Here is a 57,671-nt window from a genome sequence, read left to right on the forward strand (position 1 = left end):
CAGTTAAAAAAATAAAATCTTTGCGTCTGAAAAACATATCATCAGTTTGTATTTTAAATTATTCCTGATTAAAAAGATGAACGCAAAGTTTCTATTAATAATTCCGTTTTATGTAAGCATGCAAAGTTCAATTTCCTCTTAATAATTCTTTGAACCATTAAGTTTTCTTAAGCTCTTAAGAAAAGTTAAGAACAGGGCTAAAGTTATTCATAAAGCGTCTTCTTCATTCATCAAAGATGAATCTTAACTTATCTTATCCTCTTCATTTTCTTAATGGTTAAAATACTATATTTTTTTACAAAAGAAAGTAAATCAATTGTTTACACCCTATTCTTCATTAGTCTCAGTCATTTTCTTTTCTCTTTTTCTCTGAAGAATAAGATGTGCAGCATCCAGCATTTTCACCGTATGAATGTAAGGCATCACGATATTCCTTTCCGGCAGGTTTTCATAGACGCCCATTGAAAAATAGACGATTCCGGACATAAAATAATCATATTCTTTGAGGGTATAGGCGCTGAAGGCTTTTTTGAAAACCAACAGAGGATTCCGGTATTCCTTTTCCGAAAGCAGACCAAGAACCCACGGGGAAATCTTTTCCGGCTGTGTATCGATTGTCCATTTTCTGTCCTTCAGCATCATGAGATAGCCTGCCCGGATTAACGACCTCACCGACTGATGAAACTGGAAGATCACCGCCGGATCTTCATGGATCCAGCTATTTCTCTTTACTGCATAATTCATAATGTTGCTGAGCCTTTCTTTGGAAACATCCAGCTCATTGAACTGAAAGAAAGTTTCTATCAGCTGCAAGCCGGAGTGTTTTTTATCTGCCCGAAATCGGGAATCGAAGTTTGTTCTGCTTTTTTCATGTTTGTATTTTTTTATAAATGTAGGAAAAGAAATTTAATTACGGTCGATCGACCGTAATTTTTTATTATTTAATTATTTCATTTGTTCTATGACAGATATAAACGAAAAAATTTGTTCATACATTACAAAGAAATGGTTGATACCTTGGCTCCAAGAAGGCAAGTCACAAAATTCTTTTGCCAAAAATCATGGTGTAGAAGAAAGCACCATTAGAAAAATTAAAAGTGAAGAAACTTACAGAATACCCGTTGAAACACTTTTTAAAATATGCGAAGCAAGAAAAATTAGTTTATCTGATTTCTTTAAACTTATAAATGAATAATCCTGACGAGAGTTGGGATTTTTTTGTGGTGAAATTTTCATAATATTTAAGAATTTCCGTGAAAATACTGATTGAAAATTTTAAGAGGCTTTTTATTTTTGGTGTTTACGGAAAGCCGTAATCATCTATAATAGAAGATGTATATCTTTCACACAAAATATTTTTTATTAACACAATTGGAATTTCTTCTAAATATAGAAATCGTAAAATTCGTACACGATTAAGATTGTGATTATACAAAAATCTTTTGAAAGAGAACAAAATAGAAATTATTAAAGTAATAACACATAAAAAAATTCAGCTACTATTAAAGTACTAATAATAATTAGTTTAAAATATCAGAACTACAATATCAATTTTAAATCTATTTTTAAATAATGGAAACATTTCGTCCAAATAATTTACAAGAGCTATTATCTTTTAGTCAATCAATAAGAAGAGATGGTTTCTCACCTTACTTAGCATTCTTTAGAGGCCAAATAAATGACTGGCCAATAAAACCAAACATTACCAGAAATCCTAAACTTACTGATGCTGACATTCTCGAAAGGGAAAAAAACTTTTTTGAAAATTATAATGAAGAAACATTAGGGGTAAAAGTTTTACAACATTTTGATAAAGACTATACAAAATATGCACAGGACTGGCATAATCTATTTCAAGCGCAACATTTGGGATTTTACACAAGACTGACTGATTGGAGCCAAGATTTCAATAGTGCAATGTTTTTTGCAATTGATGATGAATCAAACACATACATAGATAACGATGGTGTAATATACTTATATAAATGTCCTTACTATGAAGATCAATTAATTAATTTTCAAAGAGAAGAAGACTACAGATTTTTTGATCAAAGTCCATTTGATCTTGAAAAATCTTATATGGTGAAACATCATTCTCAGTTTCCTGATGATTTCGAAAACTATGCTGGAGAAATTAGAAGATTTAGACAAGATGGAAGTTTCATTATTTTAAACTCAGAGGATATCAACAAACCAATTGAAAAAATACCATATATAAGTCAATATCTGACAAAAATATACATATCACCAAATGTAAAAGCTGAAATTTCTAATTATTTAGATGAAGGTTTTAAAGAATTTATTTATTTTGCTTCAACAGATGATAATAAGACAGAGGTGGAAAGGATTAGAAAAATAACGTCCGAAAGCAATAATAAAATTTATTCAGTGTAAAATATTAATTACAAAATAAAATGAACAAAGATTTGTATAATGAACTACAATTTTTATATGTTTCTTTAACAGAAAGATTTTCAAAGTATTCAGATTATCATTATGATGGGCTCTATAAATGTTATAACGGAAAATATTTCTTTCTACGAGATGAAAAAAGAGAGTTTTTAAAAAAACTATCAACAATTAAAATCGGAGAAATCTATTCAAGTAAGTATAAAGGAGAAATAGGGTTTCCTCAACAATATATAAATAGTTTTCTAGTAATGTTTCATGAAGACAAAGTGTGCATTATTGATGGATTAGGACAGATTATTCTTTACTATATTTTGTTTTTGCTTAAGTTAGAATTGGAAGCTTTTATAAACGAATTGAATGATGTTAAAGAAAGATTAAAAGGCTTTATAACTTCTGACGAAAATTTTATTTATTTTGATTATGTTACTTTCTTTGAAAATTGGGCTAAAAAATTTAAAGGAAATAAAGGTATGGAAATGCTAATGAACCTTTTCACAAAAACAAATTCGAATATTATAACAATTAGCTTTAGTGGTAAAATAGAGATTAATTTCAGTAAAATTAAGGAAATGTACAGTAGACTAGAATATTTTAACTTTACAATATTACAATGAATTATTTATATGATTTATAAGGCAAAATATCATATTTTTTTTTCATTAATTCACTGAAAAAGAACTTCTGGAATATAAAGAATATATCAGAAATTTAATTTCATAACACTACATTTTTATTTAATTTATTTTTTAACCTAATTAAATGTTTGAAAATTTACCTCTAAAAGAAATATTGTTATTAATTCTTGGAACACTTTCGACCTACCTTATATGGCGAGTTCAATTTCAAAAAGATAAAATCAAGAATATTGAAACCCAACTTTCTGAAAAAAAATTTCAAATTTATTCTGAGCTTGTGTATATAATATTTGACACAATGCACGGCGAAAAAATTGGAAAGAAAGTTAATGATAAAGAATTATTGAAGAGAATTTTAGATATTAAAAAAAATATGTTTCTCTATGCTTCTGATGAAATGTTTGAATCATTTAAAAATTGGACACTTGAATTACAAAAACCTGGAAATAATGGAGTAGATCATTTTAAAAAATACTTCGAATTAATGAAACTCGTCCGCAAAGATATGGGACAATCAAATTCAAAAATAAATTTGGATGATTTTATGATTTATATAATGCAAAATGAAGAAGAGTACAAAAAGTTTAAAACTTTATACAATTGGGACTAGGCAACCTTGTCATTTCCCAAAATCTCCCGCTCTCCGAAGTCTCCTGACTTCGGAGCAATTTCAAAGAAAAAAAACTTATTTCACCAGCTTAAAATTAGGATCATTTCCATAGCACGAATCAAAACAAAAAAATCCCAACTTTCGTCAGAATTTTTAAGCAAAAGATATCTAATATCTTTACCTTATTTTTTCATCACTCTACCCTACGATTTTGTGCCTTGCTCAACCGGGGCTTTCTGTAGAATCTGTATGGCTCCGTTAGCTGTATTTCCATAGAGCTGAATATAAATATCATCGCCATTTGTTCTTCTGATGATATATACTTTTACGGGTTCATTCCAATAATCTATAGAACCTTCCTCGCCAAAGTATTTGGCATCTTCTTTTATTCTGTCAAGCTCTGGCTGAGAAACTTTACCATCAAATATTTTTACACCGCCAACTTTTGTAATAGCATCATCATAACTTTTCAAAAAATACGGCAATGACCATTCTTCTTCATTATTTTTCCCATTGACTACATATGTTTTCCATATTTTCCCTCCTATGGGTGTCATTACGCCGTTAAGTGGAAAATACAGCATGTCAAAGCTTCTTTGGACTGGTTTGTTTTGAAAATCTAGTCCTTTGGGAAAACTGAAAAAGGGAAAATCACCCACTTCAGCGGTGGAAACCGGTACAGCGTTGATGTCAAATTGAGTAGTTTCTCCCGGAGATTTTTCTGCGGCTGTAGTATTTCCTATGGCGACAGTATCCTTAGTTGCCTCTGTTTTCTGTTCAGCCTTTTTGTTGCAGGCAGCAAGCAAAGCGCCCATTGATAGAATAATCAGTGTCTTCTTCATTGTAATAAATTTAGTTTTTGGGTGTATAATTTTTTTAAAACAGTGAAGGATAAAACAATACGAATTCTTCTTCATCAGAATCGCTCTGTATATTTTTATCCTGTACTATGTTTGCGGCACTAACTTACAAATAAAAATAAGGATAGGAAATCCCTAATTTTAAGGAGTTTAGTGAATAAAGATAATATGCTGACGATATTTTTGACGCAAAGATTTTTATTTTTGAAACTGATGATTTTAAGATAGCCAAGTGTAGACTCAACTTTGCTGATTCCTTGAAGCGCATGGATAAGCACACCGCTTCATGAGCGACGAATTCGAAGCACTTAGCTTATTTACAATACAACGAAATGATCAATGAACTGTGCATTAAAAAAGAATTCCAGTCATGATCTGATGAAAGATCTAGAAACTTACGCCTTCCTGATGATATCCCGCGTAAGATAAATATAATTAAACATACAAAACGTCGCCACCGCCCCGAAAGTATGCCATAAAAAGTGTGTTCCGAAACTGAACCACTCCCATTTATCAGAGATACGGAAAGTTAATGCAAAAACAAACGACAACACCGCAAATCCTACCCATTTTCCCGCTTTCCATTGGGTATAAATCAAATATCTTATTACCGAAAAAACTACAAATGAGGCCATGATGGCATAATTGACGTTGATAAAAAGAGAAGGGTTATCAATCAGAATCCAGTTTCTCAAACCCACCATAAGTACCAGACATCCCAGAACCATTGCAACAGCATAGTACCATCTGGTGCTCTGCGCCACAAAAAAAAATCCGGCAGAGAGACATAGCAACATAATAGGCAGCCAATCCATCATAATAAATACCGGCCACTGTCTGAAAGAATGATAAACCGTTCCTCCTATGGCTCCAATGTATAATAAAATTAAGCAGTAGGTTAAAAAAGGATATTTTTTGAAATCATCCTTCATTTTGAAGGTCCAGAAAATAGCGATGGCTAAAAATAATAGGGCTGTTATTGCATTTAATGGCTCAGGGAAAAACTGAGTCATATCTGTTTCTTTATATAACAGGCCTCCGTCAGGAGGTATTGAGTTTATTGGCATTGTCTTTTTTTATATTATTTACAGGCATGTTTTAGAGTGTAAAATACAAACACAAGCCATTTTTCTAACTATTAGCAAAACATATACTTACTTATTATAAATATAGAAAAAATTATGGTATTCTATACCTGGATGTCTCCGGTTATATTTTACAAAAATGTTAATTCTCCTTTTGATACCAACACACCCGATTGTATAATGAACAATCGGGTGTATTTTTTTAATTCGTTACCTTTAAAACAGGCAGTAATTTTGCTTATGGCAGCAAATTAGATTGCGTTGGCTTCAGCATATTCCTCATCTGAGACAGCTTCCAACCAAATATTCTGATTGGTTTGCGGATTGCCATTCGTTGCCAGATGTGAGAACCAACTTCCGGCGACTGCGCCATGCCAATGCTCCACATTCGGAGCAATTTCCACAATATCACCGGGTTTTAAACGACGGGCAGGTTTTCCTCTTTCCTGATATAAACCTTCGCCACCCACCACAATCAAAAGCTGTCCACCGGTATGACTATGCCAATTGTTGCGGCAGCCCGGCTCAAATGTGACATTGGAAAGAGGAACATTTAGATCTTTATTACCGGTAAGAGGTGCCAGATAGGATTTACCAATAAAGTATTGAGCAAAAGCCTTGTTTTCTTCACCTGTAGGAAAATCACTTATTTTAGGAATGTCTGTACTCATTTTGCTGGATTTTATTTTGTTTGAATTTACTTTATTTTGTGCAGTTACAGATGGAATGAACGCTAAGAGAATGATAATTAGATATTTCATTAACTTACACCTACATTATGATTCAATTGTTTTGATGATTTTTGCAGGAATTCCTCCTACTACAACATGGTCCGGAACATCTTTTGAAACCACCGCTCCGGCTGCTACCACAGCATTCTCCCCAATTGTAACTCCGGGAAGAATGGTAGCATTGGCGCCAATCCACGCATTTCTTTTGATGTGAACAGGCTGACCTGTTAATCCTTTCCTATGTTGAGGCTCCAAAGGATGATTTTCAGTGATCAGACTTACTTTCGGACCGATTAATACATCATCTTCGATGGTAATTCCGCCCAAAGCCAGAAAAGTACAATCGAAGTTGATGAATACATTCTTACCGATGTTGATATTCTTTCCGTAATTGATATAGATCGGGGTAAATACCGCTACGTTCTCCAGTTTTTCACCAACAATCTCACTTAATATTTTTAAGATCTCATCCGGTTCTGTGGAATTATTGAGTGGGATCAATTGTTTTTTAACCTCATAAGAAGCTTCCAGTAGTTTGTGAATTTCCGGGTCGTCTGGCATTACTGTTTCGCCATTTTTAAGTCTGGCGAAAATATCTTCGTTAAATCTCATGATTATATACTTAAAAAAAGGTGGTAAATCCGCCATTTCAAAGCGGATTCAACTCTTGTAATACTCAATTATTTCAAATGTGTTCTGAAGAAATTATCCAGTTTTTCAAAAGGAATAACCTCCACTCTATCATATAAATCTACGTGAACCGCATTGGGGATAATCATTAATTCCTTCGGTTCTGCAGCCATTTTATAAATGTCTTCGGAAAAATATTTTGAATGTGCATTTTCACCGGCAATTAAAAGCATCGGGCGTGGTGAAATTTCTTTGATGTAACTTAAAATAGGCATATTCATAAATGAAAGTGCGCTGGTAAGCCTCCATCCTTTTGTTGAGTTTACTGAACGCTCGTGAAACCCTCTTTCGGTTTTGTAATAATTGAAATAATCTTTTACAAACTGAGGTTCATTGCCAGTTAATTTTTCCGGAAGATGTGAAGCTGGATATTCCATCTTTCCTGTTTCCGCATCTTTCCATCTTTGCTGATTCAGATCTTCAAGCGTTTTTGTCCGCTGCTCCAGGGTAACGGCGTCATGATATCCTTTAGAAATTACTCTTGTCATATCATACATACTTGTGGTTGCAACGGCTTTTATACGCTTATCTATTGCAGTCGCATTCAGTGCCATTCCTCCAAATCCGCAAATTCCTATGATTCCGATTTTGTTCCGGTCAACATTGTTTTGAAGCCCCAGGAAATCAACTGCGGCACTGAAATCTTCGGTATTGATGTCCGGTGAAGCAATATCTCTCGGCTCGCCTCCACTTTCGCCTGTGTAAGAAGGGTCAAAAGCGACAACGGCAAAACCTCTTTCCGCCATTTGATTGGCATATAAACCTGAAGACTGTTCTTTCACCGCACCAAAAGGTCCGCTGATTGCCAAAGCGGCCAGTTTTTCGTTTCCTGCATTTTTCGGAAGATATAAATCTCCTGAAAGCGTTATTCCGTAACGGTTTTTGAAGGTAACAGCTTTACGGGTTACTTTATTGCTGAGCTGGAAAGTATAATGTTCGCTTTGTTCTGTTGGATTCATTGTAATTTGATTTGATTTTTTATTCTGCGCAAAAGTCTGTCCGATAAAAAGGAAGGACAAAGCCATTACTGTCGTTACTATTTTCATATCTGAATTTTATTTTAAAAATTACTGATACAAAATTAGAAACAGCCGTGTGCTGACAGTTAATGATAATCAAACCAAAAATTAAGAAATTCAAACTTCCGTTAAACGAAAGGCTTTTGGATTGGTTCCGGTTTGTTTTTTAAAGAAATTATTAAAATATGTTGGATAATCGAATCCAAGCGCGAAAGCTATTTCTGAGATATTCCAATCTGTATGGTGCAGCAATGCCTTTGCTTCTGTAAGAATACGTTCCGTGATATGAGCCGTTGTTGATTTTCCGGTAATTTCTTTTACAGCACGATTGAGATAATTAACGTGGACATTCAGGCTTTTCGCAAAATCCTGAGCCGATTTCAGCTGCAGCGACTGATTAGTGGTTTCAATAGGAAACTGTCTTTCCAGAAGTTCCAGAAAAACGGATGATAATCTTGATGCTGCATTTTTGTTCTGGTCAAAATCTGCTGCAGGCTCCAGCTTCAGAGATTCGTGAATGATCAGGCTTATATAATTGCGAATCAGCTCATCTTTGTAAAGGTAATCACTTTCCTGCTCTTCAATCATCTTTTGGAAAATGGTATTGAGAAACTGTCTTTGATCTTCTGTGATTTTAAGAACAGGAGTTCCGCCGATTTTAAAGAAAGAAGACTGCTGCAAACTTTCGGAACGTTCAGAATTTTTGAAAAATTCTTCAGAAAAAAGAATGGTATAACCTTTATAAGTGGTTGAAATTGTTTCCCAGGAATATGGAATATGTGGATTTCCGAAAAACAGGACAGTTCCTTCCTGCTCGAAGCTTTTGTCAGAATAATGAATTTTACTTTTTCCTGTTGTAAGGCAAATTTTATAGAATTCTTTTCTGCTGTACACACGGGTTTCGTTCCCGTCCTGCTCAATCTGAAATGCACGGAAACCTTTTAATTTCAATTCAGTATTAAACTCCGAAACAACTCTTTTTACCTTTTCTTTCATTTTTCAAAGTTAAGAAATTCAAACTATAAATATTACGTGTCAAAAAAACCATCCCTTTGCCTCCTCAACATGGTAATCATTTCAGCGATTCAGGGATTCATTAAGATTTGTTTTCAAAATTTTAAGTTTTTTTTAAATACCACATCTTTATAAATAGACTGTTTGAGGCACGGCACTTGCAAAGTTCATAGTACCATTTTAAAAATATAAAGATATGAACAACGAGAAAACAGTTTCAGTATTAAATGATTTACTGAACATTACCAACGACAGAATTCAGGGATTTTCGAAAGTTGAAGACAAAGTTTGGGATGAGTATCCGCTGCTAAGAGCAGACTATGATACTATGGTCGCCCAGTCTCACAAGATGAAAAACGAATTGAGCAACCTGATCACGGAAAGAGGCGGCACTCCGGATCAGTCAGGATCAGCTGCAGGAGCTATCCACCGAGCATGGATTGATGTTAAAAACTCTTTTGCCACAGATACAGCCGGCTCTACATTGGGAAATGTTGTATATGGTGAAAATGCTGCTATAGATGCTTATCAGGATGCTTTAGACAGCGGTGATCTCTGCCCGGAAAGCTCAAGGGTTGTACTGGATCAGCTTCATCAGCTTAAGGCTTCTCATGATAAATTTGAGGTTCTTGAAGACTTAAAGAAGTAACCTCTGAGGTAAGTTCTATTTAATCATCACAACATTCGCACGTTGTCACTGGAGGTCATAAATCTTCCGGTACTTAACACAAAAAACAGTAGTATGTCAAAGAAAATCGCAATACTGGCCACACATGGCTTTGAAGAGAGTGAATTAAGTTCACCAAAAGAATATCTGGAACAACAGGGATGGACCGCGCATATTGTAAGTCCGGAATCCGGAAGTATTAAAGCCTGGGCAGAAAAAGACTGGGGGAAGGAATATCCGGTGGATCAAACGCTGGAAAATGCAGTAGCTTCGGATTATGATGCGTTGGTATTACCGGGTGGAGTTATTAATCCGGATCAGCTGCGAACCAATGAAAAAGCACTCAACTTTGTAAAGGATTTTTTTGCTCAGCATAAACCTGTAGCAGCCATTTGCCATGGACCACAGGTACTGATCAACGCTGGTGTGGTAGAAGGCAGAAATCTGACTTCCGTAAACTCCATCAGCCAGGATTTAAAAAACGCAGGTGCGCGCTGGGAAGACAGCGAGGTGGTAGTAGATGCCGGACTCGTTACGAGCAGAACTCCAAAAGACCTTCCTGCCTTCAACGCGAAACTTGCAGAAGAGATCAGGGAAGGAAAACATTCGGAACAAACGCTCTGAAACAAATAAAGTCTGGTTCTTCCAGACTTTTTTTTTCTTATCATCAGATTTTTGTATGTAAAAAGTACCACATTTATGTCCTATGGCAAAAAATTTGTAATTATTAAAATCAAATCACAATCGTATGAACAATATAGTAAAAATTACATTGGCTCTTGCAGCAGGAAGTTCTTTGCTTTATCTGGGCCTGCGAAAAAAAGGCAAGAAAAGCAAAATATATCTTGCTCCTGATGGAAACTCTTATAAAGAAAATCAGATTTACCGTACTTACGATAACAAACTTTATAAGAACGGCAAGGAGTTTCATTATTCCCTGCCGCAGGTAGAGAATGATCAGTATTCTAATAAAAGCTACAGTACAGTTACTGATAACGTTTACTCCAACTATAAAACCGATCATAAAAGCACCCAATATCACCATAAAGGGGTAAGGCATCAATAAAACGAAGCCACCAGATATACACGACACCACAACACTAACCACAAAAAATAATATTATGAGAAATTTATTATGGCTTGTTGCAGTCATCTGCATTGCCGTCTGGCTCCTGGGAATGCTCGGAATCATTCCGGGGATGGACACAGGAAGTTTAATCCACACACTTTTAGTTGTTGCCATTATTGTTGTTCTGATCAATATTTTTACAGGCAGAAAACCTCTTAATTAAAAACAAAAAAATCAGAGTAGAAAACCATCTACTCTGATTGATATTTAATCAGCAATAATGTAAAACAAACTATGAATTATCTGAAAAAAGTACATCTTTTTCAGTAGCCGCTTTTGTGGCTTTATCATTTATATACACGGGTATACCGCCCACCCAGGTTTCCAATACCGGAATATCTCTCATTTTCATATACTGCAGTGAAGGGGTATTTAAGGAAAGAGGATCCTGTTCCAAAATAACAAAATCAGCAAAGTAGCCTTTATCTAGTGATCCTACCCATTTATCTGCATAACATTGCCAGGCAGCATCGTAAGTAACTGCAATCAAAGCCTGTTCAGGGGTAAGACGTTCTGCACTGTTTAAAACTTCAATATCATTCGGATTCTTTTCCATGATTCTGGTAATGGATTGCTCCATCATTCTTAAAGGACCCAATGGACTTACCTCATTATCGCTATGAAGGGTAATTCTCATACCGGCAGCAAGTGTGGAACCACAAAGATCAAGCATTTGCGCTTTCTCACCGAAGATGACTTCTTTAAAAGCATAGCCCCAGTAGCCTACGTGTCCGATAAGGAAGCTTGGAGAAACTCCCATTTGGAGCATATTGGTAATTTGCTCTGACGTCAGCAGTGAACAGTGTTCAATACGGTTACGAAGCTCCGGACCTTTATATTGAGCCAAAGTACGCTGATAAGCATTAATGGCAAATGTCACTGCCTGATCTCCATTGGCATGAACCATGAGTGGCCAGCCTTTTACAGCTACCACACTATTAATTAATGCATTATAGCTCGGCGGAATCGTATGGGCAGGAATACCTGTCTGCGGAAAATTAAATACTCCTGTATTGTTTGCAGGATTACACAGGTAAGGAGCACTCTGATACCCTGTCAAACCCTGGTTGGAGCCATCTGAAACCACTTTAATATGTCCGTAATAAACAGGTTTATAATGATCCGGTTCTTTATAAGGCTTCAGGTTGTCAACATCTTCCTGATTGGAACAAAGATATGCCCCGCCCGTTCTTACCCATTCAGGATGAGTTTCAAAATATTTGGTCAAAAGCATTTCTGATCCTTTATTTAATCCGGCATCATACATAAAAGTAACTCCTCTCGAATTGGCCGTATTGAAAAGGTTAGTAAGATACCTGTTAATCTCTATGCTCATCGCAATGATCTGCAGTTTTACCGTCTTCAGTGCCGGAGTCATTTGTAAGCCTTCCTGCAGCTGACCTTTAGTTTCAGCAATATAATTTTCAACAGTTTTATACTCGTCACTGATATCAGAATTATGTTTAAATACATATTCCAGCGCCTTGGTATTCAGATAAAGGGTATGCATGGAAGCACTTAACAGCATCATCGGTGTAATATGATTAATACTATCAAGCAGTATATTATCGATGGTTATTAACTCTTTTTTACCGTCTTTTTCCTTAAAAGGCATTAATGAAGGATCTAGTCCTCTACCTAAAATAACCGCACCCGGAATTTTAGGAATATGATTGTTGATGATGGTTCCTACAGAGGTTAGGTCATATACGGCCTTTAAATTCTGTCCTTCAAAAGGGCTCAGATCCAGCCATCCCTGCATCATAGCTGTTGGAACCATATGAACATGAGGCTCTATCAGGCCGGGAAGTAAAGTTTGGGTAGGAGTTAACTCTTTTCTTTGAAATCCCTGATAGTTTGCTTTCATATAGTCTTCTACCTGATCTTTTGTACCGGTTATCACTACTTTTCCATCCGCGATCCCAACGGATTCAACGGTAGCTGTAGATCCTCCGATCATAGGACGGATGATTCCTCCGCTTACCATCAGAGTCTGTGGTTTTTCGTGGGTTGCTTTTCCGGAACCCGGATTGAGTTTCGTCATATTTTCTGCACTGAAAAGGTCTTCTTTAAGAACATCCAAAACAGGATTGTGGCAAGAGCAATGCGTGCAGCCATGCGTGTGACTGTGTGATTTTTCCATAGGAATAATTGGATTTAAGGTTTTTTTTAAGTTTAATTTTGTGTGTTGACTTTTAATTATACTGTACCTTAAGTACATAGAAATACAGGCCTCTCATCAGAGGAGGCTTATTTGTAATGCAAATTGATGATGATTTTTAAGGTACTAGGTCAGATTGAATTCGGGAACGTGAATAAATTTCATATATTTTCATGTTTTAGTTTATTTTATAAAAATAATAAAAATATTCATTCAAAATATTTTTTATCACTCAATGTTGATTAAATATTACTATCTAAAATTTTAATTTACAGCATGTTCCTGTTTAATTCACAATTACAACATGATGTTTGGAATACCTCATCAGGCAATGCATCCGGTAATTTTTGGCAGAAAACGATCACCAATCTTATTTCGGTCTTGTGAAATAACATGTTAAAAATCAACTTCAGAAGTCTTTAAATGATTACATTAGCAAAGAATTAAAATGCGCTGAGATTTCTATGAAAAATATGTTCTGTGTATTGCTACTTTCAATGGTACAGCCTGTACTGTCACAAACCAAACTGGAAAAAGCAATTACTAATCTTGAGAATAATTACGAGCAGGAGAAAGTATATGTACTTACCGATAAATCGCAATATGCAGCCGGTGATAAAATTTGGTTCAAAAGTTTTGTATTTGACGGATATAACCGCTCCGCATTATCCACTACTCTGTTTGTTGAGCTGTATAATTCCGATAAAAAATTAATAGACTGGAAAACTGTACTTCTTACCAATGGTGAAGGCAGCGGAGATTTTCAACTGAAAGAAGACCTTCCCGAGCAGGTTTATTTTGTAAGAGCTTACACTCCTTACATGACCAATTTTAATGAAGACTTCCAAATTGTCAAAACAATTCCGGTTTACAATCCGAACTCTCCGGAATCACTGGTCATTGCAAAAAGCTCCGACTGGTCTGCCAAAGTCTTTCCTGAAGGCGGAACTTTTGTTAGCGGTATGCCTACAAAATTTGCGGTAAGATTATCTTCCAATTCTTCTCTGCCGGAAAACTGGTCAGGAAAAATTATAGACAGCCAAAATCCCAACACTCCTGTTACCACATTCAAATCTTTTGATAAGAACATAGCTTCTTTTAAGATAACTCCGGCATCAGGCAAGAAATATCAGGCTGTTATTCAGGATAATAATGGAAAAAGTCAGACAATAGATTTGCCACAAGTTGCAGACAGCGGCCTGAGTATAGAAGTTTCAAGTTCCAAAGAAGGAGTAAAATATAATTTAAAAGGTGTTCATCTCAAACAACAGCTTCAGGGTTATAAAATTATTGGAATGATCAATAATCATCTTGCTTACAGAGCCAATATCAACCATCTGACCAATGAAGCATCAAGTCTTATTCCTACGAAAATCAGCAGTGGCGCCAACGTGGTTTTGCAATTGGTTATTTTTGATGAACAGGATAATGTTGTTGCACAAAGGCTTTGTTTTGTAAAACCAGGTAATTTAAAGATTGAGAAAGCAGAAATAGTAGGTCAGAGCTTAAAGCTAACCCCAAGAGCTTTCAACAGTATTGATCTTTCTCCGGAATCTTATTTCAAAAACTACACGGTTTTGGTAAGTGATGATAGTGGTACCCCAATTCCTGAAGAAGATAATATTCTGAGTGCGCTTTGGTTAACGGGAGATTTTCCAACAAGAATAGACAGCCCGGCACAATACTTCTCGAAGAATGCCAATACGGAAGCTTTGGACGCCCTTCTTATTTCTGAAAACTGGAAAAGATTCGACTGGAATGCTGTACTCAGCGGAGTTGCCCCGGCCATTAAAACTCCATCTCAAAAATACCTTTCTTACAGAGTAAAACCTATTAAAAATAATGCTCTTCTGCCCAACACGAATATCAATTTGTTATCAAAATCCGGTCAGAGTCAGCCTGTATTCAGCCAATTCAAAACAGATCAAAACGGATATATCTATTTAAATAACCTGAATAATGATGAACCGCTGGAAATTTCAGCCTTTGTTAATTCAGAAAATAAAGAATCGGGAAATAATGATTTGTTTGTCACCATAGAACCGCTGGTCACTCCTTCACAATTTAAGGGTAATTTCCCGGCGACTCAATATACCTTGATGAAAGCGGGTAAAAATAAAACCCTTACCTCTACAATTTCCAGAGCTATCAATACTCAAAAAAATATTAAAAAGAAAGAGAGTAATGATATACAAATTCAGGAAGTAGCCTTAGTAGGAAAAAAGAAAGATCCGAAAGCAGAACTGGATAAACAACTGTCCACCGGAATGTTCAGCTCAGTCAATTCTACGGTATTTGATTTTGTCAATGAAGATCAGCATACCTCGGGATACACCAATATTTTAGACTGGCTGCAGGGAAAAGCTGCCGGGCTGACATTTCAGAGGAATAATTCAGGAGCTAACGTACCCTACATCCGGGGCCAGCAAGCCAAGCTCTTTTTAGATGAAATAGCGACCGATCCTACCATGATTTCCACTCTACCCATCAACAATATTGCGATGGTAAAAATTATTAAGGGATCAGGATTGGTAGGTGATGCCGTAGCCATCTACACAATGAAAGGCAACATGCAGGCTAAAAGCAATGAAAAAGAGACGAAAAAGAACAACTCATCCATCATCAAAGGATATGATAAACCTTCAGAATTCCCGATTGAAATGATAGATGATGACGCACCGGAAAAAATTGAAAACGATACCCGCGAAACACTGTACTGGAATCCTAATTTATTTGACAGTGATTATGTTCCTCCAAGAATTAAATTCTTTAATAACGACAGTGCAAAACAATATAAAATGTTGATCATAAGCTTTGATGAAGATGACAATCTTCTTTATGACCAGCAGGTTTTAAAATAATCTTCAAAAAAGATTCTGAAGATCACCATAAGGGACAAGCCTGTATTCAGACTTGTCCCTTTTCATTACAATAAATATTGATTGAATAAACAGGCTTACAACCCTTACTTCAGGACGGTATCATAAATTGTATTAAGAAGATCCTGTCTCATCTTTGAGTTTCTCTGATCAAGAAGGATGATAATGCCCCACTTTTTAGCCCTGTTATAACATATGATGGAAGACTGTCCCATAGAATCTCCGGATTTTAAATAGAGCGTATTTTGATCATCCGTTGATATATTTAAGCCTAATCCCATTTCTCTTTTGTCATCTTTATAAAAGATTTTCTCCGCTATTATGGAAGCCTGACCTACTTTGGTTTTATCATTTAATACCGCCTTTAAAAACTTTATCATATCGGTTGAATTAGATTTTACCAATCCGGCGGGAGCGGTAACATTCCAATTGAAAAATTCCTGAATTCCTCCATCCGGATTATGACCAGTCGTTTTGTTTTTCACGTTAAAATCTTTCGTTAGTGTAGTCGTCATTTTCAATGGATCTGTTAGTTTTTCTCTGATAATGAGATCATAACTCTTTCCATATACTTTTTCCAGAATCTGTCCCAATAAAGTGTAGCCCATGGTTGAATATTGGTACTTACCATAATCTTTAAGCTCTTTACAGTTATTGATTAGAGAGGTCAGCGTACTTTGAGTGACGTTGCTTACAGGCTGCTGTGGATTCAGTTCTATTAATTTTGGGAAGTCGATATCGGGTAAACCGGATTGATGAGATGCAAGATCTGAAATTCTGATCTTATTTTTAAGATTTTGTTGCAACACATATTCTTTGGGAAGATAACCGTCGATATAATCATCCAGTTTTATTTTTCGGTCTATCACTGCCTGGGCAATTAAATTGGCAGTTAAAATTTTAGTAATAGAGGCAATTTCGAACAGAGAATTTTTATCAATCCTGCTTTTACTTTCCTTACTTATATTACCATATGCCGTATAATATTCTTCATTATTACTGATAAAGCCAACACTGATTCCTACCTCTGGACTTTTTTTATAATTATCCTGGATAATGGAATCAATTTTTGCGGATTTTTTTTGTCCGAAAGTAAAGCTACTTAAGAATAACAGTACTGCTAAAAATTGAAAAGATGTTTTCATTGTATCGTTTTTTAAATGTTAAAAATTTATTTCGATACAAAGATGTGGAAGCCCTTGAAAGCAGACGACCGAATAAAAGTAATCGTCCCAATTTTCTCAGAAAAATAAGTACGGATCATTCTGAGAAAGCGTACGGATAATTACAAAATATTGTGTTACAAACCCTTACGATAAAGCGTAGGCGTAGTTCCCGTATGTTTTTTAAAGGCAGTATTAAAAGAAGATTTTGAATTGAACCCCACTTCATACAGAATTTCAAGGATCGTCACCTTACTTTTGGTTTCATCTTTTAACATATTCATGGCATTTTCTATACGATAGGTATTTACAAAATCATAGAAATGCTGACCCAACTGATGATTGATTAAAAGAGACAATTCTCTGACAGGAATTCCAATTTCTCCCGAAACCTCCTGAATGGTAAGGGAAGAATTAAGAAACGGTTTTTTCTCCACCATATACTTTTTTAATCTCAAAAGATCCTCATTATATTCCCTGTCATTTGTCACTGGTTCTTCATTATTTTTTTCTTCCGAAACCATCTCGGAAACCATCTTCAATTTTGAATCCACGTTTCTGAAAAGCTCAGGATGATTCAATGCTTTGAAAAGATACCAGCAAATAATAAAAAGGGATAATAATAAAAGTGCAGCCTTTATCCCTTCCGAAATGTAGACATATTCTGAAAACTTAAGAATGTTTTTTAAAAGAGCGATGGCATAAACCATACACAATACAACCGTAAACTGGAACAGCCAGTGGTAAGAACTGATGTTTTTCCCGGCATAATTTTCAAGATAAAGCGTCTTTGATTTCCTTAATACTCTGAAAACCGCAACAAAATAGATAACCATCTGGGCATGCAACAGAATATGATTAAACTTCAATTCTACCATGTTTTGACGGTTTTCAATAAAGTGAATTTTCGATGCCATATCTACCCCATAAAAACGAGGCAGTAAAATCAGATTAGCAATCAAAAACGGAAGCGCATGCAGCAGATACTGGGGTTTCAGTTTGAAATCCGAATAACAAACGGATAACACGTAGAGATAAAAAACCGGAATTTGCAGAAACACAAGCATATTTTTGAATATCCCAAGGTTGGATGGTCCATCAGACACCATAGTAAACAGAGGATCACTCATATCTATGGCGTTAATGATGAGAAAAACAGCAAATAAAACATTGCTTACTCTGTGCCTGGTCTTTACTGTAACAAGGAAAATTGAAAGAAGTACAGAAATGAATACGGAAACCGAAGCGATAATAATCAATAAATTACTTTTATCCATTCCTTATTCTTCTTTGTTTTGGTTATTATATTTTAAAATTTTTATGAGTATTCCGGCGGTTTTCTGAGAATCCCAATCCTACAAATGCAAATATAAAAATTAGATTGACACTGGCTGAGTTTTTTATCTGTCATCATCTGAGAGGTTGGAAGATGGGAGCTGGAGTGAGGAATTAATGTTGTAAAGCCTCTTTATGAAGAAAGAATCTTTCCACTATACGAAAAATTTATCCTTTTCAAGGTTTAAAACCTTGAAAAGGATTCCAGCAAAATTCTTGGAAAATAACAACCAAACCCCCTTTCAGTTTTCTGAACGGGGTTTTGGTTTTGAAGCAAGGCAATTATGAAGTTTACCTTATTAGCTGCTTATCTTTTTTATATAAAAACTGGCGTACTATAAAGTTTATTAATGCAATATATTTGAAATACTTTACAAAGGTGTATAAACAACGGATATTGTAGCTTCCATCTGTCTGTACGATCCACCTTTATTACATTGGCTATATGCATGAAATTGTTCGCCTGCATTCATTATAAAAACAGCAGTAATATTGGTGTATCCACTTCCTAAATAATTAGATCCGTAATGTTGGGTAAGCTTGTTCCCTGTAGTCCTTACCCCAACTGATACTCCTCTGTAATGGCTTTCTAATGGTGTACCTTCAGGAACCTGGTCAAAATGGGCTGTGATACTTATAGTATATAGTCCTGTCTTGACTGCTTTAAAGGTACCACTATCAACTCTTGTCAGATAGGCATTATCAGAAAGACGGGTATTTTCAAACCACATGATAGCAGCGGAGCCATCCGCCGTTTTTAATGAAGGTCCCGTTCTTGTTGCAACCAGAGCACTGACAGGTGTTGTGATATCTACTTTTTTAGCAACCCCGTTAGCATCCAAGGCCATTAACATGTCTGTGCTGTTCATTGTGGATGACGGAACCCCTCTGAATCTTACATTTCCGTCTACATCAAGTTTTTGGGTAGGAGACATGGCATAATTGGTATCATAACGTCCTATTCCCATATTTCCATTCTCGTTAATTACAACAGCTGGTCGGTCACTCGTAGAAAATGTAAGAGCTGAAGAATTGGTTGCTCCATTACCCCAGTAATTGGCTTTTATACCTGCTAATGGGAAATTAGATCCTGAAATCTTTCCGTTAAAGGATATTTTTCCGAGCTCTGTTCCGGAAGCCAGGTTATTGGTTCCTGTTCTTTCCAGATTAATCAATGGAGAGCTATTGGTTGACTGAACTTTCAGCTGATTACTGTCAGTATTGCCATTTTCTTTTATATGCAGGGCTGCATCAGGCAATTGCGTTCCTATCCCTACTCTTCCGTTATCTTTAATAACGAAATCCGTGTTTGAAGTTCTGGCAGTTCCGGTAGAGGCTGCTCCTAATTTTACCATTGTATTGGCCGGATCATCTATGAAGGCATCTGCTGTGGGATCCCCTACGGCGATCGTTCCAGAATTCAGTTTTTGCCAGCGGTTCAGATTGCTGTCAAAATAAAAATACCCTGTGCTGGTTACTTCTGTAGTCTGCCCGCTGGGAGCTGTATCAGCAGCAGTTACATATACCATCGCTCCTTGCTGTTTTTGGGTATAGGTCTTTGCTCTGAGCTGTGCGCCCGTAATTCTTGGAGCAATAATACCATCGAATACATTTGTAGATGTCGGCTTACCTACAACATCCAGGCTGGCCTGGGGATTTGGCGTATTAATACCTACTTGCGAGAACACCTGAAGGCTGAGTATAATGCCTCCAAGTGATAGAAATTTTTTTTTCATCATTTGATCATTTTGTTGCCGCAAAAGTAGAGAGATAAAAGATATACCAACAAAATACAACTACATCAAACATGCATTTTTAACAGATCATTAATACACCAATGATACATCTATCCATTATATACGTCATATAAGCAGGATAATTTGTAGTATGTTTCAACTGCTTCTAACAATAGATCTGAAAAACCGACAGACCGGTTTCTGTTTTATATTTAATTTTTTTTTACAATTTTTTTCGGGCTTCTTTTAATATTGTCAATAGAAGATTCTAAAAACAAAAAGGTGATCTAAAAACCCTTTTTCATCAGAATAATCTGTTGCATGAGTTCCTTTGACTTAAATTTATATCAGACACCTAAAATCTTTTTACTTTATCCCCCACTGATAGTTGGAGACGTTTTATACCAGGAACAACTGGGAAATTTAAAAAAAACATCATCTTTTAAAAGAAACTCCCAAATATTCCGTTTAATTCTTAAATTTGGCTTATGCGAAAGAATCTTTATTTCATCATTATATTATGTACGCTTACCAGTTGCTATACCTATCAGGTAAAAAAGCCTGTAGATCCGGCAGTCAACAATAATCAAGGCACTAAAAAGAATACAGCTATAGCTAATAATCCTTCTACAGAAATAACAGGTACAAATCCAGCATCTCAAAGTCTGAGCGCACAACCTGCTCCTGTCAATATTCAGGAGAAACTGGCCGCCGGTAAAAATGTTAAAATTGAAGTGGATAACAACAGTTATAAAGTCATTGTTGACCGATGGGAAGGAGACAGTCTGGTCGCACACCCTGTTCGTAATGCTAAAAAAAGTCTGAAATTCCATAAGAACCAGATCAATAGTGAGAGAATTGCAGAAAAACGCTTTTCACAGCCTATTGCTGATATTCTTACCGTTACGGCTTATGCCGCCATTGGTGTTGGAATCTATCTTCTGGTCAAATAGTTTTTTAAACATTCCTATACTTCAAAGTTTCCATGTTTCGAACCAGTAAAAGTCTGAAAATTGACGAAATAAGAATACTTTGAAATCAACCTAATAAAATAGACTGCCTTGTTGAGACAGTCTATTTTGTTATACTTATTTTTGTTGATTATGGCCAGATCACCCCGGATTGTTTAGGGCTCGTCCATGGTTTTCCTGCAGGACTTGTTCCCGGATGGGCAGCAAGACATTCACTTACCCATGTGGCTCCCACAGCATGAGATTTCACTTTTTTCACAGAACAATAGGTAGTTCCGAAGTTATCTTTATACAGCTGGTAGTTAGGATAAGCGCCCTTCGCTACCAACTCTTCATTATTAAGAAGTTCGACATCATCACCCACCTCAGCCGGATAATCGACAACAGCACCCAGAACCCATGCTATGGAATCTCTGTTGTTTCCAGCCACCAGACTTGGCGGAGGACTGAGTGTGATCTTGATTGTAGATTTTGATTGGTCTACAGAGATGGAGGAAGAATATGTAGATTCTTTAACGCTTGCCAATGGAATACCTAAGAAAGAAAGTGTGGCAGAAGTAGACTGTTCAAAGGTTTTCTGAATGCTTTTATAATCTTCACCTGTTACTGTAATCTCTACAGTAGGATAATTGGAGATTGCCACCCCGTTCAGGAGTCCGAAAGGTCCTTCCGGTCCGAATTTCATCCCAGGATCCGGAGAAAATTTATATCCTGAGATATGCTTTTCTTCTTCTTTGTCTCTGCTGTTGATCTGTGCTTTGCGGATAGGATCAAACCATGCCCAGTACATATTGCTGGCAATATTAAAATCTTTTGGTCCAAAGTTCACCAGAGTAACCCCTGTAAACATCATAGATATTTTGATTGAGTTTTTGCTTATCGCAATATCTTCACTGAAATAATTGGCATTGCCCCCGATTCCTAACGTAAAGAAATCAAAGATAGGAATAGAAAAACCCGTTTTCCCTTCTACGGAAACCCGGAAACGACTTTCGGATTCACGGCTTACTTCCATATCGATCTGAGCAGTCTGAGAAGTATTTTTAAGCCCGTTTAAAATCTCATTTAGAGGCGTGGTCACCTCAAAAGCGGGTAAAATACTGTCGTCATTCAGGAGCAGTCCGCCGTTTTCTTTTTTAGGATTCTGTACATTCTTCAAGGCTTTGGATAGGTAGCCATTATTCATTGTCACATTATTCTGCAAAGATATAGTGGCCCCCAGCGCATCCAGATAATTGGCCAGTACAGGAATAATAGGTTTTCCGCTTGCCGGTGTCTTGTTCAGTAATGCATCCAGGTTATCACTCTTCTGAATCTGGTACAAAGTAGTAGCAGGATTCGCCCACTCTGTAGCAATTTTATCCATAATGATATCAATAGGCTGCATGGTGTCGGTAGCTGGAGGAAGTGTGTTATAAGCGGCTACCCAGGCATTAAGCAGGGCCATTTGCTGATCTGTCGCTCTGGTATGAGCATCATTCAGTACAGCTGTATCTTCTACAGATAAGGAATAGTTGACTTTTGAAAAAGCATCAATAAAGTAATTGGTAAATACCTGATCCAGCTGTACCGGCTCAGTATTGGCTCTCAGGTTGGAAGAGATCCAGTCGTAAGTTTTTTTATTAAACTTCAGGTTTGACGGATCCTGCCAGTAATAAGGAAAATTTCCTTTTCCATTAATAGTAATTGCAGACAGATCTGTACTTAAAACACTTGCAAGAATATCATTGGCTCTGTCTTTCAGTTCTGTAATAATTTGTGATGCTTCTACAAAGGGAGCAACATTTTCTCGATTTTTCATGATAATAATTTTGGGTATGGTTCCTACTCTTTTCCTGGCTTTTCGGATGCTGCCGTTGTTCAGGGTTTTGAAGCTTCTTTTGAACATACCAAAGTAACGATGAAAAAAGACCGGATTTCAGAGTATAAATTTCCGATTTTGAAGCCAGGTATTTTTACTGAAACCTATACGCATTTGTACGTATAAAAAACAGCGTATTATTTTAACCACCAGCATCTGTGTCATCTGTAAGAAAATATAAACCACAAAAGTTTTAAAAATATTTGATTTTTATCTTCAAAGCTCTTTTTAAAGGTTAACCGCTATCTAAATAGCTTAAATAAAGTCTATATTTGAAGATCAACCAACACTATCTCATATATGAAAGATATTCACTATAACATTAAACTCAGGCCGACCGCAGTGGAAGATCTGGAAATTCTTTTTCATTTTCAGCTTGATGATGAAGCCAATCATCTGGCAGCATTTACATCAAAAGATTCCACGAATAAAGAAGCTTACATTGCTAAGTTTACCAAATTACTGGCCGATCCCACCGTCAACAACCAAACCATTATGGCCGATACAGTAATTGCCGGAAGTATTGCCAAATTTATCATGGAGGGTGACGCAGAAATCACCTATTGGATTGATAAGAATTTCTGGGGAAAAGGTGTCGCCACAACGGCGTTAAAGAATTTTCTAGTCTTGGAAACAACAAGACCTATTTTTGGACGGGTTGCTTTTGATAATCTGGGTTCGCAAAAGGTTCTGGAAAAATGTGGTTTTATGAAAATTGGTACTGACAAAGGTTTTGCCAATGCCAGACAAACGGAAATTGAGGAATTTATTTACAGGCTTGACCGATAATTCAAGACAAATCGTACTAAAATTACTCAACTAATGATAACTAATATACCAGAATACGAAGATTTTGAAAAAGTTGCAAAAGAATGTCTAATTCAAGCACTTGAGTCTTTGTTTAATATTTATTGTAAGTATAAAGAATACGATGATAAAAATATAACTGAAGAAGTACCTCTAAATGAGGTTTGGGAACATAATAAACCAACATTCAGAACATCGATTATATTATTACATCAAGGAATTGAAACTTACATGAAAAGTATAATTGTAAGAAATTCTCCTTATTTACTTCTAGAACAAAAAAGATCAGAGTGGCCAAGTTTACCAGAAAGTAAAAATGTTGATTATTCTGCTATGTACACATTTGCTGGGGAAAATCTTCTTCATACTTTTTGTACAGTTACAAATGGAACTCTTACCACAGAAAAAATAAAGTTTATTGAAGATATTCGGCAAAATAGAAATAAGGCAATTCATGGAGCCGGAAATATATTAAATGATCCTAATACTGTTATAATCGATATATTAAAAGCATATACTTATTTTTTTGGAAAGGATCAATGGTTTAACGATATAAAAAAATGGAATGAATCGAATCCTCTTTTTGGATATTATGATTGGAGTTTCGAGAGTACATTATCATATAAATTTTTAGATTTTCTAGAAGCAACAATTGGGATAAAAAAAATAAACAGTTTCTTAAATTTTGATTTGAGTGGGAGAAGGTATCTTTGTCCTACTTGTTTTTATGAAATGAACTCAAAAGGTGAGAAATTACTAAGTAAATGGGCACTTCTCAGTCCAAATAAACCTTCTTCAAAACTTGTACACTGTATCAATTGTGACTTTGAGAGTGAAATAGAAAGAATAAATTGTCACAGTAAAAATTGTATTGGTAACGTAATAGACATGGATGGTATTTGTCTTACATGCGGTGAAAAACAAGAAATCTTCACATAATATCTTTTTAAATAATAAAAACATGCATCATATCATCGATAGTCCATTTTCAATGGTAGGTAACAGACAAAATAGATAACAGCAATAAAAAGAAGAATGTTATCTCAAAAACCAAATCTTTATATTTGAAAAAACATCATCAATCTGCTTTATTAAAATATGAAAAACAAGTTGGCATTAGGACAATTGAAGCTTGCCACATTAGACAGCCAGGGATTAACGCACAATACGCCATTCGGAACCGGAAAAGAGGCTGTTCTCAATGCTTTGGAACATCTTGGATATATCCAGATCGATACGCTGTCTATGGTGGAGCGGGCTCATCATCACACCCTTTGGACAAGAATTCCGGATTTCAGGGCCGATTATCTGGAAGAACTGGTAGAAGAACGTAAAGTATTTGAATATTGGTTTCATGCAGCTTCATATCTTCCCATGAAGGATTTCCGGTATGTTTTACCTCAGATGCTGACGATCAAAAGAGGAGAATCCCGTTACTACAATGCTGATCCTAAAGTGATGGAATATGTGACAGACACCATCCGGAATGAAGGACCTAAAAGAGCAAGAGATTTTGAAAATGAAAGCCAAACACCAGGAAGCTGGTGGAACTGGAAACCTGCCAAGCTGGCTCTGGAAAGACTTTTCATGCAGGGAGATCTGATGATCAGCGGACGTTCGGGAATGCAGAAAACTTATGATCTCGCTGAGAGAGTTTTACCATCTTTCATTGATACTACAGAACCTACTCCACTTGAGTTTGCTGAATATCTGGTAAAAACCAATCTGAGAGCTTATGGCTTTACGACGTTAAAACAGATCACTCACCTTCGAAAAGGAAATGATGTAAAGAAAAATGTCAACAAGGTCTTAGACATGATGCTTGAAGAAAACTTGATTTCTCAGGTCAAAATAGAAGGATTGCCCTCCGTCTTTGTTCGGAACGATTTTTTTGAAAAGACATATGATCTTAAAGATTCCAATATCCGGCTGCTGTCTCCGTTTGATAACTCCATTATTCATAGGGAGCGGATCAAACAGATTTTTGATTTTGACTTTCGTCTGGAATGCTATACTCCAAAAGAAAAAAGACAGTATGGCTATTTCTGTCTGCCTATCCTGTTTGGAGATCAGTTTATCGGAAGGGTTGACTGTAAAGCGCACAGAAAAGAAAAAAAGTTTGAACTTATCCATCTACATATTGAAAACAGTACTATTGACCTTGATTTATGGCTTACACCTTTCGTAGAAACCATAAAACGTTTTGCCATTTTCAATGGTTGTGAATCTTTGCTTCTGACTAAAGTAAGTCCGTCAAAGTTGGGTTCTTCTGTAAAAAAGGAATTATCCAAAGTAAAGTTTAAAAAGTAAATGAAAGCTATTAAAAGACAAATCGCACTATTGAAGTCAATAATGCGATTTTATTTTTTAGGAAAACTCCTATTAATTTAATTTCTGATTTGTTTTCTGAACAAAATCATTCCATTGCTGGTTCAGATAAGTGAGTGCTTTCTTTTTTTCACCATCATTCATAGAAGAATAATTAATGGAATTGAAAACCAGTTTTTTCAATGCTTTCACATCCAATTCCCAATAGATCTGTGTCACCCAAAAATCATAGCTCAGACCTGTATATCCATACACAGAAGGATCATCACTGTTAATGGAACATTGTACTCCATTGCTCAATAAAACCCTTGCCGGATGATTTCTCAGGTCACTTACATATCCTAAGATCTGATTACTGAGTGGACTTACTTCCACCAGCTTATCCTGTTTTCTGATCTGTTCCATGGTTTTTGGGAAGTAAATCAGATTCAGTCCGTGACCAATTCTCTTATTGTTTAGCGGCACAACATCCAGAATATTTTTATTGAGGATAGAAGTACTTTCGCCTGCATGAAGGAAAAGAGGAAGTTCTACCCCGTATTTTTTACTAAGCCCCTTCATTTTGGCCCAGCTTTTCTCAAAAAAACTGATATGATGTCCCGCTGCCTCATCTGCTACAAGATCAAAGCCTGAGATCATATCCGGAAATTCTTTTTTCATTTCAAATGCCGTTTCCAGCTGCTTTTCAATGTTGTCATTATCTAAGAATTTAAAACTCGAATAGATCAGTTTCAGGGTAAACTGCGGATCTGACTGGTGTACTTTTTTAAGAATGTCCTGCAGATCTGTAATGGATGTTTTCAAAGGATATTTTCCATGTTGAAAATCATAAAGTTCATCAAAGATATATCTTATTTCTACGTGCTGAACTTTACCTTTGATCAAATCCTGAAATCCTTTCAGATAATATTCTTTAAAGAAAGGACGATACGGAAGCAATAAACTGATGCGTTTAAAACGTTTTTCAAATTCAATCCAATAATTGGTGTAAGAACAAAGATTATCACGTTTCAACGTAAGAAGATCCTCCAGTTCTTTTTCAAAACCAGGGTTTGAAGTGAGCTTTTTATCAAGGTTTATAAATCCGTTCGGGACTTTTCCTTTTTCAAAAAATGCCAGCTGCCCGGAAATAAACTGATCGTTATCTTTCTGATCATAAACATAGCACTCCGGATATTTTCTGGCAGTTGAAATAATCCATCTCACGTCTGTGATTCCACCGCTATGGGTATGCAGCAGTCCTCCTTTCGGCATTGTCTGAAGAATTTCAAACAATTTACTGCTTTCTATTAATGGCTTTAATTCATTAAAAGAGCTGTTATATAAGGATATTTTCTTTGCTTCCGAATCACTGAGAAACTGTTTACGAATCTGGAATAGTTTTTTATCCAAATTGATTTCTTCATCAGACAATTTTATATCAGCATCAAATGCCATTGCAGCATTTTCTGCCTCTGATAATGTCAGGTTCTGTTGGTATGCAGTTTTTTCACTCACTTTACCTTGCCCCCAAAATAAGGGTGCTCCAAAAAGTGATATGTAAATAAGGTATTTTTTCATCATAATAAATATTGGAGGATTTTTTTGTACTATCGGTTATGCTTTAACCGTTAAAAGTAGCTTTTTACAGCAAAAATTGTGCAAAATAAAGCTAATTCAAAAATAATATTAAACTTTAAAGCCACCAAGTCATTATTATACGTTAATTGTTTCTGTGAATGAGCATAAAATGAAATTAAACAGTAGACAAAAGAGTCTACAACATCAATGCTATAGACTTATTATAAATTATTTTTTAATCCCTCACTGAAAAGAAGCTCTGAACTGCAGAGGAGAAAGATTGGTTTTATTTTTAAACAGTTTGGTAAAGGATTGCGGATGTTCAAAACCCAATTCATATGCAATTTCACTCACGGATAAATTGGTAGTAGAGAGTTTTTCTTTCGCTTTTTCAATCAGTTTATCATGAATGAATTGCTGAGTGCTCTGTCCGGTAAGTGTTTTGAATAATCGGCTGAGATAATTGGGAGAAATTCCAAGCTCACCAGCAACAAACTGAACTGTAGGTAAACCTTCCGATATCAGATCATAGTTATTGAAGTAATCATGCAGTACAACTTCTAAACGATTTAAAATGGTATGATTGGTTATTTTTCTGGTGATAAACTGCCTTTCATAAAACCTTTCTGAATAATTGAGCAATGTTTCAATATGGGAAATGATAATATTCTGACTGAATTTATCGATCACCGAATGATATTCCAGTTCAATATTTTCTATAATTCCATTGATGGTAAGTTCTTCTTTTTTTGAAAGAAATAAAGCTTCATTCACTGAATACTCAAAAAAATCATATTGCTTTATGGTCTTCGCCAGTGAAGTATGCCAAAGAAAATCTGGATGAATCAACAGCATCCATCCGGATTGTTTTTCCTGTATTTTAGGATCTGCTTCAATTCTGAAAATCTGGTTCGGCGAGATAAAAAACAGTGTTCCTTCATCAAAATCATATTCCTGCTGGCCGTACTTCAGCTTCCCATTTATGCCAATTTTTAAAGAAATCTGATAAAAATCCAGTATCCAGTTAACTTCACCAATATCAGCTGGCCGTTTTACGTCTTTATAATCAATCACACTGATCAACGGATGTTCAGGAGGCGGTAATCCTCTCGAGCGGTGAAATTCTGTGATGGTCTTTATTCTTTTTACAGCCCGTCTTTCCATATCATAAAATTACAAATTGTTTTACAGTGAATGCTGCCATTTTTTCATGGATATTGCTTAAACTTTTGTGGTTTATATTTTCCCGCAGATGGCGCAGATTTGCACAGATCTTTGTGGTTAAAGTAGCCCGTTCTTTTATTCTTAAGTGTACTTTTCAGCGTAAGAATATGCTCTTCGTCTTACTAAAATGCGTAAAAACTTTTGTGACTTTTGTGGTTCACTATTTACCCTTCATCATTTTGATAGGCTTCAGCAAATTCTTTTGCAAAATCTGCAAGTTTTACTTTTCCTAAAACAGGCTGATGCTCCTGATAATCTTCGTATAGAATTCCGCTGCCCTGGCTTGCCTGAGTTTCTACAAAACCTTTAGCCACCTGTTCATTGAAACCGATATCCAGCCAGTTTTTCAATAGCTCTTCATCTGCAATCACTTTCCACTGAAGATCCGGCTTACCGATTGCCTCACCCAAAGCTTTCGCAATCTCATCAGGAGAAACTTCATCACTCGCTACATAACGTACCGTTCTTCCTTCAAATGGTCTTTCTGTTTCTTCCGCTACAACCGCTGCAATATCCAATGGAGAAACCCACGGTTCTTTTCGATCACCACCCCAATTGGAAATAATGACACCCTTGTTTTTAATTGTACTGATGAATGAAAACATATTGAAATAAATGCCTACCGGACGAATAAACTTAATAGCAACATCATCCGGAAGCTCCTTCAGAATCTGCTCTACATGATGATGAAACACAATAATACCTGTCCCTTTGTCCGTATGTGCTCCGATACTGCTGAGATGGATAATTTCCTTTACACCGGAACGCTCCACAGCCGTCTTATAATGACGGCCAATTTCACTGATTTTTCCAATAAAATCGACATTTTTATCAAACAGGTCACCTGCTGCCTCCATGGTTTCCATCAGATAAACAATATCTGCCCCGGTAAATGTTTCGGTGAGAAAATCAGGATCAAACATACTCCCTATGGCTGCTTTTGCCCCTACCGCTTCAATAGCTTCTCTTCTCTTTTCATTACTGCTGATCACTGTGACCTCATGTCCTTTGTTTACTAATTCTTTTGTAAGAGGGTTTCCGATGTTCCCGATGGAACCTGTTAGAACTATATTCATTTTCTTATTTTTTTGTTGGTGTAAAATTCCAAAATGTTCATCAGGAAGACTTCGCTGAATCTATCTACTTCTTAGCCAAAAAGGAAACTTCGTGAAAAGATGAATTTTTCAATGAAACAGCTTACTTTTTAACACTTTTTTAATCTTTAACGGTTGCACCTATTTTGAACTTTACCTACCTTTGCCTCTGGGATGCGGAAAAGATTTTATCAATATTTATACAGTTTGTTATTTGCGTTGCTTACCATTTTAGGATGGTATTACGGGCAAATTCAGCAGTATATTTCAACTGATATTTCTTCTGATCTTCATTTTACTACGGATCTTCTTGTTCACGAGAAAAAGAGCTTTAAAGAATCTTTTGCTTTTCTTACCAATAATGAAGCTCATGATGCTTACAATATCATCCATCCCCGCTACAACAAAATCAGAGCTAATCTTTCTGAAAATGACAATGAAAATGACGACAATGTAGAGACCTCTGATTCTACCGAGCTTCTTGCCCTTTTCAAAGATGGTTTCTGGCATCTTATTTCAGGCTTTGTCACTACATTTCACAACAGACAAATTGCTGTTTCACTTGCTCAGTCAGAACATTTAAAAACTTTACATGATGATCTGTACATCCAGTACAGGGTCATCCGACTGTGATTTTATTCTAATTTTTCGAAAATCTTATCTGCTTTCATACGCTGTTATGAGAGTCGGTAACACTATTTTTTCAATTATAAATTATTATAAAAACAATATTTATCATGGTCAAGAAAAGTCTCATGTATATCAACTTGTGCCTTATTCTCCTGTTTGTAGGCTGTCAATCTGAGAAAAAGGAAAAAACAGAAGCAGCTTCATTCAACGTTACAAGCCCGCTTATAAAAGATACTTTGGTGAACAAAGATTATGTTGCGCAGATCCGTTCTATTAATCACATTGAGCTTCGTGCTCAGGAAAAAGGATACATCCAGTCTATTTATGTAGATGAAGGACAGTTTGTACAGAAAGGACAGCTGATGTTCAAAATTATGCCTAATCTTTATGAATCTGATGTAAACCGTGCCAAAGCGGAAACCAAATATGCTGAAATCGAATACCAGAATACCAAAAATCTTTCAGACAAAAACATCGTTGCCCCTCAGGAAATGGCGATGGCTAAGGCAAGATATGAAAAAGCCCAGGCTGAACTTTCTTCAATGAATACCCATTTGAGATTTACAGAAATCCGGGCTCCCTTTACCGGAATTGTAGGAAAATTACACGTAAGAAAAGGAAGTCTTGTAGATGAAGGTGAACTGGTAACAGAACTTTCCGACAACAGCAAAATGTGGGTGTATTTCAATGTTCCGGAAGCTGAATATCTTAACCAGATGGATGCAAAAAAAGATAACAATCCATTGCATGTACGTTTAAGAATGGCTAATGGCAAAGAGTTTACACAAGACGGTATCGTACAAACCATAGAGTCTGATTTTGACAATGAAACAGGAAATATCGCCTACAGAGCTACTTTCCCGAATCCCAAAGGACTGCTGAGATACGGAGAAACCGGAAATATCGTCATTACATCACCTTATGCCAATGCGATGATGATTCCACAGAAAGCTACTTTCGAAGAGCTGGAAAAGAAATATGTCTATGTCATCGGTAAAGACGGTAAAGTACATGCAAGAGAAATAAAAGTAGCGGCTGAATTACCTCATATTTATGTAGTTTCTGCAGGACTTGGAAAGGATGACAGAATCCTTTTGGAAGGGCTTAGATTGGTTCAGGAAAACCAGAAGATCAGCTCAAAGTACCAAAAGCCTGAAAAAGTAATGTCGAACCTGGATCTGTACGCCGAGTAACCCAAAAGCAGCATTATGTTTAAAAAAGTAATACACCGACCGGTTTTCGCTATTGTGATATCGGTTGTCATCCTGTTTTTGGGAGGGATTGCGATGAAGCAGCTTCCTACGGAACAGTTTCCAAAAATTGCCCCTACCACCGTAGCCGTTTCTATTGCCTATCCAGGAGCAAGTGCCGATGTATTGGTAAAATCATCATTGATTACGATTGAGAATGCCATCAATGGTGTTCAGGGAATGCGTTACATCACTACCGATGCCACCAGTGCCGGAGAAGCTACCGTAAACGTTGTCTTTGATCCCGGAACCGATCCCAATGAGGCGGTAGTTCTGGTAAAAACCAGAGTGGACCAGGTAATGCCTTTATTACCGGAACTGGTACAGAAAGAAGGCGTTGTCGTCAACCCGATTCAGCCCAGCATGCTGATGTACGTGAATCTTTACAGTACGAATAAAAGTATGGATGAAAAATTCCTGTACAACTACTCTATGGTGAATATCATTCCGGAAATCAACCGTATCCATGGGATTGCAAAATCTCAGATCCTGGGAAGCCGCAGGTATGCCATGCGTATCTGGCTGAATCCCGACCGTATGCGTGCGTATTCTATTTCGGTAGATGAAGTGATGAAAGCTATTGGTGAGCAAAGTATCATAGGACGTCCGGGAAGAATCGGGCAAAGTTCCGGTATTGCAGCACAGTCTCTGGAATATGTACTGACTTATAAAGGGCAATACAACAAACCGGAAGAATATGAAAATATTATCGTTCGTTCCAATGCTGAAGGAGAAAATGTGAAACTGAAAGATATTGCCAAGGTAGAACTGGGAAGTGAGTTCTTTGATATTTATTCCAATCTTGACGGGCATCCTTCCGCCTCTATCGTTCTAAAACAAAACTATGGAAGTAATGCGAATGATGTGATCAGGGATGTGAAAGCAAAACTGGCAGAAATGAAAGGAAACTTCCCTCCGGGGGTTGATTATAAAATCAGTTATGACGTTTCACAATTCCTGGATGCTTCTATTGAGCAGGTAATGCATACCCTGAGAGATGCATTTATCCTGGTTGCCATCGTGGTTTTCATTTTCCTTGGCGACTGGCGTTCTACGCTGATTCCTATTATTGCCGTGCCGGTTTCTCTGATCGGAACTTTCTTTGTGATTCAGTTCTTCGGATTAACCATCAACCTTGTTACCCTTTTCGCATTGGTATTGGCGATCGGTATTGTGGTTGACAACGCAATTGTTGTAATTGAAGCCGTTCACGCTAAGATGGAAGACAGTAATATTTCGCCTTACAAAGCCGTAAAAGAAGTAATGGGTGAAATTGCAGGGGCTATTATTGCGATTACAGCCGTGATGGTAGCCGTGTTTATTCCTATTTCATTTATGACAGGTCCGGTGGGAACTTTCTATCGTCAGTTTTCGATTACCATGGCAAGTTCTATTGTGATTTCAGCGGTAGTAGCCCTTACTCTGACTCCGGTTTTGGCAGCAATGCTGTTAAAAAACCATCATGGAAAGCCTAAGAAAGTCAATATTTTCACCAAAGCTTTAGACTCATTTAACAGCGGGTTTGATAAAATAACAGGAAAATACGCTTCATTCCTTAGAAAAATTGTGAGCCGAAAGGTGGTAACATGGGGAATCCTGATCGCTTTCTGTGCCGGAATTGTAATGATCAATAAAGTACTTCCGGGTGGATTTATCCCGAATGAGGATCAGGGAACCATTTATGCCATTATCCAGACTCCGCCGGGTTCTACTTTGGAACAGACCAATAAGGTTTCAAGAACCTTACAGAAAATCTGTATGGGTGTAGACGGTGTGGAATCTGTATCATCGCTGGCAGGGTATGAAATCATGACAGAAGGACGTGGTTCGAATGCAGGAACCTGTCTGATTAACCTTAAGAGCTGGAACGACCGCGATCATTCTGTAAAAGAAATTATGGAAGAACTGGAAGAAAAATCCAAAGATCTTGGTGCGACCATTGAATTCTTTGAACCACCAGCTGTACCGGGGTTCGGATCTTCGGGAGGTTTCTCTATGAGACTTCTGGATCTGAACAGAACGACCGATTATCAGGAATTTGACAAGGCCAATAAAGATTTCATTGCACAGCTTAAAAAACGTAAGGAACTTTCAGGAGTATTTACCTTCTTTGCAGCTAATTATCCCCAGTACGAACTGGTATTCGATAATAATGCAGCGATGCAGAAAGGCGTTTCTATCGGGAAAGCGATGGACAACCTCAACATTCTGATCGGTAGTACGTATGAACAGGGCTTTATCCGTTTCGGGCAGTTCTTCAAAGTGTATGTACAATCATCTCCGGAATTCAGAAGGCTTCCAACGGATATTATGAATCTGTATGTGAAAAATGACCGTGATGAAATGGTTCCTTATTCTGCATTCATGACGATGAAAAAGACTCAGGGACCTAACGAAATTACACGTTATAATATGTACAATTCAGCAGCCATTCGTGGGCTTCCGGCGGCTGGATATACTACAGCAGATGCTATTCAGGCCATCAACGAAACGGCTGCCAAAACACTTCCTCACGGATACAAAGTGGCATGGGAAGGATTGTCTTACGATGAGGCTCAGCGTGGTAACGAGGCGATCTATGTCTTCCTTGTTGTTCTTGTGTTTGTGTATCTGGTTCTGGCGGCTCAGTATGAAAGTTTCCTTATTCCATTTGCGGTACTTTGTTCACTGCCTGTAGGAGTATTCGGGTCTTTCTTATTATTAAAAGCGATGGGACTTGAAAATGATATCTATGCACAGGTGGGATTGATCATGATTATCGGATTATTAGGTAAAAATGCGGTACTTATTGTAGAATTTGCAGTGAAAAGGCGTCAGGCAGGAGATTCTATTCTTGAGGCTGCTGTAGAAGGCTCCAAAGCCCGTTTCAGACCGATTCTGATGACTTCTTTTGCATTTATTGCAGGATTGGTTCCGCTTGTTTTTGCAAGAGGTGCCGGAGCTATCGGAAACCATACCATTGGTGCCTCTTCATTGGGAGGAATGCTGATAGGAACACTATTCGGAGTGATTGTAATTCCGGGGCTCTACTACATATTTGCCAAGTGGTCTGACGGTAAAAAAATGATTAAAGACGAAGATGAATCTCCATTAAGCGAAGACATGATCCATTATGAATAAAAGAAAAATATATCAATATGCAGGTCTGGCAGTCGTCTTATTAAGTCTTACTGCCTGTAAACCTATCGAAATTGTACAGCGTGCTGAAAATAAAACCGTCCCTGAGAAATACGGTTCAGCAGAAAATGACACTATCAATACCGGAAAAATGAAGTGGAATGAATACTTCAGTGATCCTCATCTTCAGGAACTGATTAGTCAGGCTCTTCAGAATAATCAGGAACTGAATATTGTTCTTCAGGAAATTGAAATGTCTAAAAATGAAATCAAAGCCAAGAAAGGGGAATATCTTCCGTCTGTAGGTTTAAAAGCAGGCGCCGGCGTAGACAAAGTAAGCCGGTACACCAATATCGGAGCGATGGAAGCCAATACTGAAATAGAACCCGGCAGAGAAATGCCGGAACCTTTATTTGATTTTGGAGTTGGTGCTCAGGCTCAGTGGGAAACCGATATCTGGGGAAAACTTCATAATGCTACAAAAGCACAGGTACAAAGGTATCTTGCGAGCATTGAAGGAAAGAATTTCATGACGACTCATCTCATTTCTGAGATAGCAGATTCTTATTATGAGCTGCTGGCCATGGATAATGAATTGGTTATTTTGAATCAGAATATCAAAATTCAGAATGATGCGCTGGATATTATCAAAGAATTAAAAAAGAATGCCAGATCCAATGAACTGGCTGTGCAGAGATTTGAAGCTCAGGTTCTGAAAACTCAGGGTATGCAGTATGACATCCAGCAGAAGATTGTTGAAACTGAAAATAAGATCAATTATCTGGTGGGAAGATTTCCTCAATCTGTGGAAAGAAGTCAGGATTCTTTTGATTCTGTGGTTCCGCAGGCCGTGTATGGAGGAATTCCTTCTGAACTTTTGGAAAACCGCCCGGATATTAAACAGGCTGAGTATGAACTGGCTGCTGCCAAGCTTGATATTAAAGTAGCCAAAGCAAGGTTCTACCCTTCTCTTGATCTTTCTGCGGGAGTTGGGTTACAGGCTTTTAATCCATTGTACATCATCAAACCTCAGTCGTTTCTGTTTTCTCTTGCGGGAGAACTTACCGCTCCTCTGATCAACCGGAGAGCGATTAAAGCGGCTTACAATAATGCCAATGCGAAACAGATTCAGGCGGTATATCATTATGAGCAGACTGTGTTGGGAGCTTATATTGAGGTTGCCAATCAGTTATCTAAAATTCATAATCTGGAAAGCAGTGTGAATATTAAAACGAAGGAAGTAAATGCCTTAACCAAGTCTATAGATATTTCCAACGACCTGTTCAAATATGCCCGTGCAGATTATATGGAAGTTTTACTGACTCAACGTGATGCGCTGGAATCCAGATTTGAGCTGGTAGAAAAGAAAGTAAACCAACTTAAAGCGAGTGTTGCTGTGTACAGAGCACTGGGTGGCGGTTGGGACCAGGCTCCACTGGAGGTCCCGGACATTAGCAAACAATAACATTCTTTTCAATCTTGTTTTTATAGGAGTCTGTCGTGAGGCAGGCTTCTTTTTTATTGGTTTGTTACCACACATTTCAGGGATGGACGCAGATATTTGGGGATCTTGTATCATGATTGATGATTGATAACTGATGATCGATCATTCATCAATTATCATTTATCACTTATAATTCAACCTTCCTTAGCCCTGATAGCAGCGGTTACCCCACAGCAGGAAGTGGATTCAGCCAGGTGCGAGGAGTATGAGCGAATAGCAGGATAAAGCTCCTGATACCAATTTTATCATTAGTAAGCCTATAAAATAGACAATAAGTCTACAAAATCAATAGACTTATAATATTAATTTTAATTCACTGTTTGAAGTATAACTTTTTTATCATTTTTTTAACATTTCACACAACAATACAACCAGTTGATTTACAAATAAATAAACTAACTCTATTTGATAAAAATCAATTAGTCTACTAAATTAGTAGGTTAATATGATTTATCTCATACCTGTCTTTTACCTGGGTTTGTCAATTATTAAATAATTTTGACCCAGTTAAAAAAAATAAACTCTATTCTCATGAATAAGAATACCTTTAATTCTTACCTATGCACCTTTATGGCGACCGTTCCTGCACAACAAATGTGTTATGGAAAGCCTGCCTGTTCACAGCACCACTGTATTTCTCAAGACATGTGCTTTGATATGATGTGCATGATGATGATGTGCTAACTTTTAAGAGATACATTCATTACTGTAGGAATTAAAGCCAGAGAGTTCAAGGCTTCTTTCATCCGGGTACATCTCCTGTAATTTTACTATCCGTTTTTTATAACCTCCCTGAAAAAGGAGGCGGAAAGTTATATTTTTTAACAGGAGATCAGCAGTAATATACAATTCAGTTTAAACCTAGATTAATATAATGAAAAAGAAACAATGCAAGCTTGGTGTATTGGCCTTACTCCTGTTCGCGGAATATGGTTTTGCCCAAAGCAAAGACAGTCTTTCCCAAGAAACCTCCATCAAAGAAGTAGTGGTGGTGGCTTTTGGAAAGCAGAAAAAAGAAGAGATTACAGGATCTGTACAGTCGTTGAAGGCTAAGGATCTTTCTAATCTTCAAAACGGAAATATTCTTCAGGGAATTGGAGGAAAAGTAGCGGGAGTACAGGTAATTTCTTCCGGCCAGCCGGGTTCCCAGCCTACTATCAGAATGAGAGGAATTGGCTCTATCAATGCATCCAGCGACCCTCTGATTGTACTGGATGGTATTCCGTACAGCGGAAACCTGAACAGTATTGCCGCATCGGACATTGAAAGTATTTCTTTTCTTGAGGATGCTTCTTCGAATGCTTTGTATGGTTCCAGAGGTGCCAATGGGGTGATTATTGTGAATACCAAAAGGGGAAAAAGCAAAGGAATAAGTATTGAGGCCGATGTAAAAACGGGTGTCAACTTCAGGTCTATTGAAGATTATTCGGTCTACACGTCTCCTCAGGATTATTATACGGCTTATTATAACAGAGCAAAAATCGGTGAAATTGCAAGGCTGAAACAACCGGGAGCAGTTCCTTCCGGCCCTTCGCCACACGATGTGGGACTGGCTGCATTGACCAAACTGGGATATAATGTCTATAATGTAGCTTTCAATCAGCTGATTTCAAAGGATGGTTCTTTCAATCCTGACGCTAAGCTTTTGTATCAGGACGACTGGAAGAAACTGCTTTTCAGACCTGCCCTGAGAAGAGAAGCAACAGTGGGAATCAATGCTAACGGTGATCAGGTAAAATCCTATACTTCCCTTAATTATCTGGATGATAAAGGATATTTGATCTCTTCAGGTTTTGAAAGGTTCGGGATCAGGTCTAATATAGACTATTCCATCACTTCAAAACTGAAATTGACCAGTGCGCTATCCTATACGTACAGTAAGCAGGATTTCGGGGAGACGGGAGGTTTTTCCAACCCTTTCCAGTTTGCCAGAAATATAGCTCCTTTTTACCCAGTTTTCTTAAGGGACAATAACTATCAGAGGCTTTATGACAGCTACGGCAATGCCTTATACGACTATGGAGACGGCCAGGGACCTAACGGTGCTACAAGATCTTATGCCGTATTTGAAAACCCTGTGGGTAACCTTCAGAAGAATAAATCACAGATCGTAAGTAATGTGTCCAATCTTAATCTTGGTTTAAATTATGAAATCATCAAAGGACTGGATTTTACCTATAATTTTGGAGCCTACCTTGAAAATACAAGAAACCTTCAGTTCGGAAATACGGAAGGAGGAACTTCATCTTCTGTGGGAGGAACTATTTCGCAAAGCTCCAATTTTAAATATACACTGAACCATCAGCAGTTGCTTACCTATCAGAAAAAGCTGGGGAACCACAGCTTCAATCTCCTTGTAGGACATGAACTGAATAAGATCAAAGATGATGGATTCTCGGGATCAAAACAGCAGCTTTTATTACCTGACTCACAAGCTTTTGATAATGCCGTAAAAATTACAGGTTTATCAGGAAGCGGTTACGAATATGCTGTAGAAGGGTATTTCACAAGGCTCTTGTATAATTACGACGGTAAATATTTCTTCAATGCCAATATCCGTAGAGACGGTTCTTCTGTATTTTCCCCGGAAAGCAGATGGGGAAATTTCTATGGGCTGGGACTCGCCTGGAATATCGCAAAGGAAGATTTTCTTAAGGACAACAGCATTATTAATTCTTTAAAATTAAAAGCTTCTTACGGCCAGCAGGGAAATGACAACATCCTTTTAGGAGGCTCTAACAGAGACTATTATGCTTATCAGGATATCTATGGAATCAATAATTTCGGGAATGACAAACCTGTTCTATCATTAAAAAAACAAGGGAATAAGGATTTAAAATGGGAAACATCCAAAAATCTGAATGCCGGTTTTGAAATTTCCCTTTTAAAAAACAGAATTAACCTGAATGCTGATTATTTTGAAAGGAAAGTTTCGGATATGATTTATACGCTTCCTCTTCCTCCATCCAATGCAGGTTCGTATGTGAAATACGGAAACATCGGAGATATGACCAACAGAGGTGTTCAGGCTAATCTAAGTGTGGATATCCTTCGCGGAGATGAGTTCCAGTGGAGTTTTTATGCGAATGCCACTCATTACAAAAATAAGATTACGAGATTACCGGCCGAACAGAGAAATACAGGGCTTGTTTCAGGTTTATTTATCCTGACAGAAGGTGGAGACCGCTATACCTATTTCCTGAAAGAATTTGCAGGAGTGAATCCTGAGAATGGTGATGCTTTATGGTATCGTACAACGATCAATCCTACCACTAAACAGGAAGAAAGAACGGTAACCAATAATTATAAGGAAGCTACTGATTACAATACCGGAAAGTCTGCTATTCCAAAGGTATATGGAGGATTCGGGACAGATTTCAGCTATAAAAGATTTAATCTTGCAGTGAATTTTGCTTACCAGTTTGGAGGATATGGCTATGATGATATCTACAGAAGTTTATTCCATTCTGACAGCTATGGTTCTAACTATTCAACGGATCTGGATAAAACATGGACTCCGGAAAATCCAACGGCTGCCTTGCCTAGGGTAGATCTTACGGCTACGAACCAGAACGGAAATTCAACGCTGTATCTGATCAAATCAGATTATATCAGCCTTCAGGATGTAACCCTCTCCTATCAGCTTCCTGACGGGTTTGCACAACAGGCAGGTTTATCTGGTCTGAAAATCTATGTGACAGGAAACAATCTGTACCTATGGTCCAAGAGAAAAGGTTATGATCCGAGAGCTTCGCTGACAGGAGTTTCTGATTCGTACCGATATTCTCTGTTGTCGAGCGTCTCTTTAGGGTTTAAACTTAATTTTTAAAAAACAGGAATGAACACAATAAAATACTTTATAACAGCGGCAGCCATAAGTTTTTTGGCTACCAGCTGTGCCAATGATCTCAATACATTGCCGGAAGGAGACATTTCCGGTGAACAATTAAATAATGATGCCAACAGCCCGGAAAAAATCCTGGGTGGCGTCTATCTTGATCTTCGCAGCAATGGTGCTGGCGGTACTACCGTTCACTCAGATTTCGGAATTATGGGCATCAAAGCGGGTGCCGACCTGATGTCTAATGATGTGATCCAGTCTACCAACCAGCATCTGGGTATGTTTTATAATTATGAAGCTACCAATGCCAGCAATATTGCTTCTGAAATTGTGTGGACCACTTTTTATGCAAGAATATTTGTGATCAATAAATTGCTGGATAGTCTGGATAAAAATGCCAATGCAAAAAACAGAGCGATTGCAGGACAGCTGCTCGCTTTAAGAGCTTACTCCTACTTTTATCTGGTTCGTTTCTACGCCAATGATTATAACGGCCACCAGTCTGAGCCCGGACTTCCATTGGTTCTTACAGCAGCTAACCCAAGCCAGGGACTTCCGAGATCATCTGTTGCTGAGGTTTATTCACAAATCAAAAAAGACATAGAAGAATCTATTTCGCTTCTGGATACGTATGCCCGACCGTCCAGAGCCCAGATAGACCAAAGAACTGCTAAAGCTATTGCATCTGAAGTATTTCTGGAAACAGGAGATTATATCAAAGCAGCCCAATACGCTCAGGAAAGTAAACAGGGAATTGCCCTTATGACCGAAGATGATTATACCAACACCGGATTTTCCAACATCAATAATACTGAGGTAATATGGGGTTTTCATAATACGATTTCCACGATGAGTATCGGAAATTATTACGCATCTTTCTTTTCCATGTTTGATAATACCAATGAAGGATATGCGGGAGCAGCACAGATCCGTAAGCTGATAGACAAAAGACTTTATGAAGCTATTCCGGCAACGGATTACCGTAAGAAAGTATTCAACGGAAGTCAGGCTGCTACTTATACCTTTAATGGAAAAACAAAAAATTATCCGCCTTATGTAAGTTGGAAGTTTAAAGATCCTACGCTTTTTGAAGGAGATTATATTTACATCAGAGCATCCTCATTGTATTATATCCAAGCCGAAGCCCTTGCGAGACAAGGAAGAGAGACGGAGGCCAGACAGGTATTGTTTGACATTACTTCAAAAAGAGATCAGGCTTATACACTGTCAATAAAATCGGGCAGCGAGCTGATCAATGAAATTGTCCTGCAAAAGAGAATAGAACTCTGGGGTGAAGGCTATGCCTGGTTTGATATGAAAAGATTAAACACTCCGTTAGAAAGAGTTTACACCGGAACGAATCATACTTTTGGACGATTTAATCTGACCCCTGATAAATTCAGGTTTCAGATTCCTAATAAAGAAATTAATAATAACCCACAAATCAAGCAGAATGAGTAGATAAACGAAAAACAATTTTACATTCAAATATATTCAGTGACGAGGCATCATTTACAAGTAAATGATGCCTTTTTATTGATCATTACAAAACGTTCTATTATTTAAAATAATCATTAAAGAAAGAAAAGCAAGCGACAAAGCCGCAGATGAAGCTAATGCTACTTGCGCTTAGAAAGAATCATACAATTGATACCATCTTTGCTATCTTACAAACCGGAAAAGAGTTAAAAGAAGCTTTGCGTTACAAACAAGAGAATTTTCCATATTACAATCCACTCGTGCCCTACCTCTTTTCAAATTCTCTGAGTTTATGCTTCATCAGCTTGATCTCTTCGGATTGGGTCTTAAGAATATTCTTCTGCAGGGTAATCAGCTGCGGATCGGTGAGATGTGCCTTTTCAGCCATTAAAATAGCTGCAGCATGATGAGGAATCATACTTTTTACAAACTGCCTGTCATCTACATTCATCTGTTCCCTGATTCCGAACCAGGAAAAAATACCTGATGCTATGGCAATTACCACTATAGCCCAATTTATTGCTCTGCTCGTATACATTTTCCGCATGATCCATAATTCAATGAGAAGCATCACTGAAGTCATTAACAGAGCCATATACAGGTTATTAATATTGGAAATAAGATTTTTCAGGCTGTCTATCATAGCATACATCAGTATATACATCGCACAAAACATCACTAAAGCCATCAACACAAATTGTCCGTACATTGGAGAGGAAGAATGTTTTGAATGTTTTTCAACTTCTCCGGAAGAAACGATTCCGTGATTATGTTCTCTATTTTCCATAACAAAGAAATTTAATTGATTATTAACATTTCTGAATAGATTGCCATCAGTATTTTGAAGTGTTACTTCATATAAAAATCAAAATGACCTATAAAAATAAGGGTATTTATCTGACAGGTTTATGCTTACACTCATATTAATTGACGAAATATTTACTTGTACAGTTCAAAGAAAAAGATATATTTGGGATCTTAAATTTTTAAAATATCCCATTCATAAAATGATTTCGATGAGCATATTTTTTACTATTTATCACTCAATTTCAGCAATAAAAAATAAATAATGACCAACGCAAAACTATTTTTCACAGGTGTATTTTCTATAGTGTTGTCTATTACTGCAGCAGCTCAGAAACAAAACGCTTACACTTATAAAATCGACAGTATTATCACCGCATCCAGTCCTATACAGTTCAATGGTGTTGTTTTGGTGGCTCAAAAAGGAAAAGTACACTATCTGAAAGCTAACGGTTATAAAGATTTCGAAAATAAAATCCCTTTACGAACTGATGATCATTTTGAAATCATGTCAAATTCCAAACAGGTTACCGCTATTTTAATTTTGCAGGCTGCGGAACAGGGAAAACTGAATCTTCATACGCCTATCAAAAAATACCTACCTACTCTTACCCAAACCTGGGCTGATACCGTTACTGTACATCATCTGCTGAACCACACGCATGGGATTACCAATCTGGAGAAACCCGCAGCTTTCAAGGCCGGTTCCCAGTTCAAATATGGCAACCTTTCTTATATGATGCTGGGAGAAATCCTAAAAAACACAACCGGAAAAAGCTTCCTAGAACTGGCCCATTCTCTGTTCAAAAAGCTGAAAATGGATCAGACTTTTGTTTACAATACAAAGAACAGGCTGTCCCATGTTCCCGGTTATATGAACGAAAACAATCAGTTTAAAAAAGTGACAGAGTCTTTTCTGAATGATAAGATAGCCCCTGCTGCAGGCATCATTTCCACGGTGCAGGATCTTGCAAAATGGGATCAGGCATTATTTAAAGGGAAACTTCTCTCTCCTGAATTTCAAAAGCTGATGCTGACCCCTTCTACAACTTCTCAGCACAATGTATTCGGAAAAGAAAGTATGGGGTTCGGATATAACGTGAGATTTATTAAAGAAGCAGGGCTGGATTATTATGCAGTGACAGGCCTTGGTGATGGTTTCACCTGTCTTAACACTTACTTTCCCTCCACAGATACTACCCTTATTATTCTTGAAAATCAGATGCCTGAAAAGAGTGAATACTGGAGTTTCAAAGAAGCCGCAATAAAGAATGCAGTTCTGAAAGCAATTACAGCTAAATAAAAAATTTGTCATATAAAGTATTTGAAATAAGCATTATTAAATTTTATCGGAGATAAAATCTTTGCGCCTTATAACAACTTTATAATAATATTTTGCGCCTTTGCGATTTTCCAAAAAACATAAATAAAAAAAGTTTAGTTGGAAAACGCAAAGGCGCAAGTCTTTTAATCCTGCATTTTTTTAAGGCACAAAAAAATTAAAGATTTTTAGAAAGGATAATGGGATAATACTTTTTTAATTTTTGAAAGTCTATACTGAATATGGTAGATATTATACATTTCTTTTCAAAACCTTCGCTTTAATCATAGAAAAAGGTTTTTCTATTAAAAATCTGTAAAATAAGCCTCCAAGTATACAGGCAAAAAGACAAACCATAAGACTTATATTATCTGAAGTTTCAAGTTTAAAATATTCAAAACCCTCCTGTACCATGTGAATAATTCCTTTATGTGAAAGGTAAACAGCATAAGATAAAGCAGCCAGCTGAGCAGTAAGATACGATTTCGAACGATATAGGAAAGATGATTGAGAAACTGCTGCCATAAGAATCAATCCATAACTGATGGCAACCAGTGTAAAGCCAAATATGGAAGCTGTTTTTGAGGCCTGTTCGTAGCATACCCAGAAAGAAATTCCCAAAAGGATAATTCCCAAAAAGAAAAATATGTTTCCCCTATTATGCACCATTTTATTAAACCCTGAAGAATATTGCATCAAGTACCCGATCAAAATACCTATTCCCAATCCATCCAGCCTCGTATGTGTAGGATAATATATTTTCATATACCATAATTTCCAGAAATCTGTGGAAGAAGTATCTGCTGCTGCAATAAATTCATTCCACGCCATAAGCCTTGCTGCAATAGAAAATCCAATGACAACAATCATCAGAACAGCCATATATTTAAACAGTTTTGTCGGCATTACGATGAAAAGGAACAATGGTAAAATGAGATAAAATTGTTCCTCGATACACAATGACCATGCATGGGAAAATGTTCCCCGGTTGATTACATCCAGTCCATAGTTTTGGGTAAAGGTAACAAACTTCCATACCGGAGATAAAGCCTCCCTTTCCCTGAAAAAAGGAAATGTAAAGTAGAGGAAAAGCGTAAAAAAATAGGAAGGAAAAATCCTGAAAAAACGTTTTATATAAAATATTTTCAGACTGATCTTACCTGTATTTTTTATTTCTGTAAACAACTGACCGGAGATCAGGAAGCCGCTTAAAACAAAAAACAGATCCACTCCCGTCCAGCCAAATCTCCCGATAACGTCAATCCAGTCAGGATGTTTAAATGCACGGTAATGATACATTAACACAAGCAAAATAGCGATAGCTCTCAAATGGTCTAATCCGTAAAGTCTTTCGGAACGTTCTGTCATTTTTTTTCTGCAAATGTTGGTAAATTTTAGCCTTCCTGCAGATATAGAATCCAGACAGCATCTTATTCGGTATCGATAGCTGAATATGCAGTTGAACCTGTGAATGATGTAATCTGTCATGATTTTAAAGGTGTTGACATAACATTTCTCTGATGTTCCATAAGATTTTCTATTTTTGATGATGATGAAAACCACGTCAGAAACTCAGATCAGACACAATCTATACTTCCAGCTGCTCTTCTGGACGGCTTTATTTTTATTCGGAACGGTAAAAATGTATGGAGAATATAATAATGAAGTTTCCAAAGGATTGATTATTTATAATTTTTGCCACTGGATTTTCCAGATTGCCGGAGCCAATTTTATTTATTTTGTTCTGATCCGTCATTTTTTTGATCAGAAAAAGTATATCGAATTAATACTGTCTATTTTTCTCAGCCTTTATATTATTTCTGTCATTAACCGGTTTTTTATCGTTTATATTGCTGAGCCTCTCTTCATCAATGAACTGAAAGACACCCCTTTTGAAATTTTCACAGATATTCCTTACCTGCTGCTTCATTATACCTTTCCGATTATCAGCGGTGCCTTTATCTTTATCTCAATCATGTTTATCATACGGTATAAGGATGAAAAAGAACATAGCATCAAACTGCAGAAGGAAAAGATGGAACTTGAACTGCAATCTCTCAAATCCCAGCTCAATCCTCACTTTCTCTTTAATACTCTGAATAATATTTATTCTCTGTCCATCAGTCATTCTGATAAAACATCTCAATCAATCAGCCAGCTTTCAGATATTCTGGATTATATTTTATACAAAGGGCAGAAAAAATGGGTGCAGGTTTCTGATGAATTGGAAATTATTGATCATTATATCGCTTTGGAAAGCCTCAGATATCATGAAGAGAGGTTAAGAATTCAGAAATTTAGCAAGATAAATTCTCACAACACTATTCCTCCGCTGCTGTATCTTACTTTGGTAGAAAATGCTTTCAAACATGGTGCTGGAAATAACTTCGCAACCACAGAAATAAAAATTGCAATCGAAACCAATCAGCAGCATTCTGTTTTTACCATTGAAAATACGTTTTCAGACCACCAGACGAACAATGAAAAAGGAATAGGACTGCAAAACATAAAAAGACAGCTTCAATATCATTATCAGGAACATTTTATCTTTCGGATCTCACAGGAAAACAATATTTTTAAAGTTGAAATAACAACGCCTTCTCATTATGATTAACTGTATTATTGTGGATGATGAACCTTTAGCAGCAGCATTACTGGAAAATCATATCTCAAAAATTGATCATCTCAAGCTTACAGGAAAAGCCCAAAATGCAATAGAGGCTTATAAAATTCTGCAAAATCAATCTGTTGATCTGATGTTTCTTGATATTCAGATGCCCCATCTCAATGGAATTGATTTTCTGAAGTCGTTGCCACAAAAACCCAAAACTATTTTCACCACAGCCTATCGGGATTTTGCTATTGAGGGGTTTGAACTTGAAGCGGTGGATTATCTCCTTAAACCGATTACTTTTGAACGTTTTTTCAAAGCCGTGGAACGCCTTTTGAGAAATACAGCGGCTAAAGAGGATTTCATCCTTGTTAAAACAGAAGGAATGCACAGAAAGCTTTCCGTTTCGGAAATCGTATATTTTGAGAGCCAGGGAAATGATATCAAAGTTGTGCTCACACAGGAAAGTTTTACAGCAAAAAATAAAATCACAGATTTGGAGAAAATTCTCTCTGGTAAAGGCTTTATAAGAATTCACAGATCTTTTATCATTAATACTTCTTTTGTGACTGCTTTTAGTAATAATGAATTGGTTGTCAATAAATATCAGATTCCTGTGGGAAGAAGTTACAAAAAGGAGTTCGATATCTTTGTAGCAGCCTTTTCTAAAAATAAACTGTTATAATTCTTTTATATTAATTCACAAAAGTACATTTTTAACATTTATTTTAAATTAATTTTAAATCCGCGCAGACTTAGACTTCATACAATCTGTTTATCAATATCTTACAACAGATTAAGAATTAAAAAGATGGTTTATACTGAAATCACAGCACTTTCATAAAAGGGAAACAAACTGATGATTCACAATCCTTTATATAAACAATGAAGTCCATAGTATCAGCAGACGATCTCTTATAAATATTAAAAAAAAGTGTTACTTTTGCTTTAACGAATTAAAATTGCTTTTTAGCTTTTTTATGAGTAAATTTATGTGCACCAAGTTATAAAACATTAAAATTCATTCCATGAGAAAAATAATTCTACTTATTACATGTATGTTCGGTATTTCTGTTTTCTCACAGATCAAAGTGTTGAAAAATGAAAGTTTGGTGGAAATTGGTAAAGATAATTCCGTTGGTCTATATAAAAAGGAAGATAAATTTACAGTTAACTACCAGGATCTGAACACCAGCAACCTGAATACCATCCGATCTTTTTCATTCCAGAACCTTAATGGTGACGTGGCAGGATTATATAAACTTATTATGGATGGTTTTGTTTCCACTCCGGAAGAAAATGTTGTATTGGAACTGCCTAATGATATCATAGAACTTCATTATGAAAAGAACTACGGGCAGCAAACCATGCAGTTTATTCAGGTGATCAACAAGAACCGAAAATACATTGGAAAATCACAGTTTTTAACCCAAAAACAGGTGGATAAAATTTTTGGAAGAACCAATGGAAAATATGCCATGTATGACAAACCCGCTTCTGTAAACCCGGCATTGAATAAAGGAAACGGAAGTACAGCCTCTACAGCGACTCCTGCATCAGGCGGAGCCAAGAAAAAATCAAGAAAATAATTATATTTTTATAAATATTGCAAAACTCATTCAATAGAATGAGTTTTTTTATTTTATTTTTGCAGAAAGATCGTAAAACTTATGCCGCTTCAGATAATCAATTTAACCAAAAAATTTGGTGAACAGACTGCCCTTGACAACATCAACATTTCTATTGATAAAAATGAGATCATTGGTCTTCTTGGCCCGAACGGTGCCGGAAAATCTACCCTGATGAAATCTATTGTCGGTGCACTGAAAATTGACCAGGGAGAAATTATTTTCAATGGGATGAATATTGCTGATCATGAGATCGAAAGCAAAAAGAAAATTGGTTTTCTTCCTGAAAATAATCCACTTTATCTGGAAATGTATGTGAAAGAATACCTTCAGTTTGTTGCCAATATCCACAAAATCTCTGAATCCAGAGTAGATGAAGTGATCGAACTGGTAGGCATCACTCCTGAAAAATCTAAAAAAATCGGGCAGTTGTCCAAAGGATATAAACAACGTGTTGGCCTTGCACAGGCTATTATTCATCAGCCGGATTTACTGATTCTGGATGAACCTACCAATGGTCTGGATCCTAATCAGATCATTGAAATCCGTAATGTGGTGAAAGAAATCGGACAGCAAAAAACGGTTTTACTATCAACTCACATCATGCAGGAAGTGGAAGCGCTGTGCTCAAGAGTCATTCTTATCCATAAAGGAAATATTCTTCAGGACTGCCCTATTGATGAGTTTAAAGGAAAATTTGAAAGCCTTGAAGATGCTTTTGCAAGTTATACCGCATAAAGAATTGAAAGACGCCCGAAAATATTTTTCGGGCGTCTTTCAATTCTTAATAATATGCCTCTATTTTCTATAATTTAAGAATTATTATCTGTTTTTTCTTCCGTTGCAGAAACTGTCTCCACATTTTTCTTTTGCACCTGTTCCAACAGCTGAAGTCCTAAAAGCCCACTGATTCCTCCATTCGCTGAATCTCCACCTCCTCCGATTAATACTTCAGGCATTATTCTTACATTCTGGCTGGCTATATTTTCCATGATTTTTAATTGGGTAAAATTATTTCCACCCATTGCTTCTACAGATAATTTGTAAGATTCCGCATTCGATTTACCAATGGCCAGAATTCTTTCGGCTTCCGCATTACCAGTTAATGAAATCTGCTCAGCATCTGCTTTGGCCAGCAATTCTATTTTTTCGGCTTCGGCTTTGGCAAGAAGTCTTGTTTTCTCAGCCTCGCCGGTTGCCAGCAGCTTCAGTCTGTCTCCTTCTGCGTTGGCCTGCAATCTTACAGAATTGGCGTCTCCGGTTGCTTTTTTCACCGATGCATCTGCTATTCTTTCTGCAATCACAACGCCCTGATCTGCTTTTACAATTTCTTTCTGCATATCAGCAACAGCCGTTTCTTTTTCCAGCGCCTGACGGGTTTCCTGAGCCAGCATTTCCGTTTCATAAGTTATTTTCTGCTCTTCCGCCAGTTTTCTGTCTGTTAAGGTCTTCATTAAACTTTCCGGTGGTACAATCGCTCCTATCAGCGTATCAACAGCGTTCACATTATACTGTTCCAAAACACTGCTGATATGGTCTTTGGCCGACTGTTGTCTTTCTTTTCGGGTTCCTAAAAATGCAATCACATCACTGTCCTGGGCTGAGTTTCTGAAATAGTTTCCAATGGTTGGCTCTAAAACCTGACTGACAAGATTGATCATATTCCCAAAACGGGCGATTACTTTTGGAGCTTCATAAGTTGGGATATGAATGATTTGCGAAACATCAAGATTGAAAGGGAAACCATCTTTACTTCGTACCGTAATGGTTGAAAGGTTCTTATCAAGCTGGTGGGATTCACTTCTTTCGTATGCCCAGTTCAGGACCAAATTGGTGGTTGGAACAAGCTCAACTTTCATAATATAAGGATTAATAGGATATTTTCCTGGGCCAATGGGTTCCGCCCAGACCCCTTTATGGCCTTTCTCTACAATATTTCCATGTTTAAAATCTACTCCGCTGAGGTCTTTTCCTTCTTCTCCAACATAACTGATGATTACACCAACATGGCCGATCGGAATTTCCGTCATTTTTACCATTTCAACTTTCGTAAACCAGGGATTCAGAAAATAAGACCCTGCAAGGATTACCTGTTCCTGTAGGCCTTTATATCCTCCGTTATTTAAAAAAGTGTCCACATCCTGAAACTTATTATGATCATTGATAATTTTACCTGCAATCTGACCTTCTTCCAGAGGACTTCCTTCCATTGTTGTGATAATTCCGACTGCATTATCAGGAATCTGAGTCATATCCGTTAATTCTATTTCAAACAATAAGGTATTGATCCTGTAAGATCCCGGTGCAATAATCGCGGTCTGACGGCCTTTTCTGCCTCCGTTTTTTAAAAAGGCTTCTGCATCCTGAAAAGAATCACAGTCCACTTTTCTGGCTAAAATTCTTCCGGTTTCCAGTTCTATACCATCTTTTGCAAGCAACAAGCCTATTTTTCCGGTCGGAATCACGGTAAAAGATTGAAAATCGATGGAATACTGCCAGATCCATTTTCCAAAATAAACACCCGGAGCTAATGTCTGGGCCTGAAAACCTGCTTCACCGTTGGTTGCGATAATTCGTCCTTCCGGAAGTTCCTGCTTTCCTACCAACACAAATTTTTTGGTCACCAAACCAATTTTGTCCTGGGGAACAATGATCAATCCAAAGAAAATTCTTAAAATGAATTTGTAAAAAAGTACGCACAACAGTGCAAGTACGGCCGGAACCATCCAGCCATGAAAACTTAATTCCATAGTTTGTTTTTGTTTTTTGATTAAATTTTAAAACAGGGATTGCGCTCTGCTATTCAGAATATGAAAAAGCAGAGTATGAATTATGATAATTCTTTCGAAAAAATTAAGAAATTATAGGAGGAGATGTATTAAAAATCGTGAAGATGATTTCTGATACTTTTAATAGGAAAAACTTAAAGTTAATTAGTTTCATTTTGATCATAAAGGAACGAGATCCTTTTGTTGATACAAATGTACATAAGAAAAGTAATCGGTTGCTTCAGAATCTGACAATATTTTACCAATTAAATAATAATCAGTTGAAAATCAGCATCATTATTTTCTAAAAACGGGTATTCAGGAGTTGTAAAAATCTAATTTTCAGCATTATATATTTATTTTCTAAATTGAAAAATGGCGTTATATTTGATAGAATCTAAAATGTTAACCAATAACCACTTCATATGATAAAGCAAATTTTATTAGGAACTTTTTGTCTGGCTCAGTTTTCTTTTGTTAATGCCAAAGAAGTTCCGAATCCGAAAACCGATGGTTTTATAACGGCTTCTGCCTTTCAACAGGTCCCGAAGACTGTCATTATTAAAACGAAAAAGTTTAAAATCAGAATTGATAAACAACCCAATGGTAAGTACCTTTATCAATCATGGAATGCCAACACAAAGATTACAGCAAAACCAAGTATGATCATCAGCGATGGTGAGCTGATTCCTGATGGTAGCGGAGGCAACTATTACATCAACTTCAATAATGAGGGACACAGCTATCAGATCTGGAGAAATTACCTTACAGATTCTCCGAAAAAAGCACCTTATACTTTGGTTGTAAATGATGCTAACGACCGTGAAATCGTTCGCCAGGACGGGTATGTAGTGAAAAATTAGAATGAAGTAAAGGCTGGAAGCTGGATGAGAGAAGATCAAAGTTGTCTTTGATAATTTAGCTTATAAGTGATAATCATTTCCTCCAGATAAAAAATGAAATCCTGCCTATTGATGCAGGATTTTTTATGTTCCGGATTGTCTTAATTCTGTAAAAAATGTACTTTCTTCGTAGCTTTCTTTAGCTGCTTTGTAACCGATATTGAAAATTTCTTCCAAGCGGTCTTTTCTACGTTCAAAAGTTCCGTAGGAAGACAGTTTCTGGGAAGAAATAAACCAGTCACAATAGTCAAATTTTATCTTTTCTATTCTGTAGGAAAGAAGATCATAAGAACGGGAAACGATTGCTTTAATAGAGTTCAGATCCTTAATCTTTGCTTCATTGGGCGGAGATACAAATACCCCGATCAGCTTATCGCAATCATCTCTGATGATATCTGCAGGAAAGTTATTCAGTACGCCACCGTCACAATACATTTCGTCTCCAATGATATAAGGAGTGGTAATTCCCGGAATGGAACATGACGCAATAATGGCATCTACAATCTCGAAATCTTTGTCAAAAATCTTCTGGGTTCCGGCAACCAATTCGGTCGCTACAATTTTCACTTCGATATCAAGATCGCCTAATTTCATTTCGTGAAAAATAGGTTTCAGATAATTCCTGAAAATCACTGAAGACACAAGTCCCGGTTGGTTGAAAGTAAAGTGTTTCCAATTGAAGAAATACACAGAATTGAAAAATTCCAGAATTTCATCCGGAGTTTTTCCGATGGCATGAAGGCAGCCTACGATAGATCCTGCGCTGCAGCAGGAAAGGATATCTATCTCAATACCTTTTTCCTGTAAGAATTTTAAAACTCCTGCATGAGCGATTCCTTTGGTACCGCCTCCTGATAAAACAAGTCCTACTCTCTCAAAATTCATTGAATAAATGTAAGAAAACAGTCTGAAATAATTAAGTTAATTTTTATAAATATGGTGATTTTAAAATTATTTTAATAAAATCTGCGGTATATAAGCTAAAACTTTAGCCGAAGTCTTCTAAGAAAAATAGAGAATGAACAATAAACCTAACAGGTTTTTGAAACCTGTTAGGTTTAATTTACACATATTTCTTTGCAACATCAACAAAAAAAAGCCCGGATTTCTCCGGGCTTGTATACTATAGATTTCTGTATATCTCAGATTAAATGTGAATCACTTCACCGTAAGCAGCAGCTGCTGCTTCCATAATAGCTTCAGAAACTGTTGGGTGCGGGTGGATAGACTTGATGATCTCATGACCTGTAGTTTCCAGTTTTCTGGCTACAACAGCTTCAGCAACCATATCAGTGACTCCTTCACCAATCATGTGGCATCCTAACCACTCACCATATTTAGCATCGAAGATCACTTTAATAAATCCGTCTGTATTTCCGTTTGCAGTAGCTTTACCACTTGCAGAAAGAGGGAATTTACCAACTTTGATTTCGTATCCTTTTTCTTTAGCTTGCTTTTCAGTAAGACCTACAGAAGCTACTTCAGGGTGGCAGTATGTACATCCTGGAATATTGCCATAGTCGATTTTTTCTACGTGCATTCCTTTGATTTTTTCCACACAAGTAATTCCTTCTGCAGAAGCAACGTGAGCTAAAGCCTGAGTTGGGATGATATCTCCGATTGCATAGTAACCAGGTACTGAAGTTTCGTACCATTCGTTTACCAATACTCTTCCTTTGTCTGTCTGAATTCCTACTTCTTCTAATCCGATGTTCTCGATATTAGCAGCAATACCTACCGCAGATAATAAGATATCAGCTTCAAGGGTAATGTTTCCGTTAGCTGTTTTCACAGTAGCTTTTACGCCTTCACCGCTTGTATCAACACTTTCTACAGAAGCGTTTGTCATAATCTCGATTCCTGTCTTTTTCAGAGATTTCTCCAAGTGTTTAGAGATTTCTTCGTCTTCTACAGGTACGATGTTTGGCATAAATTCAACAACAGTTACTTTAGTTCCCATTGTGTTATAGAAGTCAGCAAATTCTACCCCAATAGCTCCGGAACCTACAACGATCATAGATTTTGGCTGCTCAGGAAGAGATAATGCCTGTCTGTATCCGATTACTTTTTTACCATCCTGTGGTAAGTTTGGTAATTCTCTTGAACGAGCTCCTGTAGCGATAATGATATGAGTACCTGTGTATTCAGTTACTTTTCCTTCTTTATCTGTAACAGAAACTTTTTTACCTTTCTGTACTTTTGCAGTACCAAGAATTACGTCAATCTTATTCTTTTTCATCAAGAATTCGATTCCTTTGCTCATTTTGCTGGCAACACCACGGCTTCTCTGAATCACATTCGGGAATTCAAAGCTTGCCTCCACTTTATTCAAACCATAATCTTCAGCATGGTTGATATAATGAAAAACCTGAGCAGATTTCAATAAAGCTTTAGTTGGAATACATCCCCAGTTCAGGCAGATTCCTCCTAAGTTTTCTTTTTCGATAATTGCGGTTTTGAAACCTAATTGCGCTGCTCTGATCGCAGTAACATATCCACCAGGACCACTTCCAATGACAATAATATCGTAATTCATTACTTTAAAAATTTTTATGCGAATTTAAGGAAAAATATTGGATGTTTTGTGTTTCTTCAAACTGATCTCAAAATGCATCAGCAACGCCATTTTTATTCAATTTTAAACAAAGAAAGAGAACACAAACGTATTCTCTTTCAATAATCTTTACTTTCCATTGAAAATTTATCAAAATCCAACGGATAAAAAACGGTTTTTCCAATTCCAGTAATTGCAAAACTACGGTATTATTTTGCCTCTCTAAGCAATCGTTTTTCAGTTGCATATCTTTGATTTAAGGCTTTCATCTGATCTCTCTTCATCTGTTTGGTAGCAAGCGGATGATTAAGAATAAGTTTTTTCTCAAGATTGTATTTTTTGGTAAGCTCTTGCATCTTAATATTGACCAGCTCGTTTTTTGAAGGATGTGGAGGTGCAGGTGGATGTTTCTGCGCAGAAACATTCATAGATAAACCTAATAACAATACTGTTGAAATTAATAACTTTTTCATAATGTTCATATTTTTGAATGGTTTCAATTAATTCAATATTATTTAATGAAATTCATTCCGGTTCATGGTAAATATTACATATATCATACCAAGATTTTACAGAAAAGAAAAATCTATAATGTATGTATCATTGTTTATTAAATGATGCTCTATTTTTCATATATTTATTACTCTTTTAGATAAGCACTTATGAAGACTTCCGGGAAAAAAACTCATCTGACCAAAGACAATATCTGGTTGAAAGAACCGGAAGATCATGACTTTCCTGCAGCTCAGGACTATCTTGAACTGCTTTTCCAGTCTGATGAAGCACAAAAAATGGTAAAAAAATTAGAGGCAGCTCCTACCATTATCAAAAAGTCGAAAGATATTTTAAGAGCCAGTAAACTTACCCTGCTTCCGGAAACTAATATTCATGTGAAAGAAAATCTTAAAAAAGTAGAAAAAAACAAGAAGCTTTCTCCGACATTGCTTGTCAGAGGGCAAAATGAACTGATTATTGCGGATGGATACCACCGTCTTTGCTGCAGCTATTATCTTACCGAAGATTTGGAGGTTCCCTGCAGATTGATTTAAGTAATTTCCAAGAATAACTCCTATCACTCCCATATGATTTATTTAAAAATGATTTAAAATATTCATTCTCAAATGATTTTAAGTTGTTTTTTTTATATTTTTGTTTTAATTAAATTATACAATATGAAAAAATACATTTCGATCCTTTTATTTGCAACTGTTCCCTTAACTGCACAAGTAGGTATTAATACTACAACACCTAACAGTACGCTTGCCGTCAACGGTTCTTTAAGGGCCGGCTATACTCAGGTTACAGCCACCTCCTATAATATCCTGGCTACAGATCATTACATTACCTATAACGGAACTGCAGATGCTACGTTTACCCTTCCTGTCATCGGAACCGGAACAGCGAGCTACACCGGAAGAATTTATAAGATTAAAAACATTTCCCCGAATGCCATTACGCTACAGGCTTCCAGTGGAAATACTTTGAGAATTGACAATACTCCTGTTGCTTCTTTTGTAATCCCTACAGGAGCATATGCTGAAGTTGTCAACAACAGCAATACTTCTGGGGGAACGTGGGACTTGTCTTTCACAGTTCTGCCAAAACCAAGCAACGTGGAAATTTATGGTACACAGCTTTTCATTCCTCCTCATGCACTTGGAACAGCAGCTCTTTCCGACTGGAACAATCATACTAATGCTGGCTATGATTCAGGTACTGCTACTGACAGATGGTGGATCATAAGTAAAGCATCTGTGGACAGAGCCCAAACTGCGGCCTACTCCAATGCAAGCAGAATGACCCTGGTTTATGAATACCAGGGTACTCCTTTCAATGTTACCAATATGTATCCTATCCTTACTGCAGGAAACAACTCAAGTTTCCCGGATGTATTTACAGCATCTTTTGTAAGTCTGGCCAATAATGGTACAGGTGGTAGAACCAGGCTTACCGTATCTGTTGCCCGTGTAGACTTTATCGGTACAAATGGTGCCACGACCAATAACAGTAACTGGGCAGGAACATTCTTACTGAACGTTCTGCTGGCAAGAAAGTATTAAATATCTTCAATATATACGTAAAAAGAGCAGAAAAGTCTGCTCTTTTTTAATGTCTATAAAATCTCAATATTTTGTTTTAAAGGGAGGTTCTTGGAGGAATTACCAACCATAATTCTGTATATTCCTTTTTCTACAATCCAGTCCATTTTTTCATTTAAAAACTGTAATTGTTTTACCGGAACTTCTATAGTAACAGATTTTGATTCTCCCGGCTTTAATTCTACTTTCTGAAATCCTTTGAGCTCAATAACCGGTCTCGAAACTGAAGCCAATACGTCTTTTACATACAGTTGAACAACTTCACTTCCGGTTTTCGAACCTGTATTTTTCACATTGACTTTAGCTATAATGGTTTCATTTTCTGAGTATTGGGCTTTATTCAATTGTAAATCAGAAATTTCAAACGTAGTATAGCTTAATCCGAAACCGAAAGGATATAAGGGTTCTCCACTCAGGTCATGATAATCATTTCCTCTTCCCGTTGGATGGTGATTGTAGGCCAAAGGAAGCTGTCCTTCTTCTGCAGGAAATGTAACCGGCAGTTTTCCGGATGGATTTTCAGTTCCGAAAAGCGTTTTTACCACCGCATTACCACCTTCTTCACCGGGATACCAAACGTCTAAGATGGCTCCTACTTTATCTTTCCAGGATGTTGTTTTTATGGCAGAGCCACCTATGAGAACAACAGCTACAGGTTTCTTCAGTTTTGAAATCTCGTGAATGAACGCTTCCTGATTTCCGGGTAAGCTGAGTGATGACCTGTCCTGAAATTCACCTTCATGAATTCCGGCTGTAATAAGAATGTAATCTGCATTTTGGGCAAGATCCAAAGCTTCCTTAAAATCCTTCTGATAATCATACAAACCATAGTTCCAGATCAATTCCAGATTGGCTTCGCCACGATTTTCATGAAATTCGATCTTGATGTCATATTTTTTCCCTTCAATAAAATCTATATCAACTGTTTTTGTAGAATAACTCAGTTTTTCCCATTGATCAATGACTAATTTCCCATCCAGATATAACCTGAAACCGTCATTTCCACGTAAGCCTATCTGGTGTTTTCCGGAATCCGGGGCTTCCAATTTTCCGGTCCAACGAATACTATAATGATCCGACTGCAATTTTTCCGGATCAGGAGAATATAAAGTCCATTTGAAATTCAGCTGTTCATCCTGCCTTCCGAAAGCCGGATCTCCTTTTAAATCCGTATTGGAAAAATAGTTTCCTG

Annotated in this window: 49 protein-coding genes (1 of these 49 cut by a window edge); 27 read left to right on the forward strand and 22 right to left on the reverse strand. The window is 36.9% G+C overall.

Going from position 1 to position 57,671, the window contains the following annotated elements:
- Positions 1 to 327: 327 nt before the first annotated feature.
- Complete coding sequence (locus FB551_RS09950) at positions 328 to 813, reverse strand: hypothetical protein (protein ID WP_142017136.1); 486 nt, start codon at positions 811 to 813, stop codon at positions 328 to 330.
- Positions 814 to 961: 148 nt separating this feature from the next.
- Here FB551_RS09950 and FB551_RS09955 point away from each other — a divergent pair, with 148 nt between their 5' ends.
- The 4 genes from FB551_RS09955 (at position 962) to FB551_RS09970 (ending at position 3,657) form a co-directional block, all read left to right on the forward strand.
- Complete coding sequence (locus tag FB551_RS09955) at positions 962 to 1,195, forward strand: helix-turn-helix domain-containing protein (RefSeq protein WP_002977873.1); 234 nt, start codon at positions 962 to 964, stop codon at positions 1,193 to 1,195.
- Positions 1,196 to 1,572: 377 nt separating this feature from the next.
- Entirely contained in the window at positions 1,573 to 2,394 is an 822-nt protein-coding gene (locus FB551_RS09960) for an FRG domain-containing protein (protein WP_142017138.1), read from the forward strand.
- A 20-nt stretch (positions 2,395 to 2,414) separates the two neighbouring features.
- A complete protein-coding gene (locus FB551_RS09965; RefSeq protein ID WP_142017140.1) occupies positions 2,415 to 3,026 on the forward strand; it encodes a hypothetical protein in 612 nt (203 codons plus the stop codon).
- 145 nt (positions 3,027 to 3,171) lie between these two features.
- A complete protein-coding gene (locus tag FB551_RS09970; protein WP_142017142.1) occupies positions 3,172 to 3,657 on the forward strand; it encodes a hypothetical protein in 486 nt (161 codons plus the stop codon).
- A 203-nt stretch (positions 3,658 to 3,860) separates the two neighbouring features.
- Here FB551_RS09970 and FB551_RS09975 read toward each other — a convergent pair whose 3' ends face one another.
- The 6 genes from FB551_RS09975 to FB551_RS10000 form a co-directional block, all read right to left on the reverse strand.
- Positions 3,861 to 4,499, reverse strand: a complete 639-nt coding sequence (locus FB551_RS09975) for a hypothetical protein (protein ID WP_142017144.1) — start codon at positions 4,497 to 4,499, stop codon at positions 3,861 to 3,863.
- Positions 4,500 to 4,912: 413 nt separating this feature from the next.
- Positions 4,913 to 5,584: a hypothetical protein gene (locus FB551_RS09980; RefSeq protein WP_142017146.1), complete on the reverse strand. Its 672-nt coding sequence runs from the start codon at positions 5,582 to 5,584 to the stop codon at positions 4,913 to 4,915.
- A gap of 269 nt (positions 5,585 to 5,853) precedes the next feature.
- Positions 5,854 to 6,363, reverse strand: a complete 510-nt coding sequence (locus tag FB551_RS09985; RefSeq protein WP_142017148.1) for a cupin domain-containing protein — start codon at positions 6,361 to 6,363, stop codon at positions 5,854 to 5,856.
- 15 nt (positions 6,364 to 6,378) lie between these two features.
- Positions 6,379 to 6,945, reverse strand: coding sequence for a DapH/DapD/GlmU-related protein (locus tag FB551_RS09990; RefSeq protein ID WP_226798663.1), 567 nt, complete (start codon positions 6,943 to 6,945; stop codon positions 6,379 to 6,381).
- Between the two features lie 68 nt (positions 6,946 to 7,013).
- On the reverse strand, positions 7,014 to 8,069 hold the full coding sequence (locus FB551_RS09995; RefSeq protein WP_142017156.1) for an alpha/beta hydrolase: 1,056 nt from the start codon (positions 8,067 to 8,069) through the stop codon (positions 7,014 to 7,016).
- A 90-nt stretch (positions 8,070 to 8,159) separates the two neighbouring features.
- The gene (locus FB551_RS10000; protein ID WP_047433675.1) at positions 8,160 to 9,038 is read right to left on the reverse strand and encodes a helix-turn-helix domain-containing protein; all 879 of its coding nucleotides are present in this window, start codon (positions 9,036 to 9,038) and stop codon (positions 8,160 to 8,162) included.
- Positions 9,039 to 9,252: 214 nt separating this feature from the next.
- On the opposite strand from FB551_RS10000, the gene FB551_RS10005 reads away from it, so the two are divergent.
- From FB551_RS10005 to FB551_RS10020, 4 genes are all read left to right on the forward strand, one after another.
- Positions 9,253 to 9,705: a PA2169 family four-helix-bundle protein gene (locus FB551_RS10005; RefSeq protein ID WP_142017158.1), complete on the forward strand. Its 453-nt coding sequence runs from the start codon at positions 9,253 to 9,255 to the stop codon at positions 9,703 to 9,705.
- Positions 9,706 to 9,798: 93 nt separating this feature from the next.
- Complete coding sequence (locus FB551_RS10010) at positions 9,799 to 10,347, forward strand: type 1 glutamine amidotransferase domain-containing protein (protein WP_142017160.1); 549 nt, start codon at positions 9,799 to 9,801, stop codon at positions 10,345 to 10,347.
- A gap of 124 nt (positions 10,348 to 10,471) precedes the next feature.
- Positions 10,472 to 10,789: a hypothetical protein gene (locus FB551_RS10015; RefSeq protein ID WP_047433677.1), complete on the forward strand. Its 318-nt coding sequence runs from the start codon at positions 10,472 to 10,474 to the stop codon at positions 10,787 to 10,789.
- Between the two features lie 55 nt (positions 10,790 to 10,844).
- Positions 10,845 to 11,015 (forward strand): lmo0937 family membrane protein, encoded by a 171-nt coding sequence (locus tag FB551_RS10020; RefSeq protein WP_047433678.1) that lies wholly within the window; start codon positions 10,845 to 10,847, stop codon positions 11,013 to 11,015.
- Positions 11,016 to 11,084: 69 nt separating this feature from the next.
- On the opposite strand, the gene FB551_RS10025 is transcribed toward FB551_RS10020, so the two are convergent.
- Positions 11,085 to 12,995 carry an amidohydrolase gene (locus FB551_RS10025; RefSeq protein ID WP_167497845.1) on the reverse strand — a complete coding sequence of 637 codons (1,911 nt, stop codon included), beginning with the start codon at positions 12,993 to 12,995 and terminating at the stop codon, positions 11,085 to 11,087.
- Between the two features lie 482 nt (positions 12,996 to 13,477).
- On the opposite strand from FB551_RS10025, the gene FB551_RS10030 reads away from it, so the two are divergent.
- A complete protein-coding gene (locus tag FB551_RS10030) occupies positions 13,478 to 15,874 on the forward strand; it encodes a hypothetical protein (protein WP_185150208.1) in 2,397 nt (798 codons plus the stop codon).
- Positions 15,875 to 15,978: 104 nt separating this feature from the next.
- On the opposite strand, the gene FB551_RS10035 is transcribed toward FB551_RS10030, so the two are convergent.
- The 3 genes from FB551_RS10035 to FB551_RS10045 all read right to left on the reverse strand — a co-directional run bounded on the left by FB551_RS10035 (position 15,979) and on the right by FB551_RS10045 (position 20,126).
- Complete coding sequence (locus FB551_RS10035) at positions 15,979 to 17,037, reverse strand: serine hydrolase domain-containing protein (RefSeq protein ID WP_142017164.1); 1,059 nt, start codon at positions 17,035 to 17,037, stop codon at positions 15,979 to 15,981.
- A 155-nt stretch (positions 17,038 to 17,192) separates the two neighbouring features.
- Positions 17,193 to 18,332, reverse strand: a complete 1,140-nt coding sequence (locus FB551_RS10040; protein WP_142017166.1) for a helix-turn-helix domain-containing protein — start codon at positions 18,330 to 18,332, stop codon at positions 17,193 to 17,195.
- 429 nt (positions 18,333 to 18,761) lie between these two features.
- On the reverse strand, positions 18,762 to 20,126 hold the full coding sequence (locus tag FB551_RS10045) for a hypothetical protein (RefSeq protein WP_226798664.1): 1,365 nt from the start codon (positions 20,124 to 20,126) through the stop codon (positions 18,762 to 18,764).
- Positions 20,127 to 20,614: 488 nt separating this feature from the next.
- Here FB551_RS10045 and FB551_RS10050 point away from each other — a divergent pair, with 488 nt between their 5' ends.
- Positions 20,615 to 21,079, forward strand: a complete 465-nt coding sequence (locus FB551_RS10050) for a hypothetical protein (protein ID WP_047433683.1) — start codon at positions 20,615 to 20,617, stop codon at positions 21,077 to 21,079.
- 148 nt (positions 21,080 to 21,227) lie between these two features.
- On the opposite strand, the gene FB551_RS10055 is transcribed toward FB551_RS10050, so the two are convergent.
- Entirely contained in the window at positions 21,228 to 22,898 is a 1,671-nt protein-coding gene (locus FB551_RS10055; RefSeq protein WP_047435845.1) for a hypothetical protein, read from the reverse strand.
- Positions 22,899 to 23,258: 360 nt separating this feature from the next.
- On the opposite strand from FB551_RS10055, the gene FB551_RS10060 reads away from it, so the two are divergent.
- From FB551_RS10060 to FB551_RS10070, 3 genes are all read left to right on the forward strand, one after another.
- A complete protein-coding gene (locus FB551_RS10060) occupies positions 23,259 to 23,747 on the forward strand; it encodes a GNAT family N-acetyltransferase (protein WP_142017170.1) in 489 nt (162 codons plus the stop codon).
- A 33-nt stretch (positions 23,748 to 23,780) separates the two neighbouring features.
- Positions 23,781 to 24,704, forward strand: coding sequence for a hypothetical protein (locus FB551_RS10065; protein WP_142017172.1), 924 nt, complete (start codon positions 23,781 to 23,783; stop codon positions 24,702 to 24,704).
- A gap of 159 nt (positions 24,705 to 24,863) precedes the next feature.
- On the forward strand, positions 24,864 to 26,075 hold the full coding sequence (locus tag FB551_RS10070) for a winged helix-turn-helix domain-containing protein (RefSeq protein WP_142017174.1): 1,212 nt from the start codon (positions 24,864 to 24,866) through the stop codon (positions 26,073 to 26,075).
- Positions 26,076 to 26,147: 72 nt separating this feature from the next.
- Here the strand turns inward: FB551_RS10070 and FB551_RS10075 are convergent, their stop codons facing one another.
- The 3 genes from FB551_RS10075 to FB551_RS10085 form a co-directional block, all read right to left on the reverse strand.
- Positions 26,148 to 27,656: an amidohydrolase family protein gene (locus tag FB551_RS10075; protein ID WP_142017176.1), complete on the reverse strand. Its 1,509-nt coding sequence runs from the start codon at positions 27,654 to 27,656 to the stop codon at positions 26,148 to 26,150.
- A 240-nt stretch (positions 27,657 to 27,896) separates the two neighbouring features.
- Positions 27,897 to 28,817, reverse strand: a complete 921-nt coding sequence (locus tag FB551_RS10080; RefSeq protein ID WP_142017178.1) for a helix-turn-helix domain-containing protein — start codon at positions 28,815 to 28,817, stop codon at positions 27,897 to 27,899.
- Between the two features lie 224 nt (positions 28,818 to 29,041).
- Positions 29,042 to 29,953, reverse strand: a complete 912-nt coding sequence (locus FB551_RS10085; RefSeq protein ID WP_142017180.1) for an SDR family oxidoreductase — start codon at positions 29,951 to 29,953, stop codon at positions 29,042 to 29,044.
- A gap of 225 nt (positions 29,954 to 30,178) precedes the next feature.
- On the opposite strand from FB551_RS10085, the gene FB551_RS10090 reads away from it, so the two are divergent.
- The 6 genes from FB551_RS10090 to FB551_RS10115 all read left to right on the forward strand — a co-directional run bounded on the left by FB551_RS10090 (position 30,179) and on the right by FB551_RS10115 (position 41,774).
- On the forward strand, positions 30,179 to 30,604 hold the full coding sequence (locus tag FB551_RS10090) for a hypothetical protein (protein WP_226798665.1): 426 nt from the start codon (positions 30,179 to 30,181) through the stop codon (positions 30,602 to 30,604).
- A 104-nt stretch (positions 30,605 to 30,708) separates the two neighbouring features.
- On the forward strand, positions 30,709 to 31,794 hold the full coding sequence (locus FB551_RS10095; protein ID WP_142017183.1) for an efflux RND transporter periplasmic adaptor subunit: 1,086 nt from the start codon (positions 30,709 to 30,711) through the stop codon (positions 31,792 to 31,794).
- 15 nt (positions 31,795 to 31,809) lie between these two features.
- Positions 31,810 to 34,971 carry an efflux RND transporter permease subunit gene (locus FB551_RS10100; protein WP_142017185.1) on the forward strand — a complete coding sequence of 1,054 codons (3,162 nt, stop codon included), beginning with the start codon at positions 31,810 to 31,812 and terminating at the stop codon, positions 34,969 to 34,971.
- Positions 34,964 to 36,433 carry a TolC family protein gene (locus FB551_RS10105; protein ID WP_142017187.1) on the forward strand — a complete coding sequence of 490 codons (1,470 nt, stop codon included), beginning with the start codon at positions 34,964 to 34,966 and terminating at the stop codon, positions 36,431 to 36,433. The genes FB551_RS10100 and FB551_RS10105 overlap by 8 nt, the downstream gene beginning before the upstream one ends.
- Positions 36,434 to 37,346: 913 nt before the next feature.
- Positions 37,347 to 40,301, forward strand: a complete 2,955-nt coding sequence (locus FB551_RS10110; protein ID WP_142017189.1) for a SusC/RagA family TonB-linked outer membrane protein — start codon at positions 37,347 to 37,349, stop codon at positions 40,299 to 40,301.
- A gap of 9 nt (positions 40,302 to 40,310) precedes the next feature.
- The gene (locus tag FB551_RS10115; RefSeq protein ID WP_142017193.1) at positions 40,311 to 41,774 is read left to right on the forward strand and encodes a RagB/SusD family nutrient uptake outer membrane protein; all 1,464 of its coding nucleotides are present in this window, start codon (positions 40,311 to 40,313) and stop codon (positions 41,772 to 41,774) included.
- Between the two features lie 283 nt (positions 41,775 to 42,057).
- Here the strand turns inward: FB551_RS10115 and FB551_RS10120 are convergent, their stop codons facing one another.
- Complete coding sequence (locus tag FB551_RS10120; protein ID WP_142017195.1) at positions 42,058 to 42,579, reverse strand: DUF305 domain-containing protein; 522 nt, start codon at positions 42,577 to 42,579, stop codon at positions 42,058 to 42,060.
- Between the two features lie 282 nt (positions 42,580 to 42,861).
- Between FB551_RS10120 and FB551_RS10125 the strand changes: the two genes are divergently transcribed.
- Positions 42,862 to 43,899, forward strand: coding sequence for a serine hydrolase domain-containing protein (locus tag FB551_RS10125; RefSeq protein ID WP_142017197.1), 1,038 nt, complete (start codon positions 42,862 to 42,864; stop codon positions 43,897 to 43,899).
- Positions 43,900 to 44,169: 270 nt separating this feature from the next.
- Here FB551_RS10125 and FB551_RS10130 read toward each other — a convergent pair whose 3' ends face one another.
- The gene (locus FB551_RS10130) at positions 44,170 to 45,285 is read right to left on the reverse strand and encodes an acyltransferase family protein (RefSeq protein WP_142017199.1); all 1,116 of its coding nucleotides are present in this window, start codon (positions 45,283 to 45,285) and stop codon (positions 44,170 to 44,172) included.
- Positions 45,286 to 45,469: 184 nt separating this feature from the next.
- Here FB551_RS10130 and FB551_RS10135 point away from each other — a divergent pair, with 184 nt between their 5' ends.
- The 4 genes from FB551_RS10135 to FB551_RS10150 all read left to right on the forward strand — a co-directional run bounded on the left by FB551_RS10135 (position 45,470) and on the right by FB551_RS10150 (position 48,894).
- Entirely contained in the window at positions 45,470 to 46,531 is a 1,062-nt protein-coding gene (locus FB551_RS10135) for a sensor histidine kinase (RefSeq protein WP_226798666.1), read from the forward strand.
- Entirely contained in the window at positions 46,524 to 47,213 is a 690-nt protein-coding gene (locus FB551_RS10140; RefSeq protein WP_142017203.1) for a LytR/AlgR family response regulator transcription factor, read from the forward strand. The genes FB551_RS10135 and FB551_RS10140 overlap by 8 nt, the downstream gene beginning before the upstream one ends.
- A 343-nt stretch (positions 47,214 to 47,556) precedes the next feature.
- Complete coding sequence (locus FB551_RS10145; RefSeq protein ID WP_047433700.1) at positions 47,557 to 48,117, forward strand: hypothetical protein; 561 nt, start codon at positions 47,557 to 47,559, stop codon at positions 48,115 to 48,117.
- An 81-nt stretch (positions 48,118 to 48,198) separates the two neighbouring features.
- On the forward strand, positions 48,199 to 48,894 hold the full coding sequence (locus FB551_RS10150) for an ABC transporter ATP-binding protein (RefSeq protein ID WP_047433701.1): 696 nt from the start codon (positions 48,199 to 48,201) through the stop codon (positions 48,892 to 48,894).
- Positions 48,895 to 48,968: 74 nt separating this feature from the next.
- Here FB551_RS10150 and FB551_RS10155 read toward each other — a convergent pair whose 3' ends face one another.
- Positions 48,969 to 50,906 carry an SPFH domain-containing protein gene (locus FB551_RS10155; protein WP_142017205.1) on the reverse strand — a complete coding sequence of 646 codons (1,938 nt, stop codon included), beginning with the start codon at positions 50,904 to 50,906 and terminating at the stop codon, positions 48,969 to 48,971.
- A gap of 443 nt (positions 50,907 to 51,349) precedes the next feature.
- Here FB551_RS10155 and FB551_RS10160 point away from each other — a divergent pair, with 443 nt between their 5' ends.
- Positions 51,350 to 51,787 carry a hypothetical protein gene (locus tag FB551_RS10160; protein WP_142017207.1) on the forward strand — a complete coding sequence of 146 codons (438 nt, stop codon included), beginning with the start codon at positions 51,350 to 51,352 and terminating at the stop codon, positions 51,785 to 51,787.
- 123 nt (positions 51,788 to 51,910) lie between these two features.
- Here the strand turns inward: FB551_RS10160 and FB551_RS10165 are convergent, their stop codons facing one another.
- The 3 genes from FB551_RS10165 to FB551_RS10175 form a co-directional block, all read right to left on the reverse strand.
- The gene (locus tag FB551_RS10165) at positions 51,911 to 52,711 is read right to left on the reverse strand and encodes a patatin-like phospholipase family protein (RefSeq protein WP_047433703.1); all 801 of its coding nucleotides are present in this window, start codon (positions 52,709 to 52,711) and stop codon (positions 51,911 to 51,913) included.
- 262 nt (positions 52,712 to 52,973) lie between these two features.
- Positions 52,974 to 54,362 (reverse strand): dihydrolipoyl dehydrogenase, encoded by a 1,389-nt coding sequence (gene lpdA / locus FB551_RS10170; RefSeq protein ID WP_047378183.1) that lies wholly within the window; start codon positions 54,360 to 54,362, stop codon positions 52,974 to 52,976.
- Between the two features lie 227 nt (positions 54,363 to 54,589).
- Entirely contained in the window at positions 54,590 to 54,853 is a 264-nt protein-coding gene (locus tag FB551_RS10175; protein ID WP_226798667.1) for a hypothetical protein, read from the reverse strand.
- A 189-nt stretch (positions 54,854 to 55,042) separates the two neighbouring features.
- On the opposite strand from FB551_RS10175, the gene FB551_RS10180 reads away from it, so the two are divergent.
- Both FB551_RS10180 and FB551_RS10185 read left to right on the forward strand, forming a co-directional pair.
- A complete protein-coding gene (locus tag FB551_RS10180; RefSeq protein ID WP_142017209.1) occupies positions 55,043 to 55,429 on the forward strand; it encodes a hypothetical protein in 387 nt (128 codons plus the stop codon).
- 123 nt (positions 55,430 to 55,552) lie between these two features.
- Positions 55,553 to 56,440, forward strand: a complete 888-nt coding sequence (locus tag FB551_RS10185; protein ID WP_047433706.1) for a hypothetical protein — start codon at positions 55,553 to 55,555, stop codon at positions 56,438 to 56,440.
- Between the two features lie 53 nt (positions 56,441 to 56,493).
- On the opposite strand, the gene FB551_RS10190 is transcribed toward FB551_RS10185, so the two are convergent.
- Positions 56,494 to 57,671, reverse strand: partial view of a beta-glucosidase gene (locus FB551_RS10190; RefSeq protein WP_142017211.1) — the end only. 1,486 nt of this gene lie beyond the right edge of the window; 1,178 of the gene's 2,664 nt are visible here — the last part of the coding sequence; its start codon lies beyond the right edge, outside the window — the gene reads right to left on this strand; it ends in the stop codon at positions 56,494 to 56,496.

Origin of the sequence: Chryseobacterium aquifrigidense, assembly GCF_006716485.1 — a bacterium.
GTDB classification, from domain to species: domain Bacteria; phylum Bacteroidota; class Bacteroidia; order Flavobacteriales; family Weeksellaceae; genus Chryseobacterium; species Chryseobacterium vietnamense.

What these genes read in the sequence shown, in the direction of transcription:
- FB551_RS10125 (WP_142017197.1), top strand. Translation starts at nt 42,862, where the DNA reads ATGACCAACGCAAAACTATTTTTCACAGGTGTATTTTCTATAGTGTTG.
- FB551_RS10035 (WP_142017164.1), bottom strand. Translation starts at nt 17,037, where the DNA reads ATGAAAACATCTTTTCAATTTTTAGCAGTACTGTTATTCTTAAGTAGC.
- FB551_RS10020 (WP_047433678.1), top strand. Translation starts at nt 10,845, where the DNA reads ATGAGAAATTTATTATGGCTTGTTGCAGTCATCTGCATTGCCGTCTGG.
- FB551_RS10105 (WP_142017187.1), top strand. Translation starts at nt 34,964, where the DNA reads ATGAATAAAAGAAAAATATATCAATATGCAGGTCTGGCAGTCGTCTTA.
- FB551_RS10065 (WP_142017172.1), top strand. Translation starts at nt 23,781, where the DNA reads ATGATAACTAATATACCAGAATACGAAGATTTTGAAAAAGTTGCAAAA.
- FB551_RS10075 (WP_142017176.1), bottom strand. Translation starts at nt 27,656, where the DNA reads ATGATGAAAAAATACCTTATTTACATATCACTTTTTGGAGCACCCTTA.
- FB551_RS10000 (WP_047433675.1), bottom strand. Translation starts at nt 9,038, where the DNA reads ATGAAAGAAAAGGTAAAAAGAGTTGTTTCGGAGTTTAATACTGAATTG.
- FB551_RS10085 (WP_142017180.1), bottom strand. Translation starts at nt 29,953, where the DNA reads ATGAATATAGTTCTAACAGGTTCCATCGGGAACATCGGAAACCCTCTT.
- FB551_RS10100 (WP_142017185.1), top strand. Translation starts at nt 31,810, where the DNA reads ATGTTTAAAAAAGTAATACACCGACCGGTTTTCGCTATTGTGATATCG.
- FB551_RS10040 (WP_142017166.1), bottom strand. Translation starts at nt 18,332, where the DNA reads ATGGATAAAAGTAATTTATTGATTATTATCGCTTCGGTTTCCGTATTC.
- FB551_RS10185 (WP_047433706.1), top strand. Translation starts at nt 55,553, where the DNA reads ATGAAAAAATACATTTCGATCCTTTTATTTGCAACTGTTCCCTTAACT.
- FB551_RS09975 (WP_142017144.1), bottom strand. Translation starts at nt 4,499, where the DNA reads ATGAAGAAGACACTGATTATTCTATCAATGGGCGCTTTGCTTGCTGCC.
- FB551_RS09985 (WP_142017148.1), bottom strand. Translation starts at nt 6,363, where the DNA reads ATGAAATATCTAATTATCATTCTCTTAGCGTTCATTCCATCTGTAACT.
- FB551_RS10175 (WP_226798667.1), bottom strand. Translation starts at nt 54,853, where the DNA reads ATGAAAAAGTTATTAATTTCAACAGTATTGTTATTAGGTTTATCTATG.
- FB551_RS10110 (WP_142017189.1), top strand. Translation starts at nt 37,347, where the DNA reads ATGAAAAAGAAACAATGCAAGCTTGGTGTATTGGCCTTACTCCTGTTC.
- FB551_RS10180 (WP_142017209.1), top strand. Translation starts at nt 55,043, where the DNA reads ATGAAGACTTCCGGGAAAAAAACTCATCTGACCAAAGACAATATCTGG.
- FB551_RS09970 (WP_142017142.1), top strand. Translation starts at nt 3,172, where the DNA reads ATGTTTGAAAATTTACCTCTAAAAGAAATATTGTTATTAATTCTTGGA.
- FB551_RS10030 (WP_185150208.1), top strand. Translation starts at nt 13,478, where the DNA reads ATGAAAAATATGTTCTGTGTATTGCTACTTTCAATGGTACAGCCTGTA.
- FB551_RS10120 (WP_142017195.1), bottom strand. Translation starts at nt 42,579, where the DNA reads ATGGAAAATAGAGAACATAATCACGGAATCGTTTCTTCCGGAGAAGTT.
- FB551_RS10145 (WP_047433700.1), top strand. Translation starts at nt 47,557, where the DNA reads ATGAGAAAAATAATTCTACTTATTACATGTATGTTCGGTATTTCTGTT.
- lpdA (WP_047378183.1), bottom strand. Translation starts at nt 54,362, where the DNA reads ATGAATTACGATATTATTGTCATTGGAAGTGGTCCTGGTGGATATGTT.
- FB551_RS10025 (WP_167497845.1), bottom strand. Translation starts at nt 12,995, where the DNA reads ATGGAAAAATCACACAGTCACACGCATGGCTGCACGCATTGCTCTTGC.
- FB551_RS09955 (WP_002977873.1), top strand. Translation starts at nt 962, where the DNA reads ATGACAGATATAAACGAAAAAATTTGTTCATACATTACAAAGAAATGG.
- FB551_RS10130 (WP_142017199.1), bottom strand. Translation starts at nt 45,285, where the DNA reads ATGACAGAACGTTCCGAAAGACTTTACGGATTAGACCATTTGAGAGCT.
- FB551_RS10060 (WP_142017170.1), top strand. Translation starts at nt 23,259, where the DNA reads ATGAAAGATATTCACTATAACATTAAACTCAGGCCGACCGCAGTGGAA.
- FB551_RS10095 (WP_142017183.1), top strand. Translation starts at nt 30,709, where the DNA reads ATGGTCAAGAAAAGTCTCATGTATATCAACTTGTGCCTTATTCTCCTG.
- FB551_RS10155 (WP_142017205.1), bottom strand. Translation starts at nt 50,906, where the DNA reads ATGGAATTAAGTTTTCATGGCTGGATGGTTCCGGCCGTACTTGCACTG.
- FB551_RS10055 (WP_047435845.1), bottom strand. Translation starts at nt 22,898, where the DNA reads ATGAAAAATCGAGAAAATGTTGCTCCCTTTGTAGAAGCATCACAAATT.
- FB551_RS10160 (WP_142017207.1), top strand. Translation starts at nt 51,350, where the DNA reads ATGATAAAGCAAATTTTATTAGGAACTTTTTGTCTGGCTCAGTTTTCT.
- FB551_RS10050 (WP_047433683.1), top strand. Translation starts at nt 20,615, where the DNA reads ATGCGAAAGAATCTTTATTTCATCATTATATTATGTACGCTTACCAGT.
- FB551_RS10080 (WP_142017178.1), bottom strand. Translation starts at nt 28,817, where the DNA reads ATGGAAAGACGGGCTGTAAAAAGAATAAAGACCATCACAGAATTTCAC.
- FB551_RS10015 (WP_047433677.1), top strand. Translation starts at nt 10,472, where the DNA reads ATGAACAATATAGTAAAAATTACATTGGCTCTTGCAGCAGGAAGTTCT.
- FB551_RS10150 (WP_047433701.1), top strand. Translation starts at nt 48,199, where the DNA reads ATGCCGCTTCAGATAATCAATTTAACCAAAAAATTTGGTGAACAGACT.
- FB551_RS10115 (WP_142017193.1), top strand. Translation starts at nt 40,311, where the DNA reads ATGAACACAATAAAATACTTTATAACAGCGGCAGCCATAAGTTTTTTG.
- FB551_RS09990 (WP_226798663.1), bottom strand. Translation starts at nt 6,945, where the DNA reads ATGAGATTTAACGAAGATATTTTCGCCAGACTTAAAAATGGCGAAACA.
- FB551_RS10165 (WP_047433703.1), bottom strand. Translation starts at nt 52,711, where the DNA reads ATGAATTTTGAGAGAGTAGGACTTGTTTTATCAGGAGGCGGTACCAAA.
- FB551_RS10045 (WP_226798664.1), bottom strand. Translation starts at nt 20,126, where the DNA reads ATGAAAAAAAAATTTCTATCACTTGGAGGCATTATACTCAGCCTTCAG.
- FB551_RS10070 (WP_142017174.1), top strand. Translation starts at nt 24,864, where the DNA reads ATGAAAAACAAGTTGGCATTAGGACAATTGAAGCTTGCCACATTAGAC.
- FB551_RS10005 (WP_142017158.1), top strand. Translation starts at nt 9,253, where the DNA reads ATGAACAACGAGAAAACAGTTTCAGTATTAAATGATTTACTGAACATT.
- FB551_RS09980 (WP_142017146.1), bottom strand. Translation starts at nt 5,584, where the DNA reads ATGCCAATAAACTCAATACCTCCTGACGGAGGCCTGTTATATAAAGAA.
- FB551_RS09960 (WP_142017138.1), top strand. Translation starts at nt 1,573, where the DNA reads ATGGAAACATTTCGTCCAAATAATTTACAAGAGCTATTATCTTTTAGT.
- FB551_RS10010 (WP_142017160.1), top strand. Translation starts at nt 9,799, where the DNA reads ATGTCAAAGAAAATCGCAATACTGGCCACACATGGCTTTGAAGAGAGT.
- FB551_RS10135 (WP_226798666.1), top strand. Translation starts at nt 45,470, where the DNA reads ATGAAAACCACGTCAGAAACTCAGATCAGACACAATCTATACTTCCAG.
- FB551_RS09995 (WP_142017156.1), bottom strand. Translation starts at nt 8,069, where the DNA reads ATGAAAATAGTAACGACAGTAATGGCTTTGTCCTTCCTTTTTATCGGA.
- FB551_RS09965 (WP_142017140.1), top strand. Translation starts at nt 2,415, where the DNA reads ATGAACAAAGATTTGTATAATGAACTACAATTTTTATATGTTTCTTTA.
- FB551_RS10140 (WP_142017203.1), top strand. Translation starts at nt 46,524, where the DNA reads ATGATTAACTGTATTATTGTGGATGATGAACCTTTAGCAGCAGCATTA.